Annotated in this window: 48 protein-coding genes (2 of these 48 cut by a window edge); 23 read left to right on the forward strand and 25 right to left on the reverse strand. The window is 43.6% G+C overall.

The features are described from left to right. The 3 genes from IX91_RS25935 to IX91_RS19310 form a co-directional block, all read right to left on the reverse strand. On the reverse strand, nucleotides 1–261 hold the 5' portion of the coding sequence (locus tag IX91_RS25935; protein ID WP_039952886.1) for a hypothetical protein. It extends 105 nt beyond the left edge of the window; the window shows 261 of its 366 coding nt (coding positions 1–261); the start codon lies at nucleotides 259–261; its stop codon lies beyond the left edge, outside the window. A 122-nt stretch (nucleotides 262–383) separates the two neighbouring features. Then, nucleotides 384–767, reverse strand: a complete 384-nt coding sequence (locus tag IX91_RS19305; protein WP_004742694.1) for a cytochrome b562 — start codon at nucleotides 765–767, stop codon at nucleotides 384–386. A gap of 81 nt (nucleotides 768–848) precedes the next feature. Continuing rightward, a complete protein-coding gene (locus IX91_RS19310; RefSeq protein ID WP_004742693.1) occupies nucleotides 849–1,592 on the reverse strand; it encodes a phosphatase in 744 nt (247 codons plus the stop codon). Between the two features lie 169 nt (nucleotides 1,593–1,761). Between IX91_RS19310 and IX91_RS19315 the strand changes: the two genes are divergently transcribed. The 5 genes from IX91_RS19315 (at nucleotide 1,762) to IX91_RS26695 (ending at nucleotide 9,042) form a co-directional block, all read left to right on the forward strand. Next, entirely contained in the window at nucleotides 1,762–4,638 is a 2,877-nt protein-coding gene (locus tag IX91_RS19315) for an HD domain-containing phosphohydrolase (protein ID WP_004742692.1), read from the forward strand. A gap of 364 nt (nucleotides 4,639–5,002) precedes the next feature. Then, a complete protein-coding gene (gene zwf / locus IX91_RS19320) occupies nucleotides 5,003–6,505 on the forward strand; it encodes a glucose-6-phosphate dehydrogenase (protein WP_004742690.1) in 1,503 nt (500 codons plus the stop codon). Then, a complete protein-coding gene (gene pgl, locus IX91_RS19325) occupies nucleotides 6,502–7,218 on the forward strand; it encodes a 6-phosphogluconolactonase (RefSeq protein ID WP_004742689.1) in 717 nt (238 codons plus the stop codon). The genes zwf and pgl overlap by 4 nt, the downstream gene beginning before the upstream one ends. A 35-nt stretch (nucleotides 7,219–7,253) precedes the next feature. Then, nucleotides 7,254–8,702: a decarboxylating NADP(+)-dependent phosphogluconate dehydrogenase gene (gnd, locus tag IX91_RS19330; RefSeq protein WP_004742688.1), complete on the forward strand. Its 1,449-nt coding sequence runs from the start codon at nucleotides 7,254–7,256 to the stop codon at nucleotides 8,700–8,702. A gap of 196 nt (nucleotides 8,703–8,898) precedes the next feature. Continuing rightward, complete coding sequence (locus IX91_RS26695; protein WP_004742687.1) at nucleotides 8,899–9,042, forward strand: hypothetical protein; 144 nt, start codon at nucleotides 8,899–8,901, stop codon at nucleotides 9,040–9,042. A gap of 60 nt (nucleotides 9,043–9,102) precedes the next feature. Here IX91_RS26695 and IX91_RS19335 read toward each other — a convergent pair whose 3' ends face one another. Beyond that, nucleotides 9,103–9,999, reverse strand: a complete 897-nt coding sequence (locus tag IX91_RS19335; protein ID WP_004742686.1) for a LysR family transcriptional regulator — start codon at nucleotides 9,997–9,999, stop codon at nucleotides 9,103–9,105. Between the two features lie 252 nt (nucleotides 10,000–10,251). On the opposite strand from IX91_RS19335, the gene IX91_RS19340 reads away from it, so the two are divergent. Then, nucleotides 10,252–12,384: a TonB-dependent hemoglobin/transferrin/lactoferrin family receptor gene (locus IX91_RS19340; protein ID WP_004742685.1), complete on the forward strand. Its 2,133-nt coding sequence runs from the start codon at nucleotides 10,252–10,254 to the stop codon at nucleotides 12,382–12,384. 447 nt (nucleotides 12,385–12,831) lie between these two features. Here IX91_RS19340 and IX91_RS19345 read toward each other — a convergent pair whose 3' ends face one another. The 4 genes from IX91_RS19345 to IX91_RS19360 form a co-directional block, all read right to left on the reverse strand. Continuing rightward, complete coding sequence (locus tag IX91_RS19345; RefSeq protein ID WP_004742684.1) at nucleotides 12,832–13,083, reverse strand: hypothetical protein; 252 nt, start codon at nucleotides 13,081–13,083, stop codon at nucleotides 12,832–12,834. Next, nucleotides 13,083–14,801 carry an SgrR family transcriptional regulator gene (locus IX91_RS19350; protein ID WP_004742683.1) on the reverse strand — a complete coding sequence of 573 codons (1,719 nt, stop codon included), beginning with the start codon at nucleotides 14,799–14,801 and terminating at the stop codon, nucleotides 13,083–13,085. Before IX91_RS19350 ends, IX91_RS19345 begins: the two co-directional genes overlap by 1 nt. 77 nt (nucleotides 14,802–14,878) lie before the next feature. Further along, complete coding sequence (locus IX91_RS19355; RefSeq protein WP_004742682.1) at nucleotides 14,879–15,112, reverse strand: DUF3389 family protein; 234 nt, start codon at nucleotides 15,110–15,112, stop codon at nucleotides 14,879–14,881. A 2-nt stretch (nucleotides 15,113–15,114) separates the two neighbouring features. After that, entirely contained in the window at nucleotides 15,115–15,561 is a 447-nt protein-coding gene (locus IX91_RS19360) for a hotdog fold thioesterase (protein WP_004742681.1), read from the reverse strand. 104 nt (nucleotides 15,562–15,665) lie between these two features. Here IX91_RS19360 and IX91_RS19365 point away from each other — a divergent pair, with 104 nt between their 5' ends. Beyond that, nucleotides 15,666–16,454: a M48 family metallopeptidase gene (locus IX91_RS19365; protein ID WP_004742680.1), complete on the forward strand. Its 789-nt coding sequence runs from the start codon at nucleotides 15,666–15,668 to the stop codon at nucleotides 16,452–16,454. A gap of 39 nt (nucleotides 16,455–16,493) precedes the next feature. Here the strand turns inward: IX91_RS19365 and IX91_RS19370 are convergent, their stop codons facing one another. After that, on the reverse strand, nucleotides 16,494–17,576 hold the full coding sequence (locus IX91_RS19370; RefSeq protein ID WP_004742679.1) for a site-2 protease family protein: 1,083 nt from the start codon (nucleotides 17,574–17,576) through the stop codon (nucleotides 16,494–16,496). Nucleotides 17,577–17,829: 253 nt separating this feature from the next. On the opposite strand from IX91_RS19370, the gene IX91_RS19375 reads away from it, so the two are divergent. Then, nucleotides 17,830–18,387, forward strand: coding sequence for a PhnA domain-containing protein (locus tag IX91_RS19375; RefSeq protein WP_004742678.1), 558 nt, complete (start codon nucleotides 17,830–17,832; stop codon nucleotides 18,385–18,387). Nucleotides 18,388–18,449: 62 nt separating this feature from the next. On the opposite strand, the gene pulA is transcribed toward IX91_RS19375, so the two are convergent. From pulA to IX91_RS19405, 5 genes are all read right to left on the reverse strand, one after another. Then, on the reverse strand, nucleotides 18,450–24,491 hold the full coding sequence (gene pulA, locus IX91_RS19380) for a pullulanase-type alpha-1,6-glucosidase (RefSeq protein WP_004742677.1): 6,042 nt from the start codon (nucleotides 24,489–24,491) through the stop codon (nucleotides 18,450–18,452). Between the two features lie 324 nt (nucleotides 24,492–24,815). Continuing rightward, nucleotides 24,816–25,514: a DUF1223 domain-containing protein gene (locus tag IX91_RS19385; RefSeq protein WP_004742676.1), complete on the reverse strand. Its 699-nt coding sequence runs from the start codon at nucleotides 25,512–25,514 to the stop codon at nucleotides 24,816–24,818. A gap of 128 nt (nucleotides 25,515–25,642) precedes the next feature. Further along, nucleotides 25,643–25,834, reverse strand: a complete 192-nt coding sequence (locus IX91_RS19390) for a hypothetical protein (RefSeq protein WP_004742675.1) — start codon at nucleotides 25,832–25,834, stop codon at nucleotides 25,643–25,645. A gap of 286 nt (nucleotides 25,835–26,120) precedes the next feature. Next, nucleotides 26,121–27,080 (reverse strand): TerC/Alx family metal homeostasis membrane protein, encoded by a 960-nt coding sequence (locus IX91_RS19395; protein WP_004742674.1) that lies wholly within the window; start codon nucleotides 27,078–27,080, stop codon nucleotides 26,121–26,123. A gap of 498 nt (nucleotides 27,081–27,578) precedes the next feature. Beyond that, the gene (locus tag IX91_RS19405; protein WP_004742672.1) at nucleotides 27,579–29,330 is read right to left on the reverse strand and encodes a bifunctional metallophosphatase/5'-nucleotidase; all 1,752 of its coding nucleotides are present in this window, start codon (nucleotides 29,328–29,330) and stop codon (nucleotides 27,579–27,581) included. A 231-nt stretch (nucleotides 29,331–29,561) separates the two neighbouring features. Between IX91_RS19405 and IX91_RS19410 the strand changes: the two genes are divergently transcribed. Continuing rightward, nucleotides 29,562–31,193: an ATP-dependent endonuclease gene (locus IX91_RS19410; RefSeq protein ID WP_004742671.1), complete on the forward strand. Its 1,632-nt coding sequence runs from the start codon at nucleotides 29,562–29,564 to the stop codon at nucleotides 31,191–31,193. Between the two features lie 111 nt (nucleotides 31,194–31,304). Here the strand turns inward: IX91_RS19410 and IX91_RS19415 are convergent, their stop codons facing one another. Beyond that, nucleotides 31,305–31,790: a DUF1097 domain-containing protein gene (locus tag IX91_RS19415; RefSeq protein WP_004742670.1), complete on the reverse strand. Its 486-nt coding sequence runs from the start codon at nucleotides 31,788–31,790 to the stop codon at nucleotides 31,305–31,307. Between the two features lie 165 nt (nucleotides 31,791–31,955). Next, nucleotides 31,956–32,861: a LysR substrate-binding domain-containing protein gene (locus tag IX91_RS19420; protein WP_004742669.1), complete on the reverse strand. Its 906-nt coding sequence runs from the start codon at nucleotides 32,859–32,861 to the stop codon at nucleotides 31,956–31,958. Between the two features lie 250 nt (nucleotides 32,862–33,111). On the opposite strand from IX91_RS19420, the gene focA reads away from it, so the two are divergent. After that, nucleotides 33,112–34,560 carry a formate transporter FocA gene (focA, locus tag IX91_RS19425; RefSeq protein ID WP_004748100.1) on the forward strand — a complete coding sequence of 483 codons (1,449 nt, stop codon included), beginning with the start codon at nucleotides 33,112–33,114 and terminating at the stop codon, nucleotides 34,558–34,560. Between the two features lie 119 nt (nucleotides 34,561–34,679). On the opposite strand, the gene IX91_RS19430 is transcribed toward focA, so the two are convergent. From IX91_RS19430 to IX91_RS19440, 3 genes are all read right to left on the reverse strand, one after another. After that, a complete protein-coding gene (locus IX91_RS19430; protein WP_004748099.1) occupies nucleotides 34,680–35,249 on the reverse strand; it encodes a YceI family protein in 570 nt (189 codons plus the stop codon). Further along, nucleotides 35,246–35,785: a cytochrome b gene (locus IX91_RS19435; RefSeq protein ID WP_004748098.1), complete on the reverse strand. Its 540-nt coding sequence runs from the start codon at nucleotides 35,783–35,785 to the stop codon at nucleotides 35,246–35,248. The genes IX91_RS19430 and IX91_RS19435 overlap by 4 nt, the downstream gene beginning before the upstream one ends. Nucleotides 35,786–35,926: 141 nt before the next feature. Then, nucleotides 35,927–36,175: a DUF2164 domain-containing protein gene (locus IX91_RS19440; protein ID WP_038197765.1), complete on the reverse strand. Its 249-nt coding sequence runs from the start codon at nucleotides 36,173–36,175 to the stop codon at nucleotides 35,927–35,929. Between the two features lie 103 nt (nucleotides 36,176–36,278). Here IX91_RS19440 and IX91_RS19445 point away from each other — a divergent pair, with 103 nt between their 5' ends. From IX91_RS19445 to dcuC, 4 genes are all read left to right on the forward strand, one after another. Next, nucleotides 36,279–36,914: a hypothetical protein gene (locus IX91_RS19445; protein ID WP_004748095.1), complete on the forward strand. Its 636-nt coding sequence runs from the start codon at nucleotides 36,279–36,281 to the stop codon at nucleotides 36,912–36,914. 77 nt (nucleotides 36,915–36,991) lie between these two features. Further along, entirely contained in the window at nucleotides 36,992–37,780 is a 789-nt protein-coding gene (locus IX91_RS19450; protein ID WP_004749656.1) for a lipase family protein, read from the forward strand. 284 nt (nucleotides 37,781–38,064) lie between these two features. After that, on the forward strand, nucleotides 38,065–38,910 hold the full coding sequence (locus IX91_RS19455) for an EAL domain-containing protein (RefSeq protein ID WP_004748091.1): 846 nt from the start codon (nucleotides 38,065–38,067) through the stop codon (nucleotides 38,908–38,910). A 255-nt stretch (nucleotides 38,911–39,165) separates the two neighbouring features. Then, nucleotides 39,166–40,533, forward strand: coding sequence for an anaerobic C4-dicarboxylate transporter DcuC (gene dcuC, locus IX91_RS19460; RefSeq protein ID WP_004748089.1), 1,368 nt, complete (start codon nucleotides 39,166–39,168; stop codon nucleotides 40,531–40,533). Nucleotides 40,534–40,597: 64 nt separating this feature from the next. On the opposite strand, the gene IX91_RS19465 is transcribed toward dcuC, so the two are convergent. After that, nucleotides 40,598–41,230 (reverse strand): response regulator, encoded by a 633-nt coding sequence (locus IX91_RS19465; RefSeq protein WP_004748087.1) that lies wholly within the window; start codon nucleotides 41,228–41,230, stop codon nucleotides 40,598–40,600. After that, nucleotides 41,217–42,950 (reverse strand): nitrate/nitrite two-component system sensor histidine kinase NarQ, encoded by a 1,734-nt coding sequence (gene narQ / locus IX91_RS19470; RefSeq protein ID WP_004748086.1) that lies wholly within the window; start codon nucleotides 42,948–42,950, stop codon nucleotides 41,217–41,219. Before narQ ends, IX91_RS19465 begins: the two co-directional genes overlap by 14 nt. A gap of 242 nt (nucleotides 42,951–43,192) precedes the next feature. On the opposite strand from narQ, the gene napF reads away from it, so the two are divergent. The 6 genes from napF to IX91_RS25660 all read left to right on the forward strand — a co-directional run bounded on the left by napF (nucleotide 43,193) and on the right by IX91_RS25660 (nucleotide 47,770). Next, complete coding sequence (gene napF / locus IX91_RS19475; protein WP_004748083.1) at nucleotides 43,193–43,675, forward strand: ferredoxin-type protein NapF; 483 nt, start codon at nucleotides 43,193–43,195, stop codon at nucleotides 43,673–43,675. A 14-nt stretch (nucleotides 43,676–43,689) separates the two neighbouring features. Beyond that, nucleotides 43,690–44,001 carry a chaperone NapD gene (locus tag IX91_RS19480; RefSeq protein WP_004748082.1) on the forward strand — a complete coding sequence of 104 codons (312 nt, stop codon included), beginning with the start codon at nucleotides 43,690–43,692 and terminating at the stop codon, nucleotides 43,999–44,001. Next, nucleotides 43,998–46,487 (forward strand): periplasmic nitrate reductase subunit alpha, encoded by a 2,490-nt coding sequence (gene napA / locus IX91_RS19485; protein WP_004748080.1) that lies wholly within the window; start codon nucleotides 43,998–44,000, stop codon nucleotides 46,485–46,487. The genes IX91_RS19480 and napA overlap by 4 nt, the downstream gene beginning before the upstream one ends. Before the next feature lie 72 nt (nucleotides 46,488–46,559). Continuing rightward, entirely contained in the window at nucleotides 46,560–47,015 is a 456-nt protein-coding gene (locus IX91_RS19490; RefSeq protein WP_004748078.1) for a nitrate reductase cytochrome c-type subunit, read from the forward strand. A gap of 26 nt (nucleotides 47,016–47,041) precedes the next feature. Then, nucleotides 47,042–47,620: a NapC/NirT family cytochrome c gene (locus IX91_RS19495; RefSeq protein WP_004748077.1), complete on the forward strand. Its 579-nt coding sequence runs from the start codon at nucleotides 47,042–47,044 to the stop codon at nucleotides 47,618–47,620. 12 nt (nucleotides 47,621–47,632) lie between these two features. Beyond that, complete coding sequence (locus IX91_RS25660) at nucleotides 47,633–47,770, forward strand: TIGR02808 family protein (RefSeq protein WP_004748074.1); 138 nt, start codon at nucleotides 47,633–47,635, stop codon at nucleotides 47,768–47,770. A 123-nt stretch (nucleotides 47,771–47,893) separates the two neighbouring features. Here the strand turns inward: IX91_RS25660 and galE are convergent, their stop codons facing one another. Beyond that, on the reverse strand, nucleotides 47,894–48,907 hold the full coding sequence (gene galE / locus IX91_RS19500) for a UDP-glucose 4-epimerase GalE (RefSeq protein WP_004748073.1): 1,014 nt from the start codon (nucleotides 48,905–48,907) through the stop codon (nucleotides 47,894–47,896). 50 nt (nucleotides 48,908–48,957) lie between these two features. Then, nucleotides 48,958–50,949: a diguanylate cyclase domain-containing protein gene (locus IX91_RS19505; protein WP_004748072.1), complete on the reverse strand. Its 1,992-nt coding sequence runs from the start codon at nucleotides 50,947–50,949 to the stop codon at nucleotides 48,958–48,960. A 223-nt stretch (nucleotides 50,950–51,172) separates the two neighbouring features. Between IX91_RS19505 and IX91_RS19510 the strand changes: the two genes are divergently transcribed. Genes IX91_RS19510 through IX91_RS19520 form a run of 3 tightly spaced genes read left to right on the forward strand, consistent with a single transcriptional unit; the run spans nucleotide 51,173 to nucleotide 53,561 of the window. Next, complete coding sequence (locus tag IX91_RS19510) at nucleotides 51,173–51,928, forward strand: 5-oxoprolinase subunit PxpA (protein WP_004748070.1); 756 nt, start codon at nucleotides 51,173–51,175, stop codon at nucleotides 51,926–51,928. After that, nucleotides 51,925–52,632 carry a 5-oxoprolinase subunit B family protein gene (locus tag IX91_RS19515; protein ID WP_004748069.1) on the forward strand — a complete coding sequence of 236 codons (708 nt, stop codon included), beginning with the start codon at nucleotides 51,925–51,927 and terminating at the stop codon, nucleotides 52,630–52,632. The genes IX91_RS19510 and IX91_RS19515 overlap by 4 nt, the downstream gene beginning before the upstream one ends. Continuing rightward, on the forward strand, nucleotides 52,629–53,561 hold the full coding sequence (locus tag IX91_RS19520) for a 5-oxoprolinase subunit C family protein (protein ID WP_004748068.1): 933 nt from the start codon (nucleotides 52,629–52,631) through the stop codon (nucleotides 53,559–53,561). The genes IX91_RS19515 and IX91_RS19520 overlap by 4 nt, the downstream gene beginning before the upstream one ends. Nucleotides 53,562–53,581: 20 nt before the next feature. Here the strand turns inward: IX91_RS19520 and IX91_RS19525 are convergent, their stop codons facing one another. After that, the gene (locus tag IX91_RS19525; RefSeq protein WP_004748067.1) at nucleotides 53,582–55,027 is read right to left on the reverse strand and encodes an FAD-dependent oxidoreductase; all 1,446 of its coding nucleotides are present in this window, start codon (nucleotides 55,025–55,027) and stop codon (nucleotides 53,582–53,584) included. Between the two features lie 288 nt (nucleotides 55,028–55,315). After that, a protein-coding gene (locus IX91_RS19530; RefSeq protein ID WP_004748065.1) for an ABC transporter permease crosses the window boundary here: on the reverse strand, nucleotides 55,316–57,671 show its 3' portion. It continues 86 nt past the right edge of the window; the window shows 2,356 of its 2,442 coding nt (coding positions 87–2,442); its start codon lies off the right edge, out of view — the gene reads right to left on this strand; the stop codon is at nucleotides 55,316–55,318.

Raw genomic sequence — 57,671 nt, forward strand, 5'->3', positions numbered from 1 at the left:
TGTTCTTCTAAAGTGAGTGGGTGTTGGAAGTGTATCTTGGTGGAAACTTGAGAAGTGACTAAATGGACAAGGCTTACTGTGCTGAGTTTCAACCTTTCCCTCTTCGACTTGGACTAGCTCAAAGCCATTAATAGTACAAAGTGTCGCCCAAACGCCTGCACTGGCACCATGAGCGTTGATTACAGGCATCAAAGTCACAAGCACCCAACTTAGGGCACTTGCGATTAGCATAGTTCGCTTGAAGCTTGATGTCCGTATCATAGTCACTCTCAATTAATTGAGAGTAAATATATAACCTTTTACTAACAAACTCAGTAAGGCTCGCTAAAAAACCTAACAAAGATCATGGTATTAGCATTGCCCATTCGAAATTTGCTGACTTATTAGCCAAACAGCTTGCTCCAAATACTTGGGTTACGTTTATCGTGGTATTCCACTCGAAGGTCATCGACGGTTTTTAGCTCAGCTTTGGCCGCGTCTAGATCGCCCGAATCGAGTTTCTTCTCAACGGAATCAAGCGCAACGGAAAGCTTGCTAAAGCCCTCGAAATAGATATCAAATTTTTCTGGTGGGTAGTTACCGCGCTTAGACTGCTCGACTAACTCAGAAAGGTTATTAACAGCAGACTTCATATCGCTGACTTCAGTGGCTTCAGCGGCATGTTTAAACTCTACTTTCATCTGCTTCATTGCCGCTTTAAGATCAAAATCGCTGGCAAAAGCTTGTGCTGACATGGCTAGGGCAAAAACTGGGATTAACTTTCTCATTATATTTTTCTTGTGTGTGGGACTAGGAACAGGAAGTGTACTGAATTTAGTCAGCACACTAGAAGCGAATATTGTATCAACTTATAAATGCTGATACTCAGAAATGGTTGAATGACCTCGAAGCGCCAAGAACGCTAAAAATTGCTTTACACTATGCGTAATGACTTGAGAGTTATCCACCCCGACTTTATCTAAAAGATCAGAAACTTTTGAAAGGTTGCCTACGTCCTGGCAAAAGTGAGCGTCACTGCCTGTTGTGAAGTAAACCCCAATCTCTTTACCGAGTTTTGCAATCTCGGCGCAACGTTCAACACTTCCTACGCGACTATTGCCTTTTAAGGTGGTGTTATTAATTTCTATGGCGACGTTATGCTCTTTCGCACACCTCAACACTTGCTCATAATCAAAATCGAAATTTGGATTACCTAGGTGGCCAAGTGCATCTACCTTTCCGCTCTTAATCGTGTTCAGTAGAGCGAGCGTATGGGACTGTTTATCACTTGGTTTGAATACAGGCTCATGAAAGCTAGCTATCACCCAATCGAGGCTTTTATAAGAAGTCGGATGGACATCCACTTCCCCTTCCGTATTAAGAATGTTTGACTCTACGCCTCGGATTACCGCAACACCTTCGATGAACCTTGGTAAAACACGTTGGTTGGAAAAAAACCAATAGTGCGGAGCCCCTGGCATTGATTCGGCATGATCGGTTGTGCAGAACATCTCTAGACCATTTTCTTTCGCCATACGAGCGTTTTCTATCAAAGTGCTGTAGGCGTGACCACTGGCGTATGTGTGGGTATGGGTGTCGATAACGAGGTTCATAGTTCTATATAGATAGTGATAGTTGCCTGTTATGTTATCAGCCAATTTAGCTTCTTGCTTGTAATTCGTGCCCTTGTTTACGTTATTGAATTTAGATGACAGATCTTGAAATTTTGCAGGATTCAGGAATTGTTCGATACTTATTAGGTGTCATGCTTATGGTCGAGCTATGAGAAAACGCCGTTATTCTTTAAGTATTCATATCACTACTCTGTTTCTTGTTCTGACTACATTAGTAGGCTCGGTACTGATTGCTATTAGCTATAAACATGCGCAAGCACTGCTTACTGGCAGTGCAAAAGAACTAAGCCAAGAGAACAGCCGCAAGCTTGAATCCACATTTCAGGTCAAAGCCGGACCGATATTAACCACTCTCGATTTTATGTCGCTGAGCCAAGCCATCGATAGCCACAAATCGCCTGTTAGGCACATTCGGTTTTTAACTTCACTGCAAACCATCTTCCAACGAAATCCGGGCGTCGTAGCACTCTACTATGCTAATGAGTCTGGTGATTTTACTTTGGTTAGAGCATTAAGAACCAATGCCGATCGTGAGAGGTTTGACGCCCCAAACAAAGCGTCACTGATGATTAATACCACACGTGTTTCTGGCTTAAATGAGTTTTACTTTTTAGATGGTGCCTACCGCAGTTTAGGTCACCGTAAAACTAAAGATAATAAGTTCGACCCTAGAGTGAGGCCGTGGTTTATCAACGCTGACAAAGATGGGGTTATCAGGCTAACAGAGCCATATTTTTTTTACTTCCTTAAAACCAATGGCGTGACATTGTCACGTAGATCACCCGACGGTACCAAAGTAGTTGGAGCGGATTTCACCCTTACTTCACTTTCCGACCAGATCAGTCAGATGGGCTACTCTGAAAACACCAAACTTGTCTTGTTTGACAATCAATTTAAGGTATTGGCTCGGCATAATCTGGATGGCGTGACAGAAACGGATGGCGAAATCACTTCAGATGCTTTAAAAGGCACTGTTTTTGAAGGTGTAATTAATCGCAGTTCAAGCCAAATCATTTACGAAACGGTTGAAGCCGACAACAAAAAATGGTCGGTAACATTAACGCCCGTGAACCTTAACAAGCAGACACGTTTGCTACTTGCAGAGGCGACGCCTCAAGACGATCTGCTCGCTACTCTGCTTTCAATGAGGGACAAACAAGTCAGTGTTGCACTTGCCATGCTACTCATGAGCTTTGTTATTGTTTGGCTCGTAGCAAGACGCTTAGCCAATCCGTTACATGCATTAATGCGTCAAACCGATAATATTGCTCGTTTTGATTTCAAGAAGACACGTTACTCGAAGAGCGTAATTAAAGAAGTCGCAAACCTGACTGAATCGATAGAGCTCATGGAGCATACTCTCTATGATCTATTGAGACTATTAAGGGACACAGCGAGCAATACCGACTTTTCAGTTTTGGCAAAAACCATCGCACACCAAAGCTTCTTAGTCACAAGAGCAGAAACGATCGTACTTTATATTAAAGATGAAAAAGAGAGTGGTTATACCGTCGCTGCAAACCACGCCATCATTCCATTCAAAATCGATGTTAACGAGCTCGTTGCGCATACCGCATGGGTCAGTACTGACCTTGCCAAGGGCGAAATAGTCCACTTAAATCGCGAAGACAATGCGCTAGCAAACTATAGAGAATCCCTCTTTAATTCGGATGTTTACCTGTTTCCTTTGCACAACCGTGATAATCAATTAGTCGGAATTTTACTTTTAGGGTATGAACGGACAATCACTCAAGAGCAAGCAGATAAGCATGCCTTCCTAAAAGAGTTGTTGAGTTTTGCTGAAATCGCCAAAGAGAATATCGACCGGATTGAGCAACAAAAAGAGATGCTTAATGCGTTTGTCGAACTGATCGCTTCTGCAATTGATACCAAATCGCCCTACACAGGAAGTCACTGTCAACGCGTTCCTGAGTTAACCAAAATGCTTGTGAAAGCCGCAGTTGATGACGACACTCACTTCCCACTCTTCAGCATGTCAAAAGAACAGTGGGAAGAGCTACATTTGGCTGCGTGGCTGCATGATTGCGGCAAGGTAACCACGCCGGAATACGTTATTGATAAAGCCACCAAATTAGAAACCATCTATGACCGTATTCATGAAGTACGCATGCGGTTTGAGTTGTTGAAATCACAGGCTGAGGTCGAGTATTGGCAAGGCGTAGCCAGTGGTGAAGATAAACAACAGCTTAAGGAAGCTTTAAAACAGAAACAACAACAACTAGATGATGACTTCGCATTCATCGGTGAATGTAATCTTGGCGGTGAATCGATGAGTAAAGAAGCCCTCGCCCGCCTTAACACCATCAGCAAGTATAAATGGACAAGAACTCTGGACGACAAAGTTGGTGTTTCATGGGTAGAAAAAGCGCGATGCGCGTCTACTCAACCTCTTCCTGTAGAAGAGACACTGCTATCGGATAAACAGGTTCATCAGATTCACTGGGATGTTAATGGCAAGCCTCAGGATTTCTGGCAGGAAGAGTTCGCGCTAAAACCTAGTGATTTGAAATACAACCGTGGCGAACTGTACAACTTATCGATCGAGCGCGGTACCTTAAACTCAGAAGAGCGCTTTATTATTAATGATCACATCATTCAAACCATAATGATGCTCAAGCGTTTACCTTACCCTGAACATTTGAAAAACGTGCCAGAAATCGCTGGCGGGCACCATGAACGGGTAGATGGTCGCGGGTATCCTAAGGGGCTATACGAAGAAGAACTTTCTCTACCGGCAAGAGTGATGGCAATAGCCGATGTCTTTGAAGCACTTACTTCTAGCGACAGGCCATATAAAAAGGCTAAAACACTTTCCGAATCCATTGAAATCATGACTGATATGGCGACCAGTGGTCATATTGATCCTAAGCTTTATTTAATTTTCCTAGAGCAATCGATCGACCAAGAGTATGCGCAGCGATTCCTCGATAACTCACAAATAACAGCTATAGATCGCGAGGATCACATGAGGAGAGTAAAAACCTTTATCAAATCGCACTTCTGATCCTACCAGTTACAGCTATATTGGAATGTTAGCTCTAATTTAGATCCATACCGTATAAATTTGCCACATCATTTATTTTCAACAACTTACGTTAACTACTAGTCAATATTTAATCGATTGCCTTCTCAAAGGTTGATGTATGTCAAATAGTCATAGACAATACGCTGCCGTCTGTGAATATCGCCGCGACTTGTTACTAAACCAGTTGCAATTAATAATTCAAATGGCATGAATTTTTGGTTTTGCCTATCAATACAATAGGCACGACCTATTTTATAATTTGAGGTGTCGTTGATACCGTTGGCAAACTTTAGTGCCAACAATTTAGGCACATGCTAACTACCTCGTTTCTAAGGGAAAGATGATGGTAATACCAGAAAACAGCAGCATCGTTATTTTTGGTGCTTCGGGCGACTTAACCTATCGCAAGTTGATCCCTGCTTTATATCACCTTTACTCAAACAAACAGCTACCAAAAAACTTCGCCATTTTAGGTGTAAGCCGAACTGAGTACAGTGATGACTCATACCGAGAAAAGCTAAAGCGTTCACTCCAAGAAATGGAGAAAACAGAACCAGCTACTCTTGATGCTTTTATTAATCATCTGCATTACCAAGCCATCAATACTTCAGATACTGCCGACTACGCTAAGCTATCAACCCGTCTTGACCAGCTATCTGAGCAGTACGGTTTCGAACAACGTAACACCCTATTCTATTTAGCTACACCTCCTAGCCTTTATAGTGTCATCCCGGCAAGCCTTGCCGCTCATGGACTAAACAGCGAAGAAGACGGCTGGAAGCGCCTGATCATTGAAAAGCCATTTGGTTATGATCTCGAATCTGCTCAAAAGTTGGATAAAGAGATCCATGATCACTTCCAAGAACATCAGATTTACCGCATTGACCATTACTTAGGTAAAGAAACGGTACAAAACCTTCTTGTATTCCGCTTCTCTAACGCAATGTTCGAACCTCTTTGGAACCGCAACTTCATTGATTATGTAGAAATCACTGGTGCTGAATTCCTTGGTGTTGAAGAACGTGGTGGATATTACGACGGTTCTGGTGCGGTTCGTGACATGTTCCAAAACCACTTGCTACAAGTGTTAGCAATGGTTGGCATGGAGCCACCTGCACAGATCAATGCTGATTCTATGCGTGATGAAGTCGTTAAAGTCCTTCAGTGTTTGAAACCGCTAGAAGAAGATGATTTACGAAACAACCTTGTGTTGGGGCAATACACAGAATCTGACGTTCGCGGCGAGTTCCTACCAAGTTACCGTGATGAGCCTGGCGTTGCTGAAGACTCTCGTACAGAAACTTATGTCGGCCTTAAGGCGTACATTAACAACTGGCGTTGGAACGGCGTACCATTCTACGTACGCACAGGTAAACGTCTGCCGACTCGCGTAACTGAAGTTGTCATCCACTTTAAGCAAACACCTCACCCAGTATTTGGCCAGAATGCTCCGGAAAACAAACTGATTATCCGCATTCAACCAGATGAAGGGATTCAGATGAGTTTTGGCCTTAAAGAGCCTGGTGCAGGCTTTAATGCTAAAGAAGTGAAAATGAACTTCCACTACGCGTCTCTACAAGAAACGCAAATGCTGACAGCATATGAACGCCTACTTCTTGATGCACTAAATGGCGATGCAACTTTGTTTGCACGTAGCGATGCTGTTGAAGCGTGTTGGAAGTACGTTCAACCGATTCTAGACTTCAAACAAGACCCGCAAGCCCTATTTGGATACGCTTGTGGTACGTGGGGACCAAAAGAGTCTGACGATTTGTTACAACGTGACGATCGTGCATGGCGATTCCCATGTAAAAACCTAACAGATACGGATTACTGCGAACTATGATCAATCACAAGATTTTTCAAACAGCTGACCAAGTTGTAGAAAGCCTAGCTAATGATATGAAAGCGTTCAGTGAGCTTAACCGCCCTGTTCACATTTCACTGTCTGGTGGCAGCACACCAAAGATGCTGTTTAAACTTTTAGCACAAGCACCCTATGCCGAAGGCATTCAGTGGAACAACCTACACTTTTGGTGGGGAGACGAGCGTTGTGTTGCCCCTGATGATGCTGAAAGTAACTACGGTGAAGCTAACGCACTATTGTTCAGCCAAGTTAATCTACCTGCAGAGAACATTCACCGTATTCGTGGTGAAGATGAGCCCAAAGTTGAAGCTGAGCGTTTTGCTGAAGAAATGGCATCTGTAATCCCTGCTGAAAATGGAACGCCAGTATTCGATTGGATACTTCTTGGTGTTGGTGCTGACGGCCACACGGCTTCGCTATTCCCAGGTCAAACAGACTATCAAGATGAGAACTTATCGGTATTAGCTTCTCATCCAGAATCAGGACAAATCCGCGTATCTAAAACCGCTAAGGTATTAGAAGCCGCGAAACGTATCAGCTACCTTGTACTTGGTGCAGGTAAAGTCGATATCGTAAACGAAATTCATACCACTCCAGCGAGTGAGCTGCCGTACCCAGCAGCTAAAATCCAGTCTAAGGCTGGTGAAACGGAATGGTACTTAGATTCAGACGCAGCAGCAAAAATCGCTTAGTGCGAGCGTCCAAATAGGAAAATTGGAGAGAAATAATGAAAGGTGATATCGGTGTAATTGGCCTAGCAGTAATGGGTCAAAACCTTATCCTAAACATGAACGACAACGGCTTCAAAGTTGTTGCTCATAACCGTACTGCTGCGAAAGTAGACGAGTTCCTAGAAGGCCCTGCGAAAGGCACTAACATCGTTGGCGCATACTCTCTAGAAGAGCTAGTTGAGAAGCTAGAAGCGCCACGTAAAGTAATGCTAATGGTACGTGCAGGCGCAGTTGTTGACACATTCATTGACAACCTAATCCCGCTTCTAGACGAAGGTGACATCATCATTGACGGTGGTAACACTAACTACCCTGATACAAACCGCCGTGTAGCACATTGTCGTGAAAAAGGTATTCACTTTATTGGTACTGGTGTATCTGGTGGTGAAGAAGGTGCACGTTTTGGCCCTTCAATCATGCCAGGCGGCGCAGCTGAAGCTTGGGAAGCGGTTAAGCCTATCTTCCAAGGTATCTCTGCAAAAACTGACGCTGGCGAACCTTGTTGTGACTGGGTTGGTAACGACGGTGCTGGTCACTTCGTTAAGATGGTACACAATGGCATCGAATACGGTGACATGCAACTTATCACTGAAGCTTACCAGTTCATGAAAGATGGTCTTGGTATGTCTGCTGACGAAATGCAAGCAGTATTCGCTGATTGGAACAAGACTGAGCTAGACAGCTACCTTGTTGAAATCACTGCAGACATCCTTGGCTACAAAGATGAAGACGGCGAGCCTCTAGTTGAGAAGATCCTAGACACTGCTGGCCAAAAAGGTACCGGTAAATGGACAGGCATCAACGCGCTAGACCTAGGTATTCCACTAACGCTTATCTCTGAGTCTGTATTCTCTCGTTGTCTGTCTGCTCTTAAAGATCAACGTGTTGAAGCTGAATCTCTGTTCGGTAAGACAATCACGCCAGTTGAAGGCGATAAGCAAGAATGGGTTGATGCACTTCGTCAAGCTCTACTAGCTTCTAAGATCATCTCTTACGCTCAAGGCTTCATGCTAATGCGCGAAGCGTCTAACGAAAACGGTTGGGACCTAAACTACGGTAACGTAGCACTAATGTGGCGTGGTGGTTGTATCATCCGCTCTGCGTTCCTAGGCAACATCCGTGATGCGTACGAAGCAAACCCAGACATCGCGTTCCTAGGTTCAGACGAGTACTTCAAAAACATCCTGCAAGGCAGCCTAGCGGCATGGCGTAAAGTAGCGGCGAAATCTTTAGAGTCTGGCATCCCAATGCCATGTACGATTTCTGCGCTATCTTTCCTAGACGGCTACACGACAGCTCGTCTACCAGCTAACCTGCTTCAAGCACAGCGTGACTACTTTGGCGCGCACACGTATGAGCGTACAGATCGTCCTCGTGGTGAGTTCTTCCACACAAACTGGACAGGTACAGGCGGCGATACGGCTTCTACTACCTACGACGTGTAAGAATTAGCTGAAAGGATGAGACTGAGGTTTATTAATACCTGAGTCTACTTCTATAATTAAGCTGTTATGGAGGATGTTAACCAAGTTAACATCCTCTATTTTTTGAAACCTACAACATGGAATCTTCATCAAGCGATGACGATTAGGTGATTTGTCTAACCTGGATGGTTACAACTGTAAAATAGAGGTTCTTTCGATGACTATTAATAAGTACTTTGTTTTTGTTCCACAACAAGAAGAACGTGGGATGAATAAGGAACATAAAGTGGAAAACGAACAGGAAACTCAACGTCAGGCTTTAGTAAAACAAGCACAGCAGCAAGGTGGTGTGCAAGGCTAGGTTTCTAAAATAGAAGGGAGCGATTAGCTCCCTTCTTTACTATTGTACTAAACGCTTGGTTTAAATCTTAGATGTCGCTTTGAAGTGCTTGAGTAGATATTGGATACACCAAGATTTAGCTTCACCAATTTTATTACGTTTCCACGCCAAGATTATCTCGATAGGTTGAGATTCGGTGTCGGTTATCTGCTTCAAGTCACCGCTCGCAATAAGTTGAGTTGCTAACTCTTTTGGCAAGGTGCCGATACCTAAGCCTGTCTTTAGCGCCTCTACTTTTGCTGAAAAGTTGGTCACGGTGAGTCTCGGTTGTCTTTGAGTTATGTTGACACTGATTGCTGGCTGCTCGCGGGCCGTATCCGCTATCGCAATAACGCGATATTTTTCGCGCGCTTTTTCGTCGAATACCCCACTGCGTTTATGTACGTAATGATCCGTCGCTGCTACCCAGATCATTTCCATTTCACCAATGGTTTCAGCTTTGACATCTTGCGGTAGCGTTTCCATTCTTGGACAGACCAATAAATCTGCTCGCCCTGAACTTAACGCTTCCCAGCAGCCTGCGAGTATTTCTTCTTGGAGCTTAATCCTTGTTGAACTGACATTACTTAAGTCATTAACAAGGTTGAAGAAATTAGCAACTGGGATAATACCATCAAAGGCGAGTGTAATATCCAGTTCCCAACCATTAGCCAGTACACTTGCATCATTTACAAGCTTGTCTGTTGCTAGCAGTATGTCCCTTCCTCGTTCAAGAATCAGTTTACCTGCTTCCGTAAAATTAGCTTTGTGCCCAGAGCGATCAAAGATCATGATATCGAGATCTTGTTCGAGCTTCTGAATTTGATAGCTCAGTGAAGACGGTGCCCTATCGAGTTCGTTTGCCGCAGCAGCAAAGCTTCCACGCCGGTCAATCGCATCTAATATATGTAGCGCTTCAAGTGTTATTGGGCTCTGCAATATTATCATCCTTATTAATAATAATTAATAATATAGTGATATTCATCACACTATTAATTGATAAAGTGAACCTTTACAAATGTAAAAAAAATGTTTAAGCACTTGTAATATTTAAATTTTATTCAAGTTTGCATACGGATAGAGCAAAAAAGCCACTAACTTTCGAAATGCAAACAATAGTAATTATCATTTAGATCCAATAGAATGCCGTTCGTTCAAAGAAAACCTATATGGATCAAAGGTAATTATAAAATGTATAAGAAAACTTTCCTGTCAGCTTCAATTGTTTTGGCCCTTGCGTCAACTGCTCATGCCGAAGAATATGCCCTCTTCGACGAAGTTGTTGTTTCAGCGACTCGTACTAACCAACAGCTTGAAGACGTAGCCGCGTCTGTTGCAGTTATTTCTGATGAAGAGATTGAACGTAACTTAACAACGGGAGTTGAGGATCTCTTCAAGTACACCCCAGGAGTAACCGTACAATCAAACTCTCGCCAGGGTATTCAAGGTATTAACATCCGTGGTATGGAGGGCAATCGAGTATTAGTATTAGTCGATGGAGTAGCTCAAACTAACCAGTTTTCTCCAAGTGGAGGCCAAAGCTATAACTTCATAAATTCTTCGCGTGTTGACTTAGACACGGATATGTTGAAATCAGTAGAAGTAGTTAAAGGTTCAGCTTCTTCTCTATACGGCTCTGATGCAATTGGCGGAATCGTGGCGTTTGAGACTAAAGATCCAGAGGACTTTTTAAAAGGTCGAGATACCGGTGGTCACGTCAAGTTTAACTATTCATCTGCTGACAATACTTTCTCGGAGTCCGTAGCTCTAGCAAAGCGTTTTGGTGATCTAGAAGCTTTAGTTGCATACACTCGTCGCGATGGAGAGCAAGTCGATAACTTCGGAAAGCCAGACGAGAAAGATTTTGCAAATAACAATGTGTTAGTTAAGCTTCAATACCAGCTTAATCCAGACCATCGCTTAGAATTTAGCGGTAACTTTTTACACAATAGTGGTGATACTAAGCTAACTAACAGTAGTTATACCAACTACAACGGAGAAGATGTTACCAAACAAACACAAATCGGTATTAAACATATTTGGAATGCTGAGTCACAATTCGCTGATCTTGTAACTTGGCAGTTCGATTGGCTAGATAAGGACGAGAATGGTATAACCAACCGCACATCTAAAGGTGGTAGCCGTTATGTCCCGCCAGCTGGAAATGTGCAAAAGAAAGACTATATCTACTCAGATAAAGGCTATCAATTTGATGCACAGTTCGACAAGGAATTCACTCTAGGCGAATTTGAACACTATTTAGTTTACGGTACTTCGTTCTCAGATAAGGAAATAAAAAACGTAAACAACGAATATAACTCAATCTCTGCTGATAAAGTTATCTACTACATACCGAGTGCTAAAGAGCGTAAGTATGGTTTCTTCTTACAGGATTCGATTAACTACGGAAAGTTTGTCCTAACTCCGGGTGTAAGGTTTGATTCATTTGAAACAGATCCAGGTGACACGACAAACAACCCAAGTGGAAATTCTCCTGAGTCATACGGTAAGTTTTCAGACTCAGCAGTTACAGGTCGTTTGGGTACAACTTATTCCATTAATAATGAGCACAAAGTTTACGCGCAAGTTTCTCAAGGGTTCCGTGCACCAGATTTCCAAGAACTTTATTACTCGTTTGGTAACCCAACTCACGGTTACATCAACATCCCTAATCCGGATTTAAAAGCCGAAGAAAGTGTGTCGTACGAGTTAGGTTGGAGACACAACACAGACTTCTCTAGTACAGAAGTTTCGGTTTTCTACAGCGACTACGATAACTTTATCGACAGCCAAGTTGTTCGCGTAGACGGGCGTGTTGAAGTAAATCAAAGTATTAACGTAGATAAAGCTGAAATTAAAGGTTTCGAGGTAGGTAATACATTCTACTGGGATAACATCCTTCAGCATGAAGGCTTTAGTACCCGACTTGCAGGTGTATACACTGAGGGCAAAGATGGTAAAGGCAAGGCACTGAACAGCGTAAACCCTTGGAATGCGATTGTTGGTTTTAACTATGACGCGCCAAACGAAAAATGGGGCTCATCGTTATCGATCAACTACACCGCAGCTAAAAAGGACAAGGATATTAGTACATCCGGCACTACAACAAGTGGCAAGGCTTTACCTATCGGTAGTGCAACTGTAGTAGACCTTACAGCCTACTATTCTCCAATTAAAGATCTAACACTCAGAGCTGGCTTATTCAACGTAACAGACGAAGAATATTACAACTGGAATGATGTGCGCGGGATTACAAGCGAGGAAGATAAGAGTTTAACTCAACCAGGTCGAAACTGGGCAATTACAGCCAAATACGATTTCTAAAATCACATGTGATATCAAAAGCCAGCTATCAAGCTGGCTTTTCTAGTTAAGTACCTACATAAATTATAACTATCAATAAGTTAAAGGTAATAAAAAAGCCCCTAAACTAGGAGCTTTCTTGAGTATATTCATTAAAAGGTATAGAAAAAATGGTATGAATAGACCGATTATTTAGCTGCTGCCATCTCTTTCTTAACCATTACAGCCGCTGCAACGATGAAAGTGATGATAAGACCTAGCTCCATTACAAACCCCTAAAGTAAAGTTGGAAAAACCGAAAAGAAACTGCGGCTATTCTAACACCATTAAAAAACAATGATACCCCTTAACGAGATTTTTACGTTTTATATCGATTGAGATCAAATATTGCGTCGTGATGTCTATTTTCTACAATCTTACTAATCAATTAGTTTATAAAATGGTTTAGAGAATTGTTCTAATGCGAAGCTATTTCATAGTAACTTTGCCACCGATTATTTTGTAAGCAGGAGTGCCTCTAATCAAAGTCTCTCGGGCAAACTCGCCCCCACATTGAGGGCAAATACAGGGCTGTTCTGTGTAATCAAAAACAATTCTTTCCTTAAAACATTTCACAAGAGACCCTTTGCCCCCTTTTCGGTACTTAAATAACTGGGTTTTACATTTTGCGCAGTAAATCTCGACCGTTTTAGACGGTTGTTTCTTATTAGGTTTCGCCACTACCCTTCCTCTTGATGCGAGTTTGTTGCCTCAGCCATTTCAGGTTTGACCCAAACTTTGCTGAAATCAAACCATCCAAGCGCATTACATTTCGCATTTTGTAGCGAACCACAATGATCTTTACTCACTCCTAACCAACAGTGAAACATGGGAATGAGTTGCATCTTTTCTACTAGAGACTTTCCAAGCTCTTGTGCAGGGAAACTAGCATTTTGTGTTGCTTGCCACTCTTGTACGACTTTAGTCCAATGTTCAAAATCCTCTTCGCGGCTAAGTGCCTCAATATCGCTATTATTGAGTAGCCACCCTGCTAGTGAATCATCCCTGTTTGTGGTGATTCCCATCGGTTTAACCCAGATGTCTACTTCTGAAGTATCTTCAACGGTTAAGTCATAGTTAATAAAGTTAACGCTCAATCCATCCTCTTTAAGCAAGCCTTCAATACATTTGACCAACGTTGGGAACATTGGGTGCTGACCGTGGTAAGCAATAGTGACAGAGCGATAGGAAGGTGGTGACGTATAACCATGCCTTGTATGGTGATACCAACCCGGCTTTAACCCATGCGCAGGAAGTACTCCTAGTTCGACGATTTTCTCTTGAGGTAGATGCTGGAATAAATTTAATGTGCCCAACTTCTGTGTGAAGTAATTCGCCCAATCATTGGCCGCCGCTAGTCCATTTTTTCGGTTGAGTAGTAAATAGGTGCAACCCGGATCGAGGTCTACGCTATCGGCATAGTTGGCCACTTCAGGCTTAAGGGGTTTAGATAAGCTCGGGAAAATCATTGAAGAATGAAGATCATCAATCACCCACACTTCAATTCGATCTAACAAGGGCCTAAAACCAAAGTAACCGTCAAAGGCTTGTAAGACGAGGCGTTTATTGTCGTTTTGAATGACTCGGTAAGGTCCTGTACCAACAGGGAATAGATCATAATCCTCCGCTCTATTCTCTTGCGGCAACGTAATTTTCGCGCAAGATTCAGAAAGCAACAGCGCCAATTGATAATCATCGCGTGAAAGTTTCACATCAACGATTAAGTGACTCGGAGAACTCACGTCTGCGATATGTGAAAACAGCTTCTTCTGTCTAAGTGTCAATAAGTTATCAACGACCGCTTGAGATGTCAGCAAGTCTCCATTGTGAAACCTGACACTCGGACGAATGTAAAAACGCCAATGTCGAGGGGTGAGCATTTCCCATGAATGGGCCAGATCAGGTTGAAGTTGTTCACTGTCATCGATATAAGTTAAACCACTGAAAATCTGCTGAACAATATGAAGTTCAGAGCGTCGAATCGGTAACGTAGGGTTTAACGTAGAAAGTGGTCGGTAATATGGCAGCCTGACAACTTGCTGGCCTTCTTGATGAACAATGCCAAGATAGCTTTCAACCACTTGAGCAAGTTTTGCCGTATCTTGATCTAAAACTTTTAGCGCTTGGCCAATCTTCCCTTCTTCAAGGTATCGGCGCGCTAAGTTTTCGCTGACATCAGCTCGGCTACGTTTAAAAATTAACTGAGATAACTTGCCTCGACCGGGAGCTGGGTGCCATTCCAACCACCCTTCTTCTTCCATTTTGTTCAGGACAATTCGAGCGTTACGACGGGTACAAAACAGTATCTCGGTGATATCTTCAAGCTGGACACCGCAATCTTGTCCCTTGTAATGCTCAAACAAGGTTTCGAACTGAACTCTAAGTCTTGGGCTGCTCATAAAGAGGAAATCTCATTCTAGTTAACCTAGCTCTAAGTTTCCTCATTTAATATTCTCGAATCAAGACAAAAACTCGATTATTGGACTTGGCTGCCGATTTGCTCAGCAATCTGTTGGATTTGTTGTTCATTGTCCAATTTTATCGACCACTTGGTTTCGCTGCCGTTAGCGGCAATAACATTCGCCCCTCTCCCAATCAGAGTGATAGCATCGGTTTGCGCTTGTAGCGTCACCATGTGCACACCAGAAAGCTTTACCACCACTTCGTGGTTAGTCACAATGATTTTTCCGCTTTTAAAAGGAATCATCATCGTTATAGTCCTTTGTCTGACGACGCAGATTTTTTATGTTTAACAGCGATGGTCAATCGACTCGTACACACCAAACGTTCACGCTCATCAGTAATGTTGATTTGCCATACTTGAGTGGATACCCCTAAATGAATGGGCTTAGCTGTACCAATAACGGTGCCGCTTCTCATTGAACGTACATGGTTGGCATTAATGTCGAGGCCCACACAGTAACTTCCTTTTGGAACACAGAAATTAGCCGCAACTGAGCCAAGCGTTTCGGCCAAGACAACAGACGCACCACCGTGCAGCATACCAAGCGGTTGGTGAGTAAACGAACAAACAGGCATAGTGGCCGTTATAAAATCATCACCTACCTCGGTATAAATAATGTTTAGGTGATCTATCAAAGTATTTTCTGACGTCTTATTAAGGGCTTCAAGACTGATCGATTTTTTCCAGATTGTCATTATGCATTCCACTACTGAATGTGATTACCAAGAATTGTACGCTAATGCTATGATGTGTATAGCTAAATAGTAAGTTTAATATTGCGATTGAAACGGAGAATTCAATGCAAACGTGGTTTAAATTCGTCACTCTCACTGCCGCAATGGCAATGACAGCCTGTACTTCTTCCCCGACAGGTCGTAACCAGCTGCTTCTTTTTTCAGATTCAGATATGAGTAGTTTAGGCGCCCAATCGTTCAAGCAAATGAAGAAAGAGCTTAAGGTCAGCTCTGACGCTAAGACAAATGCTTACGTTCAGTGCGTAACAGATTCAATTACTCAACATGTCCCGAAACAACCAGGATTTGATAGCTGGGAAGTCGTCGTGTTTGATAGTGATCAAGTCAATGCGTTCGCGTTACCAGGCGGCAAAATTGGTGTCTATACCGGTTTACTTAAAGTAGCGGTTACTCAGGACCAGTTAGCTACAGTTATAGGGCATGAAATCGCACATGTCCTCGCTGATCACAGCAACGAACGACTGTCTCAATCTCAAATTGCCAATGCCGGACTTCAACTGACCAATATTGCACTCGGATCTTCCGAATACGCACAGTATCAAGGAGCAACCATGGCTGCGCTTGGATTAGGCGTACAATATGGTGTTTTAATGCCCTACGGCAGGACTCAAGAATCGGAAGCGGATGTTGTAGGGTTAGAATTGATGGCGAAGTCTGGCTTTGATCCTAACCAGAGTGTCGACCTATGGAAAAACATGGCTAAGGCATCTGGGGGCGCTCAACCGCCTGAACTGCTCTCAACGCACCCTTCTCACGGAACTCGCATTCAGGATCTCTCCGCTAAGATACAAACGTTGCCAGATAACAAGGTTAAACGTCCGAACTGTATTTAGACATTAAAAGGGAGCAACAATGCTCCCTTTGTCTTTACTTTATGTGCCCAATATAAGCAGCGGTAAGCTTAACAATTGGTCACCAGTTGATGCAAAGAACCAAATAATTCCAATCAATGAAGCAACAAGCCCAATGTACCAAACTGCAGCGACAGCTTGACCGTACCTATCTAGCGGAAGTAAGTGGCTATGATGTCTTCCTCTCCACTCAATCACGATTTCCAGCATGCCCATGATAAGCAGGAAACCAAACAACGTAAGCCCTAGTGAGTAGCTTAACACCACGCCACCAGCCGCCGCTGCGGTACACAAAACTATTCCCGCCACACTGTTCATGGAGAAACTGATACTCTTCAAGACATGCCCACCGTCGAGTGGCAATATCGGTAGTAAGTTGAATAGATTTAGAAATGCATTAAATACCGCTAACCCTGCGAAAAACATCTCGCCAGTGATCAAGTAAGCAATGAGCAAGATGACAGACAGAATTAAGCCAAACATCGGCCCCATGATTGAAATGACGACATCTTGCCAACGGGTATTTATCTTTTCATCGCTCAACGCCAACCCGCCAAGAAACGGCACCAAGTAGATACCTTTTGTCTTCATACCGAAGTACTTCATCGCGCGAACATGGCCATATTCATGAAAGACCAAACACGCAATCAAAGCCAGCGCAAATTGAAAAGAAAACAACCATGAATACGCCGCTAAACTCGCCGACGCGAGCACTACTTTAATCAGCTTTGCACTCTTAAGCGCCTTCATCCCAAGCGATAAAAGACCAATAAGGCTAAACTTTCTTTCTGGCTCCGGCTTAGTAAACGGTGTTTGCTTTTCTATGTCCTTAGTATTGCGGCTTCCTCGCTCAATGACTTGGCTATCGACTGTCGCAACATACTCTAAGACAAATGGTTGCCATATCAGATTAGTTTCTAATTTACATGCCAGCTCTTGCTCACCATTGAGCAAAGTAAACTCATGGTAGGATTTTTCACCACGGTCAGCATTAGCATCAAGCTGAGACACGAGTTGATTGTTCCAAAACAGTTGTTGCCAACCCGCCATAGAGCCTTCGAGTCTAAGTGGTTTACCCAAAAACTCGATTGATAATAATTCCAATGTCTAACCTACTAAATTGATATAACAACGAGTCTGATTATGCCAATCTAGACTAAATAGGTAAAGGAATTGCTATTAATGTGACATTGTCACTATCCATAAGGCGTTGATTGTTCGAATCATGTTGTTCAAATTACTCATGAAAAGTAAGAATTCGTCGATTTATCGATTTGTATTCGGATTACGCTTTATTTTTGACAGATAAAGTGGATAATAGCCGGCGTTATTAACACCTATAAAATGTGAGTCCATTATGTCTTCTGAAGCAACTATGCTAGAACGCTGCCAATCAAAATGTGAATTATGTGCTGCTGATGCACCATTAACGGCATACGCTGTTCCCCCGCACAGCCATGTGACAGTAGATTACGGAATCATGGTTTGTGACAAGTGTCTTGGTGAGATCGAAGAACCAAAAGACATCAACCACTGGCGTTGTCTAAACGACAGCATGTGGAGCCAAGTTCCTGCGGTTCAAGTTACTGCATGGCGTCAGCTAACTCGCTTGAACACAGAAAGCTGGGCACAAGACGCGCTAGACATGATGTACATGGAAGAAGAGCAAATGAACTGGGCAATGACTGGCATGTCTGCAGATGACAAACCATTCGATTGCAACGGCGTTGAACTTAAAAAAGGTGACGACGTAACGGTTATCAAAGACCTACCAGTTAAAGGCACTAACCAAGTCATCAAGCAAGGCACGGTTATCCGCGGCATCAGCATTGGCGACGATCCAAAACTAGTTTCTGGTAAAGCGAACGGCGGCCAATCTATGTACGTTATCGCTGAATACTGCCGTAAGAAGTAATTAGATAAGCTTCGACATAAGAAAGGCGCTCAATTGAGCGCCTTTTTGCTAAGAGTTGATTGTTATTTGAGAAGAAGCAATCGACCAGTCAATGGAGGAACTTCAACAGCTCCATTTACAGACTGAACATTGATAGTTTCACCTGTCATTAGATCGACAAACTCTGTTGCAGATTTAACACGTGATAAATCGACGTTTAGCGTTCGTTGGCTCTCTCCCGTATTCAATACATAGATGATCTGCTGATCGCCATTGACTTTAAGATCCGCGTATAACGTATCGTCTAACCAAAGGTTTCTTCGTTCACCATTGTATAGCGCTGGGTGCTCGCTTCGAACTTTCATTAGTTTAGCAACGTAAGCTTTCAGATCACTCTGCTCTGCATTCAGTGTTGTTGATGTCACACCTTCTACTTTGCCACTTGAGCGAGCAACGTGGTCGTCGCACATGCCCTGCGTAACGCAATCAGAAGTTACTTTCGCTGCAAAGTTTTCAACTTCATCACCAATTTCTTCTCCATAGTAGAAAGTAATTGGGCCTGAGTACGCTGCTAAGAAACTGTATGCTGCTTTATGGCGTGGGAAGTAATTATTCAGCCCACCACGTTGGATCAAATCACCAAAGCGAACCAGATCGTGATTACCAATCATTAAGTTTGGCATTGCATGATAAGGCGCTTTTGTTCTTGAGTTCCAATCCGCGTCGAGTGCACGTGCATTACTCTTAGCACCAGACTCTTCAACAGCAAGCGCCTGAACTAAACCATAACGAAGTGGGAAATTAAACGCTGATGAAAGCCCTGGTTTGGCATCGCTACCATAGACAGTACGAGTAATTTCATCCGCACTGCTCCATGCTTCACCGACCATGTAACCCAAAGTGCCCCATTTCTTACCAGCGATAACATTTTCCATCGATGCTTTTTCAACAGCCGTTCGGATATTGCGCCAGCTATCAAGAGGGACTTGGTAAGCTTGGTCCAGTCTCCAGCCATCAATGCCATACTCTTTAATCCAGTATGTAGCGACTTCAGTGAAGAAGGCTTCACTGTCAGCGTTCGGATAGACAACATATTGGCCCGGATATCCTGATTCTTTTCTCAAACTTGGCACTTTACCGGTCGGTGACGGTTTAGCACCACTAATATGAGTATGACCAAACACACCGTCTAAGAACACATACAGCCCTTTCGCATGAGCGGTATCAATGAGCTCTTTTAGCTTCTCGTTGGTGCCGAATTTAGGGTCTACATTAAAGAAGTCACAGGCAAAGTAGCCCGTCGCATCGAGCTTATCATCACCACCTTGACCGGCACATGAATCAAACACTGGCGTTAACCAAAGCGCATTCATGTTTAGGCTCTTAATATAATCAAGGCTGTTAATGATCCCTTGAAGATCCCCTTTATGATGAGAGTTTCCATAACCTACGCCATAGTCATGATTCGAATCTCCATCAACAAAGGATTCAACCATGACTTGATAAATGCGTAGATCACAGGCCGTGTTGTTATCGCTATAACATCCGTAATCGAGACCAGTATCTTTCACGGTAACAACTAAAGATGACTTATCTTTCGCATTTAGACTAAAGTCATAAACACCTTGGTTAGTGACCGTAACCTTAATGTTTCCATTGCCCGCATCTTCAAGCGTTATAGAGCCATTGGCCACCGAGAATGAACCAAAGCCAAGGTTAAGTGTGCTCCAATCTGACGAAGCAATCTTAAACTCATACACACCAGGCGTTAGATACCCATTAAATGTATAAACACCATCGCCTTTGTACTGCATTTCACTACTCGTGTTCCAACCGTTCATAGAGCCGCGTACATACACCTTGGTCGTCCCATAAGGCGCGACATCAACTGGCTTGTTATCAACAACGAGCCCTTCACCTTGACCTCCGCTCTGAGGCAAGACAAATACAGCTGCGGTCAGTGGAGGAACCGTAAAGTTCTCGTTGGCGAACGTCGCTTGTTTAACGATAGGGTCATCTGAATTTCTCAACGCATCATGTAGGACAAAATCTTTTGCGCCCGTTACTTTGAGGGTTTGCTCAGAAGTATTGGCATTGATTACGACCATTAACGCATCATTGTTGCTATCGAGATCAGCGCCTACAGAAATACCATCGTTAACTGACATAGCAATTAACCCCGGTAAGGCATTGCTTCCGGTATTGTGGAATCGTACGCGATCGACGACCTCTTTTTCAGAAACAAGCTTGAGCAGAGGCGTTGAAGAACGAACTTGCAATAATGCTTTAAACGCACTGTCTGTCCATTCGATATCTTTCGCCGACGCAACGGTATTTGGGTTGCTGATGATAGATTTAATCGCATTCCAGTTAGCTTGGTCTTTGTCTGCTCTTGGTAAGCCGATATTCCAGTTGTTCGTTTGTTTGCTGAAATCAACCTTGTTATACCAATCACCACTGTCGTAACTATCACGCTCCATTGATTTAGAGCGAAGTAGTTCTGAGCCCATATGAAGGAATGGTACGCCTTGACCGAGCATCACCGTCGACAAACCAACAATCTGCATTCGGGCTCGTTGCTCTGCCGTCATATCTGCAGACGCTTTATACTGGTTAAAATCCCACAAGGTCTGGTTGTCATGCTTAGAGACATAGTTGATCGACTCTTGAGGGTCTAAAGTATAGGCTGCGCCTTGACCACCATATTGGTAGTCTTTGCCATATACTACGCTGCCACTATAGGTTTCAAGAGGGTAATTTTGTAGGTTACCTGTCATGCCATAACGGATTAGATCCATTTTCGACTTCAATGCGTCATCAAACCTGTCTCCAGCGTTTGCAAAGCCAGGAGTCTTCAGCAGTGCATCGCCACTATCGAAAGGACCACCTCCGCGTACTCCATCACGAAGCCTATCGTTATAGGTGCCGATTCCTGTGCCCGCCATTGGCCACTGTGTTGCGTTTTCACCACGTTGACCATTTGCCACTTCACCGAAGTTCCAACCTTCACCATAGAACCAAGTGTCTGGGTCAACTTGTTTGGTCTTATCATAAACATGCAGCATGCTCGACTTCATCAAGTGGCCCATTAAATCAAAACGGAAACCATCAATCTTGTAGTCTTGAGCCCACATCATTACGCTATCTGCAACTAGCTTTTCAAACATGCGGTTTTCTGATGCTGTGTTATCACAACATGTCGAATTTTCTACCGCCCCGGTAATCGGGTTTAAACGGTGGTAGTAGCCCGGAACGGTTTTATCGAGCACAGATTTGTCGTAAAGACCGGATGAATACGTATGGTTGTACACCACGTCTTGAACCACGCGGAATCCCATTTCGTGAAGTTTCTTGACCATTTCTCGATATTCACGAATACGGTCTGTGCCGTCTTTTGACACTGCGTAGCTACCTTCCGGCGCACTGTAGTGGAACGGATCGTAGCCCCAGTTGAAACCATCGAGTGGCCTGATGTCAGCAAGAAGCGCTTGTGCCTCACCGGTATTAGGATCGGTCTTTTCTAGAAGGGATAAGATCGTCGAACTATGGCTGGTTCCATCTTCACACAATTTCGCTTTAGGATTAACTGAACATAGTTTACCCACCGTATCATTTAGGTTGACCGTTTTAGATTCCTGTTCCGGAATAGAAGCAAGGTCATAGCTTGGCAACAAATGAATCGTTGTTAAACCAGACTCTTTTAATGACTTGAGTTGCTTGACACTGTCACGCTCATCTTCTAAGAAAGCAGTATACTTACCGTTCCTTTCAGGCGTACCATGCTTGTCACTAACGCTGAAATCACGAATGTGCAATTCATAAATGATGTGGTCTTCTGGATTTTGCAATACCGGAACATCGTGCGAGTCCCAACCGTTTGGTTTAGTTTGCGCAGAATTTAAGTCCACAAGTTGAGAATGTAAGCTATCTGTACTCAGAGAAAGTGAGTAAGGATCGGTACTCATCATCCATTCAACGTGATCCGTTTTCGGGTGATAAGCTTTGACGCGATAACGGTAGAAGATATTTTCTAATGAAGAGCTACCTTGGTAACCCCATACACCTGTGTCTGAGTTTAACGTCATCTTAATCGGTGACGCTTGAACAAGCGCTTTGTCACTATCGTATAGATAAAGCTCCACATCTTGAGCTGTTGGTGCCCAAACCGCAAAGTTAGCCGTATCACCGTCAATCCAACTCCCGAGCTTCGCTTCATCGGCATCATTTGGCCCACTGGTGTATAGCGTATCTATCACTCCAGGGATCTGAATGCGTGTCGCGACCAAAGGTTTGCCTTGCTCATCAAGAGCAACGGCAATTAATTGCTGCTTAAGTAATGCCTTCGCCTCTTCCGAGGTTACAGCCAGATTGAACTGAGCTCGACCTTTAAGGTGTGGGAATTTGGCATTATCAACTACGCCTGCTAGCCCTAGATCGCGTTTAGTAAACATCTCAGGTTTGGTTATATCACCCGTTCCCGTAGAGGTAGACCAAAGCTGGTAACTTTTCGCTTGTGAATGATCAAACCAAGCTAAATTATTAAGATCAAGCCAGTGTGCTGCAGCGCCAGAGAGTTCAACAACCGTTTGTTCGTTCGGAGAATATTTAAGAGTTGAACTACCGTGAGTGGTATAGAGTGTGTTGCCTTTGGTAAATTCAAGTTTAAGATCGTCGCCACCCAATGCCTTATCATTGCCTTTATGCACGATAAAGTTCATACATGTGCCGTGCGCATCTTTAAGGGACACAACAAATTTGGCGCCGAACTCAGGGTCAATTTCCTTCCAAGCAAGCGGGTTAGCCCAATCGACACCATTCAACGCATCATCACTCACTGCATCACAGCTTCCATTGTTCCAAAGGTGCAGTCCCCAATCGGCGTAATTGCCGTCTTCGCGCTTGTAATAGATAACCGCGTCTTGATACGTTGGGGCGGGTTCTGTAGACGTATTATCAGGGCTCTTAGGGTTAGGGTCGATGGAGTCAGGTATCCCGTCTCCATCATCATCACTTGATGCAAAGTCTCCTAGACCATCGCCGTTAGTATCCTTGCTTTCGAGTCTATCCTTTGGAAATGCATCACTGTTATTAGGCGCACCATCACCATCAATATCTGTGTCTTCTGAATCTGCAATCCCATCTCCATCATAATCACTTGGCTTACTTTCTGCTGAGTAGGGATTGCTTCCCAGACGTTCTTCGTCAACATTGCTCCAACCATCGCCATCGATGTCAGGGTCTAGACTGTCTGGGATTTTGTCTCCATCAATATCGGCAGGTTGACTAGTAGCACTGTAAGGATCGGTGCCTAATTCACGCTCCACTTGGTCTGAGAATCCATCATTATCATCGTCTGTATCACGATGGTCACCAACTCCATCATTGTCACTATCAACGGACTCTTGAATATCGTGAGGGAAAACATCTACGCTGTCTGCAACACCATCGCCATCTGAGTCCAAAGTAACGATTGGACTACCGCCATTCAGTGCCAGTGTTATGCCTTCTAGTGTTCGGTTACCGCGTTTCTTTTCTTCACCTAAGGCCTTTGTACCCTGCTCTATTGTGTCTAAAAGTGGCTCTAAAGTTTGCTCTTCAATAGAGTCAGGTAAGATTTGACTTAGGGCTTTCGCACTTCTTGCTACAAGCGCATTGCCATTTTCAATGTAATCGGAATCTAGATCGAGATGAGGCTGCTTTAACTGACGACGGAGTTTTTTCAGTGCTCGCTTTTCACTTTTTCCATCCATCATTTGTAGCGACACATAAGTCGACAGTGGCGTAATGTAACTGTACTCGGCTGGAGCGAGCATGACATACTCGCGTGCTGCTGTTACGCCGGGAATATCGCTATCAATCGACTCCCCACGTTTTACTTTGGCAATCAGGTGCGCATTTCTATCACGTTTGGAGAGCCCACTGATATCAAGTATCGCATAGCCTTTCTCGTCTGTAATAGATGAGGGCTCATCGCCATCTTGCTCGTAGTTTCCATTTACGTCTAGCCAGACTTCGGCTTTTTCAATGTAACCATCCATCACTTGCACTTCTAGCTGATCATTACAGCCAGCTAGTAGCCCAAGCGATGCCATGGCGATGCTGAGTTTGGTTGGTTTAATGTTCATTTGTATATCCATTTTAAATTCACGTTCTAAGGTCAAACTTGTTGAAATAAAGTCACAAAACCTCAGGTTTACGTTATATTTGGATATCAAAATCTCACCTCATCCTATAAAACCTCTCTCATAGGCGTAGACAAAAAGGAGTAGAACTGTTTTTGGATTGAATCTCACATAGCTAAGGCTGAATTCGATCGGAACATTACACTCATGTGGCACATAGAGTGAGGAAAGTGGCACTTTGTAGCAGTAGATGGCCGATTATCTGTAGGATTACAACAATGTGCCTCAAATATGAGAATTATGATCTAGTACGAGTTCTAGAAGAGGTTATTCGATCTTTCCAGCAACTGTCTGAATTCGATTGAAACTTCCAACTGGAGTGATCCACGCAGCAACGGCATCTATATCGCTCAAGTTCCCTTCATAAGTAAAAGTCCAATGACCTTCTGAAGAGCGAGCTTGTGATCGGCTTACTGCGATGAAATCATGCTCTAGAGTCCTTCCTCTGTTTTCACCTGCTCGAATCTGCGTCGTTTGATTGTTTGAAAGAAAGATGATCGTTGCATCCAATGTCGAGTCATCATCGTATTTCAGTTGGAAAGCATTATCCTTTCTTACTAAGGTCAAGCGTTTTGCCGCAGTTTGCTCGTTTTCAGGCAGCTTCCTGTTTACCCAATTGAAAAAGCCTCGCCACTCTTTACCGTCGACGACAAAACCGGGAGTGTAAACACTTCCCACTACATCATAAGCGTTATACAGGCGTTGTAATTGGGAGAACTCTGGCTTAGCAAACTTATCTTTCCATCCGAGATAATCCCAATAATCTACGTGATAAACCACAGGGATAAACTCGTCCCACAAGCCACTATTATTTTCAAATTTAGAGATGTATTTGTCTGCTGGTGGGCAGCTAGAACACCCCTCTGAGGTAAACAGTTCTACTACCTGAGCTGGCTGTCCTTCGTTAACCCAGATTTGGCCCGCGGATACGGTAGATACAACGGAGAGAGCGATCAAAGCGGTCATCATCAAATCCTTTCTGTAATACTTTTACTTATCTGAAGAGATTGACCGCCTGATGTTCGATTTAATTTCCTGAAAGCAAAAAAAACGCTAGCGTTCTGCTAGCGTTTTAGTGAAATCTGAAATCGAAATTAACGATAAAGACCAATATCTTTCTGCATATGACCCGATAGGTCACTCGCATAGTGAGAGCGAGGTTCACTGTTATCAGTGAAAAGAATATCTAATAGGTGTGCAATCAATCCTTTGAAAGAAACCGCGTAGGTTTTTTTATCCATAGAGATAGGAGCTTCGATGTTACCGATTTGCATTGCTTGTGCCATGATTGCCTCTCTATAAACTGTGTAATTCGTTTTGATGCGGCAATATTAAGCAATAATTTACTGCTCAAAAAATGACTATTTTTATATTTTCGGATTAGTTTTACTTATAAAACAAACCATTAACAACGCGCCTTGCCCATTATGCAAATCAAGTGAATAGTATTTCATTAAAACCCGTCAGATCTGAATTATTATTTTCTGAACAATAAAAAAGCCGCCCTCAGATCACAAATATTTTACAACATATTTGGTTTTAGTGGCGGCTAGTCAGTTTTAAATTATTAGTTTATTTATCAACAACTACATTAGTTTTCATTGACTCATTTCTCTGCTTAATAACAGATGCGATAACCGCAATTGTCATCGTCGTTAGCAGAACCAATAAAGAGACGACCGTCGGGATTTCCCACTCTGAACCAACAAGCATCATCTTGATGCCGATGAAAACCATGATGAAAGACAGAGCCGGTTTAAGATAGATAAACTTATCCATCATACCTTGTAAAACGAAGTACAAAGAGCGTAAGCCAAGTAATGCAAATACGTTAGCTGCTAGCACTAAGAACGGTTCTCTTGTTACCGCAAATATCGCTGGAATTGAATCAAGCGCAAACATGACATCCATAAACGCAATAACCGCAATCACAATGAACATTGGAGTCGCAATACGCTTACCCTGCTCTACGATTGTCATCGCGTTGCCTTTATAGCTTTCACTTACCGGAATAAATCGGCGTATAATTCGCTCAGGTAGTGGGTTGATTTCTTCATCCCCTTTATCTCTCGCAAGCTGGATACCTGTCCAGATGAGGAATAACGCAAACACATATAGTACCCAGTGGTACTGAGCAAGCAGTTGAGCCCCCACAGCAATCATTATCGCACGTAAGATCAGCGCACCTATCACACCCCATAGTAGAGCGCGTGGGCGTAAGTGTTCAGGAACTGCATACTGATGGAAAATAATCGCGAACACGAACAGGTTATCGACACTCAACGACTTTTCTAACAAATAGCCAGTGATAAATGAAACGGTCGCTTTCTCAGCCGTGTACTCACTACCTGGTGCATAGAAATCCCAGAATAAGTAGATGGTAGCTGCAAACAAAAACGCTAAAGCGAACCAAAATACGCTCCAAACCGCTGCTTTCTTGATCGTGATTTGTCCACCGCGCGTTTGCCATATATCAAGCGCAACAAGGGCTAGTGTCAGTATGCCGAAGCTAAAGTAAGTAATTGGGGTCATAAATCCTCCAGAGGCGGAGGGATCGGATGTATATTGAAGTGTGACGATCCCTACCGCAAACAAACACTCTACCCCAATGTTTTTAAACACTGGTGTAGCATTTGATTACGTTGGTCTCGTCGAAATACTGCCTGATAGTGATTATCAGCAATACTTATACTTACCGGATAGAACTGCGTCTAACGAGATGACGATAAGTAAACCAGAGGCGACTACTCCCCAAACAAGGCGAATACTATTCCTAAATTGAGCGTGAGTCCATATTAAAAATCAAAAAGGAGCAAATTATTTGCTCCTTTTCCACTGCGTTCCTGCGGTGATATTTGTGACGGTAACATTGGCTTATATGGCCTTATACTCCACCGACAGGAATAAAGTAGACCAGTGCAGACCAAACGCCAACCCAGCTAACGACGACGGCAACATCTATCCAATCTTTACTCCACATAATACCCTCCTTTGAGTACTATTTATTCGTAGCACGAACCCATGGAGTATTTAGCAACCTTTATGCCATCGTTGGATAATCACGTCACTCACGTCACGGTTTAATACTTCGGGTTGATCTGTGAGTAAGTTGATAAAGCAATCAGCCATAGAATGCGTCGTGACTACACCTTCGTCTTCCATATTGCTGATAGCTTCATAGCCTTCTTTGCCCTTCATGGTATAAGCGGACGATGTTCCCATATAGAGACGCTCGCACTCTATTTTTTGCCATTCTCCAGCTTCGCTTTTCAGCTCAAGATGAGTGATTCGCTGGCCTTTTGGCTTTGAAGGTTGATATTCAAAGCGCAGATTATGGGTATAAGGGTAAGAGCCGTCTCCTGTCCCTTCTATACCATTATTGAGCGCATTATCTAATGCGCCTTCGAGGATAAGCGGCAAGTATTGACCTTTAATCGTGTACACACCGATAGGAACGGCAAAAGGCAGCAACTTACCGGCAACATCCGCTACAGAGATATTGCCAGGGTTAATTGAATTTCTTACACCGCCCGCATTATGAATCGCAAAATCAACGCTAAACCCGCATTGTTTCATCGCGTAGGTAAAGGACTCAGCGACAAGCGGCGCAAGCTCACTAGCACCTTGTTCATCAGGCACGCGGACATGACGCAGTTTTCTATCGGCGCTAGCGATAATCTTGCGCTGTAACTCGCGAACTTGCGTGGTGTATTTGTCGTTGAGAATATTTTGAACAGAAATGTCTTTTTTACACACAACCACATTTGGGTGGTTATCAATAAAGCTTCTCGCGGCGTGGTAAGGCACTTCGTTATGCGTTTCGTTCATGCTTGCATCGATGAACAATCTGCGCCCGAGCAATAACTCATTTTGCCCTTTGAAAGAAACTAAAGCCCCTTGTGTATCAAACTCTAAGTCACAATGGCCAATTGACAGCGCGTGGAACCCTGCTTGAACAACATGAGTTTGGTTCACTTTAATTCCGTACTCATCTTCCTTAGCAAGGCCTAGCTGGCTAAAGTTACCCTGTAACCTATGACTGTGCCCACCGACAATAACACTGATTCCATCAACGTGTTTTGGCAGTTCCAAGTCCGCTTCGTAGCCCATATGACTGAGCAAAATGATTTTGTTAATCCCTGCTTTATGGATCTGTTCTACTGTGTTCTTGGCGGTTTCAATCGAATTAATAAAAGGCGTGTCCCAATCTGGGTTTGAGATATCCGCCATCTTATCTAAAGCTAACGAAAATATAGCAACGCTGTCGTCACCTATTTGCTTCTCTATCCAATTGGCTGATTTGTTTTGTCCATCGAAGCTTACGATGGTCGGGTTATCTGATAGTCGACACGTTTTTTCAAGCAGTTCATTACTCAGATCCCAGTTGCCCGCAAGCAATGGAAAATTGATTTGCTTGGCAAATTGCGCGACGGGTTCATTACCCATATCTAACTCATGATTTCCGAGAGCCATGGCATCTATTTGCAGCTCATTGAGCATAGTGGCGTTGGCTTCCCCTTTAAACAGGGAGAAATAGAGGGTGCCTTGGAAACAATCACCGGCATGTAAAAAAAGGAACTCTGAGCATCTTTCTTGCGCCTCACTACGCAGCTGGTTAGCACGTGTCTTTATACGAGCAAAGCCACCAGCACTGACAAAAGGCGAAAGCACTTGACCGTCGACATCAATGGTTAGTTGCAATGAAGTGGGTTCGAAATAGGAATGGGTGTCGTTTATGTGAGCTAATCTTAATTTAGTTGTTTTATTGTTTTTATCTGTCATATCTTCTCTCTCTTTTCACATTATCCTACCGCATTCCATATGACAGAATCATTATATTTCACACTCATTTTAAATACGGCGTTCTATATACATTGTTTTCTGAGAGGTTTGTCATTATTGATTAAGAGTTAATCACAAACGAAATTATGCTTTGGATTGTGACCTAAACGTCTGCTGACACACAAGTTTTCGATTATGCTTAATTTAACTACAGCGTAATGGAGCCACTCTATGAAGCTAGAGCGAATAGAAATATCTGGTTTTCGCGGCATAAAACGTCTTTCTATTGCATTTGATGAATTAACCACGCTTATCGGTGAGAACACCTGGGGTAAATCGTCGTTATTAGACGCATTATCTGTTGCCCTTCCCCCTGAAGGTATTCCTTACAGCTTCGAGTTAACTGATTTTCATGTTGATTACTCGATCGCCCACCCGCAAAGTCAACACCTACAAATCGTGCTTAGTCTCGTCTCGACAGATAAGAACGAAATCAATTCTGGTCGATATCGGAAGATAAAACCAATATGGGTACAAGATCCGCAAGGGACAAACCGAATCATCTATCGTCTAAGCGCCTCTAGAGATCAATATGATATCAAAACTAACTACACCTTCCTCGATTTAGATGGTAACCCGATCCCTCTTCACCATTCTGAGAAGCTTGCGCAAGAGTTAATGACACTGCACCCAGTAATTAGACTACGTGATTCAAGACGATTCGAGCGCCCCATCGCTGATGCCAAAGACGTTAATGCACGTGTAGAGAAGCGAATTGATAATACCTGTCGCCGATTAATGGCGATCCCCGGCCATGTAAACAAAGGTGAGATGCGCAGTAGCCTCAATTCAATGAACGCCTTGGTTGAGCACTATTTCTCGTTTAAATCCAATTCACGCAAGAACCTACGAAAGCAAAGAGACGGTATTTTCTTTAATGCTTCACCTGGCTCAAAGAGTATTTCTCAAGTTGTCGAAGAAACCAAAGACAAGCAGACACGCTTACTGTTTATGGGCTTACTAAACGCGTATCTGCAAGCCAAAGGGCCAACCACATTAAGGCGTTGTGCCCGACCTCTATTGATCATTGAAGATCCTGAAGGTCGACTCCACCCGACCCATTTAGCACGTGCATGGGGTTTATTGCAGCTGCTACCTATGCAGAAGATACTCACAACAAATAGTGGCGAATTGCTTGGCCAAGTGCCACTTGCCAGTATTCGCCGCCTTGTTCGCCTATCTGACCGAACAATCACCAAGTACATTCCCGACCAAGGTCTTGGTAAAGACGAGTTAAGACGCATAGGCTTTCATATTCGATTCCATCGTTCTGGTGCGCTATTTGCCCGCTGTTGGTTGCTGGTTGAGGGCGAAACGGAAGTCTGGTTGTTTAATGAGTTGGCAAATCAATGTGGTTACAACCTTGCTGCTGAGGGCGTACAAATCATTGAATTTGCCCAATCGGGTTTAAAGTCTCTTATCAAAGTCGCAAAGGCTTTTGGTATTGATTGGCACGTGGTAACCGATGGAGACGCGGCGGGTAAGAAATATGCCGCAGCGGTGAAGGCACAGCTAGACAACGATCAACAGAGGCACCGACTCACTGAATTGCCCGATCGAGATATCGAACACTACTTATATAACAATGGATTTGAACCATTTTTTAAAAACATGGTGCGTATTCCATTAGACCACCCAATCCCCGCCAAAAAAGTCGTGACTAGAGTGCTTAAGAAGTTCGCTAAACCAGACCTTGCTCTAGCGATTGTCTCGTACTGTGAGAATCAAGGTGTTGAAGGAATACCACTCTTACTTCGTTGGACGTTAAAACGTGTCGTAACGATGGCTAACGGTAACACATAAAAAAGCGGCATCTATACAATAGATGCCGCGTATCAAAAATGCTACTGATACAAATCAATCGGGGGTAATCCTAGACAACTTCGGTAATGTCGCTAGGATGAGCATCAAAGGCTAAGAGCGCGTCTGTAAACGTCCATTAGCCTGAGATTGAGTCGACTTTTGATGAACCCACATCCCACTCGCTTTCATTAGGTAACCAAAAATACCGCCTAAAATCAGCGAAGGAATAACGAGCTTCCAATTACCATCTGCTGCGAAAGTCGCACATGAACCAATGAAAGTGCCCGGAATGTAACCTAACCAAGATTGCTTAGCTTGCACGCACATAAAGAACGCTACAACGGCTGTAATGACATAGCCAAGGATCTCAAGCGAGGCAAATTGCGAAGCATGAATAATCACCATCGCCCAAAATACACCACTCATATTCGTTATCAAACTTACTGATAGCCCTTTTAGACCATCATTTGGTGAAGCAAAATAGCTGGTACAGCCTAAGAAACCCGCCCAAGATAGCAGCCCTAAGGAGATAGCGACCCATCCCCATAGTCCAGATAAGATACCGGTAGTCAGTGAAATTGCGACAAGAGTGCTCATTACGCCTCGCTCAGTGTGTGGTTTCACACATCAAAAGTACAAGTGCGCATAATAGGTAAAATACCGCCCCACAAGTAATACTTTGATCACATTATCAAAGTAACAACCAGTCAATAGATCATAGTTATTGTGATGCAATCGATATTTCAACAGTTTTAGTAAATACTAGAGGACTGATGGTTTCCCTTTCATCATTCGTGCCCCCTCTCTCTTAATACATTCTACTAGAGGGTTTTCGACCATATCAGCTCGCCATACAAATGAAAGCGTTCGTTCCATCGTAAGCTCAGGAACATTAAGAGCCACTAACTGACCACTTTCGATAGAGCGTTCAACATCAAGATACGGTAAACAAGTAAGATACTGGCCATTTTCGACCATACTACGCAAGACAGGAACGTGTTCATATTCACGCCAAACATCTAAGTCTTCAATAAGGTGGTGAATGGAACTATCAAATATCATTCTTGTGCCACTACCATGCTCTCTTAAGACCCAACGTGCTTGTTCAAGCTGCGCAAGGCTTACGGTTTCGTGGCGTGCAAATGGGTGATGGGCAGCGGCAACTACCGTCAAATGATCTCGACACCATACCTCTTGGTTCAATCGATTGTCGTCACAGCGACCTTCGATGATCCCAATATCATATTTATAGTCAAGTACACCCTGTAAAACGCTGTCAGTACTTTTCACTTTGAGTGAAATACGCATCTCTGGAAATGAGTTATCAATAATACTGATAAGGTCTGGTACTAAGTGTTCCGCTGGGGTCTGGCTTGCGCCTAGCTTTAAATGCCCACTTAATAAGTGTTGCTCATAAAACCCCATTTCGATTTGCTGAGCGTCCTGGAGCAAGCGTTTTGCTTTTGGCCGTAACCACATTCCCCAATGCGTTAGCGCCATTTGCTTACCTTGCCTTTCAAACAACGGTCGGCCAAGCATCTTTTCAAGTTGAGCGAGCGACATACTGGTCGCCGATTGCGTTAACGCAAGCTTATCGGCAGCCATACTTACACTTCCCGTATCAGCAACAGCATCAAAAACTGCGAGCTGTTTTAATGAATATCGCATAGCGCTCCTATCCTTGTATCCTTTATTGAGTTGTTCTCTGTAACACTCTGATCTCTCGCAAATTGTACTTCCCAATAAGCAAGTCGTTTCATTTTACCTATCAAAATTTCCTTATCAATATTTTTGATGTGGTTTTTAAAAATTATCAATTTTACCTGTAGTAGTCAGTTTCCTATTCTGATTTGGCAGCGAACATGACGTCGCTGAATTTGTAAGGAGGTTTATATGAAATTTGCATTTGGGAGTGGGTATGGCGTCAGCACAAACGAATAATCAATACTTTTCGCCCATCGAGATGATGGCTGAAGCTGAAAAATTTGCTCTCAGTAAAGCAAAGAAAAGCAGCGGAATGACGTTAAGTCTTGCCATTATGGCAGGCGCATTCATCGGTCTCGCGTTTTTGTTCTACATTACGGTCACAACGGGTAGTGCCGAAGCTGGATGGGGATTAAGTCGCTTAGCGGGCGGGCTCGCTTTTAGCATGGGACTTATTCTTATTGTGATTTGCGGTGGGGAGCTGTTTACCAGTTCCGTCCTATCAAGCATTTCATGGGCGAACAAGCAAATTAGCTTTAGCAAGATGCTTTCTATTTGGGGCAAAGTTTACCTTGGTAACTTTATTGGAGCCATGTTGCTACTCGTTATCGTTTCTGCTGCTGGCCTGTATCAAATGGATCACGGTCAGTGGGGTCTCAATGCTTTAAACATCGCGCAGCATAAATTGCATCACACGCCTGTTCAGGCTTTTGCTCTGGGCGTTCTGTGTAACTTACTTGTTTGTTTGGCTATTTGGCTCACTTTCAGCAGTGCCAATGCGATGACAAAAGCTGCGATGACCATCATGCCAGTTGCCATGTTTGTTTCTAGTGGTTTTGAACACTGCGTCGCAAACATGTTTATGGTGCCACTAGGTATCGTTATTCAGAACTTCGCACCTGAAAGTTTCTGGCAGCAAATCGGAGTCACATCCACTCAATATGCTGACCTCAACATTCAACAATTTGTCTTCGCCAACCTTATTCCTGTCACGTTGGGAAACATCGTCGGCGGCTCTGTACTCGTCGGATTAGCTAACTGGGGAATCTATCGTCGCCCACAGTTAAAAGCGGCAAATGTACACGCAATCACTACAACAACTCAGATTAATTCGGCTAAGGAAATCACTATGAACAGCAACATTACTGCATCAGCAATCATGAACCAGCAACCTCTAGTACTACGTGCAGAAATGCCAACGTCAGTGGCGATCGATACTCTACTAGACAACCATCAAGTCAGTGCACCGGTTTGTGACGTTGAAGGCCGATTAGTTGGGTTCTTCTCAGCTCATGACGTCATGGTTGATCTTTGGTGCCAAGATTACATTCCAGCTCAAGAGCAGAAAGTGGTCGACATTATGTCACGAGACGTTGTTGCTATCGATGCTAATGACAAGTTGGTCGACATTGCTGAGTTCTTATGCATTGATAAAGAACAGCTTTACCCAACGACTAGTATGGGGATTGCCACTCAGTTCACAACACTTTCGTTAGAAGAGCGTGCAAAAGCAATGAAGGTAAGTAAACCGCATGTGTTGCCAGTGTTGGATAACGGCGCATTAGTTGGTGTGATTTCACGTGAACATGTATTAGGTGCTCTTCGCCCTATCTATGGTGAGCGCGTGAGTGTCGTAGAACAGCGCGAACTTGAATCAGCATAAAGATAAAACTTAGCAACGATCAACGATACGGCTAGAATTTTGGTTAGGAAATAAGTCGCTTGACCAAAAAAGCCCCCAACGTAAGTTGGGGGCTATTTTGTCGTTAAGCAGTAAATGGATTACTTCTTGATACCTTCTACGTGTAGTTCCATATCAACGTAGCTTGATGCACCCATCACTGGGATATTGAAGTCTGCAAGTTCTAGGCGAGTTGAGCCTAAGAAGCCAGCACGTTCACCACCCCAAGGGTCTTGACCTGCACCGATGAAGGTCGCATCAATAGTAATTGGTTTAGTTACACCGTGTAGGTTTAGGTCGCCATTAACTTCAAGCTTACCATTGCCTTTGTCGACAACACTTGTACTAGTGAATGTCGCAGTAGAGTATTTCGACGCATCAATAAAATCTGAGCTACGAATGTGCTTATCACGCTCTGCATGGTTTGAATCTAGACTTGTCGTATCTACATTCACTGTCACTTTTGATGCAGCAACGTTAGCTGGGTCGTAAGAAAATTCGCCATCAAATGTGTTAAAACGACCTTGAATAAAGCTGTAGCCTAGGTGACTAACTTTAAAGTTAACCGAAGCATGAGCACCTTTTGTATCGATCATGTAATCCGCCGCGCTTGCACCAAATGGTAATGCCATTACCATTGCTAATCCGGTAGCAAATAACGTTTTTTTCATTTTGAAGCTCCTATCATTTTGCGTAGCGTGTTGTCTTTATTAATAAAGTGGTGTTTCAAAGCCGCAATAGCATGCACTGCAGCAATAATAATGAGTGCCCAAGCGGCGTAGAAGTGAACTTGCCCAGCAATGTCAGCTTGGTTTTCAAACAAGGCACCTAAGCCTGGCACTGTAAACCAAGTGAATACATCGATGCCTCGTCCATCTTCAGTAGAGATTAAATACCCTGAGGCAAAGAGTGCCAAAAGTATCGCGTACATTCCTAAGTGAGCAAGTTTAGCACCGATGACCTCATAGGCTGCCCCTTCAACTTTAGGTGACGCCGTCACTATTTTCCAAAAGAGTCTAAATAGGGTCAATCCCGCCAATAACAAACCAATGGATTTATGCCAATGAGGTGCTGTGCGGTACCATTCACTGTAGTAAGACAAATCAACCATCCATAGACCTACAGCAAACAAACCTATAATCACTAATGCAGAGATCCAATGAACCCCTCTCGCGACCAAGTTGTAGTTTTTTACTTCCGATTTCATCTGACAGTCCTAAAAGTTAATGACTCTTGTTTTAATTCAGAGTACATATCTCATCTTTCTTGCAACAGATTATTTACCATTCTTTACATAAGCGAAATGTCTTTAGCTTGATTAAGTCGTTCGAAATTTTTGAAGGAACTTTTAAAACTCACTTTCTTGTTCTATTTCATAGATTTCATCTGCGATATCAATAATTTTCCTTTCAATAATAGACTGCGCATCGGAAAGGCCTTTATTGTAAAAAGCAGCACCAAACTTGCTAACAATAAAATCAAAAAGAAAGTCAGCATCAAACTGACCTATTTCTATATCGAGCTCCTCTTCTATATAGCTTTGAAGTTCTCTCGACATCGCCTGCTTTTGTTGTGATGTAAATTCAATCTTAGACATAAACCCTTCAAGTCCCATATGATTTTGCCGATTAAGTGTAACGAAAGTTATCTAGCGCGTGTTAGGCTAGTGTCGCATATTGCTCATTATGGAGAGATGGATCTTGTTATTGGATGTGCTGGTTCAAAGTGTTAATGAATTTCAGGCCGACTGTATGGCGTTGTGTGAAAAGCACTATCCGACCATTCATAATAAGGGGATGAGTGAACATCACTTGGGGTTAGCTTTTGCTCGACGATTATCCCGCACCCTCACAGAGTTTGGGCATGATTACGAATATAAGCCTTTAGACAGTAATCCAAGTGCCGATTTCCCACACCACTATCGTGTTAGCTCTGAAATTGGAACGGTATGGGTACTCACCTCTCACCTGGTCAGTGCCGGACCATCATGTAGAAAAAAACTGTTTAGAACGATAGCTCAGTGGCAAGAAGAATACGGATATGCTGTTCAGCCTAACGATCTTTTGCTTCTTTTGACCGACCATTGGATTACCCGCAATAAGCAAAGCCGTGAGTTACTCCATTGGTGGACCGGGCAACTACCCGATGAAATTGATGAGTATCGCATTCAGGGCATTACGCTTTATAAAAGCGAATCACTACTCGCCCAGTCTCTGGAGCAACATTTCAACATCAGCCCCTACTTTGTGAAATTTACTCACCCGTTAAAAAGAGCGACCGATAAACAGCTTGTTAGAAAGTACATTCAGCTATATTCGGTTATCCAATTGAGTTAATTCAATCGCAATGTCACAACAGGTTCACGGTTTTCTATCATACTAGTAAAGGTATAGTCTCGACCAAAGAGAGTCGCGTGAAGGCATTAAAGCGTTATCAATATGAAAGGTATGCCGTCCTATGCAACCTTGCTTACCAACCAGTTCTTCGTCAAACCCAGTATGGTTTTTCAGCTAAGGGACAACGCGTAATCTATAATCGCTTTGGTCAACCTATGATTCGCGTACTCTGGCATAAGGATAAAGAAGAGGCAATTGTCGTCATAAAAGGCTCTCATAATCCTTATGATTGGCTGCTAAACCTCGCATTATGGCAACGCCCCTGTAATCAGTTTGACCTTCCATATTCCATCCATGCGGGATATCACTTTTTACTTCGCCAAGAGAGCCAAGCTAACCGAAATGATGAATCATTGGGGGCAAGCGTAATCGATAAGCTGTTTACGACGCTTGATGAATTGATTTCAGACGGTAAGCGAATCACTTTCACAGGTCATTCTTCCGGTGGTGCTTTAGGCTGTGTGCTTGCCGATAAGCTTGAAAGGCAAAACCCTAAAAGCGTTAAACGGGTCGTTACCTTTGGCCAACCCGCAATTGGCGGCTCTCAATTTGGGTGCCACTACCTCCTTTGTCACAAGACATACCGTATATGCTGCGACTTAGATATCGTCACTTTCTTACCTCCCATACCTGTCATCTATTCTCACGTTGGTAAAATGTTGTGGTTGTACAATGGCAAAATACACGAGAATACACCGACATGGCGAAGGCTATCACTATCAATAGTATCCTGGATCATGCGCCCCTTCTCGTACCACTTAATGTCTAAATATATTCGCAACAAAGATTTCTTTGATGAACGTTGATGAGAGCTTCGCCCAAAAATCGAACTGGACAATGAAAGCGATGTTTTTTTACGCCTCAAAATAATATAACTTGGATCGGTAGTATTTGACGTTATTGATATTACACCTATTAAAACTTGCTGGTAGTTAACAGTGTATAGTTCGATTTTGAGCCTAGTTCAAAACTTTAGCCATCTAGAAGTAAACAACCATTGACAGCAATGTGCCTATGTCAATATTATGTCAAAACTTTGCACTATCCCATGCGGAATAATTTGTTTACACACTAGAGGTCGGTAGTACGTATGATTCTCTCCACTAAGCAACAGTTTGTGGATTGCCTTTCGATAAATGAGGACTCTCAATACCTTGGTACTTATAAGAGCCTAACGCTTAACAGTGTTTACCAGCCTATTTTCGATGCCGACGATAACATTATCGGAGTTGAAGCCTTAGTCCGTATTGAAGACTCCGTTAAAGGCACTATCAGACCCGATCAGTTTTTTCATAACCAGCAAATCGATTTTGATGACAAGATTAATGTTGAGCGCCTGAGTAGAGTGATACACATCCGAAACTTTGCACGCTCACAGTATCGACACCTCAACTTGTTCCTAAACGTTTTACCGTCTGCAGGTGAGTATTTCGCCTTAGAAAATATCGATTCAAGTTTACTTTCTCAACGGTTAAAAGCCTTAAATCTCGAGAACTCACAACTAATTATGGAAGTCGTTGAGCTTGATGCTTCAAACGAAGATAACCTAAAGTTGGCAATGAAAAAGTTATCCGAGTGTGATTTCAATATTGCCGTCGATGACTTTGGCGTTAATGCGTCAAACCGCCAGCGTGTCGAGCGGTTAAAACCAGACATCGTAAAGCTCGATCGTTCTCTGCTTATTTCGTACATGACAGGCGATCAATTCCCGTTATTGTCTGCTGTTAAGCTTGCCAAGAATCTTGGCGCGAAAGTCGTCGTTGAAGGCATTGAGACTCAACAGCATCTTGATGCTATGCGAAGTCTAGACATCGATCTATATCAAGGATATTTTCTCGCTCTTCCAGAGCCACTACCCGCTGTATATGACGATGAGACTAACAATTTTAGTTCACTTGGTGACCCAAGTGTCGTCTACCGCCAACCTTATCGATAAACCACCCACGAAAGCATTCACCTTACCTATATAAGATCTAGTTAATAGTTCTAAACCTTCACCTACCATAGATATTTACATCTTAAAAACGAATTAACTACACGATCTTGTACGACTATTAATACTATTATTGATTTTTTGTTCTAGATCATCAGATGCTTAACTATCGCTCGTGCCACAGCATAGAATTCTGTACATTCCTTTACATAGTTTGAAACAGTTTGTTTATATTTTTAATATCTTAAGGAGATTTCTATGCTGGAGCTCTTAATTGGCTTAGTCGTCACTGTTGCAGTGGGCTATTTCATCGTTAAAGGATACAAACCCGCTGGCGTACTTTTGACCGCAGGTGTGTTACTACTCATCCTTACTGGCTTAATCGGACACACAGTGCTTCCTGCTAAGGTCGCATCAACAGGAAACATGTTCACTGATGCGCTTGAGTACGTTAAATACATGCTTCAGTACCGCGGTGGCGGCCTAGGTATGCAAATCATGCTACTTTGTGGCTTTGCTTCTTACATGACGCATATTGGCGCTAACAATGTTGTAGTAAAACAGTTTTCTAAGCCACTATCCTTCATCAAATCCCCTTACGTCTTGCTCGTTGCTGCCTACATCGTAGCTTGCTTGATGTCTCTTGCAGTAAGTTCAGCAACAGGTCTGGGCGTTCTTTTGATGGCAACGCTATTCCCTATGATGACGGCAATGGGTATTTCGCGCCCTGCTGCTGTTGCCGTCTGTGCTTCACCAGCTGCCATTATCCTTTCACCTACATCTGGTGACGTAGTTATCGCCGCTGAGAAGTCAGGCCTAGCGCTAGACGTATTCGCTGTTCAAACCGTACTTCCCGTATCGATCTGCGCGATTATTGTTATGTCTGCAGCTGCTTTCTTTTGGAACAAATATCTTGATAAGAAAGACAACTCTCCGATGGAACGCGTAGACGTTTCAGAGATTGAAGTGAATGCGCCAGCGTTTTACGCAGTACTGCCGTTTCTACCAATCATCGGTGTTTTCTTGTTTAACGGTCGCACCATCCCTGGTCTGTCTTTAGACATCTACACGATCGTTGTTCTTTCAATCTTTATTGGCGCCTTGGTTAACTTTGTAGTTAAGCGTTTTGATGGTCAAAAAACACTCGAAGATCTTGAATCTTGCTACCAAGGTATGGCAGATGCTTTCAAAGGCGTTGTGATGTTATTGGTTGCGGCAGGCGTATTTGCACAGGGCTTGATGTCTATTGGTGCTATCGATAACCTACTTCACCTTGCTGAGACAGCAGGCGCAGGCGGTATTGCACTAATGCTTATCCTTACAGGCTTAACTGTTGCAGCAGCTATCGCAACAGGTTCAGGTAATGCACCTTTCTATGCATTCGTTGAGCTAGCGCCTTCTCTGGCAGCGAAAATGGGGCTAAATCCAGCGTTCTTGATTATCCCAATGCTACAGGCGTCTAACTTGGGTCGTACTATTTCCCCTGTATCAGGTGTTATTGTTGCGACGTCTGGTATGGCGAAAATCAGCCCATTTGAAGTAGTAAAACGTACCTCTGTTCCAGTGCTTTGCGGTTTAGCAACCGTTATCATTGGCACGCTAGTACTAGTACCAATGTCAGCATAAATTCCGAAATCTATATACAACAAGGGCGCTCATCTGAGCGCCCTTTTTTGTAATGAGTATCATGCTATTTAATTTCACCATATCGCTCAAGATAGAGCACGGTTGCCGCTGTACGAGAAGGAACCTGTAGCTTTTTGAGTAGACTCTTCATATGTACCTTAACGGTAGATTCAGAGATAAACAGAGTATCGGCGATTTGCTTGTTTCTAAGCCCTTTCGCGACTTCTTTGAGGATCTGCATCTCACGGTCAGTGAGTTCGTCAAACACGGTTGTACTGTTTTCTCGGTCTGCTAAGTATTTGGCCACTTCTTTGCTGTAAGATTTGTTACCTTGTAACGAATATTTTAATAACTCAATTAGCTCATCCGGCTCAGTATCTTTCAATAAATAACCGTCTGCACCCGCCTGAACAATCGCTTCGATATCCGCTGGGCTATCTGAGACGGTCAAAATAACAATCGTCGCATCACAGTCATCGGCACGCAGTGCGTTTAAAGTATCTAAACCTGACATCCCTTTCATGTTTAAATCGAGTAAGATCAAGTCTGGCTTGTGCTCATGATTTTGAGCCACTGCCTCGGCCCCATTACTGGCTTCAGCGACTACGTTAAATTCATCCTCAAAACTCAATAATTGGTTGATACCGCGGCGCATCAATGGATGGTCGTCTACCAATAAAACTCTAAACTCTGTCAATGTTTGAATCCTTTATCTTTGGATACTCTAAATATACTTCACACCCTTGTTGAGGGTTAGTGGAGATACTCAACTCACCATTTAGCCGAGAGGCGCGTTCTTGCATGATGCTTAAGCCGTAATGATTGGCTTTTTCCGTGGTTGAGTCAAAGCCTACGCCGTCATCACGAACCGCGACTTTGATATGGGTATCACTTTCGTTGCACTCTATTGTTATTGTCTTGGCATTCGCATGCTTGATCGCATTGGTTGTAGCCTCACGAATCAATTGCAGCAAATGCACTTGCTGATTAGTATCGAGCTCGATTGAAGAGAGCTCATTGGTTAATCTAATTTCAGCGTCTGTTTGATCAGATAGCTGTTCTGTCATTGTATGTAGCGCCGAACCAAAACTGCCTTCTTTAATTGACAATCTAAATGTCGTCAGTAGCTCTCTTAGCTGTGTGTATGCAGCAGACAAACCTGTATCAAGCTCGGCAAGAACAGGTGTCGTTTTGGCTAGCTCTGGCGTTTCAGGAAGCTTTTTCATACCTCGTTTTAAGATAGAAACTTGTATTTTCAAATAAGAAAGAGCCTGAGCGAGAGAATCATGCAGCTCACGAGCGATTGTGGCACGCTCTTCCATCACCAATAATTGCTCAGCTTGCCTTTGCGCCTGATTGTAATATACCGCACGGGATAATATCTGTACAAAGTTGTCGATCAATGCTTGATCTGGGCACGGTAATGAGACTTTCCAATATAAAGTACCGAGCTCTATGCCATCCAAAGAAAGAGTCTGACTCTGACATTGCTTGGTGCATTTCTTACATCCATTACCTTCAGTCAATAAGATCGGCCTTTCTCCGGGCTCATTGATTTCCAAGCGTACTGATGTGATCCCTTCTAGGCTAACAATATGCTTTAAAATTGCTGAGAAATTATCTTGTGTGATTCGTGAAACCGTTAGTTCTTGGGAAGATTGATAAAGAACGCGCAACGAATCATTAGCGTGTTGTAGCTTTTGGGTTTTCTCGTTAACGGCCTGCTCTAGGCCTCGATAAAGACTTCCGAGATCTCTTGCCATTTTGTTGAAGGCTTTGGACAAGATACCCATTTCATTTTCACTGTCGATATTGAGTTCGATGTTGAAGGAGCGCGATTGAATTTGCTCGCTCGCAATAACCAGCGAGTTTAGCGGCTTAACGATATGCTTACGCGTGTAGTGGACAATGAAGATACTGATCAAGAGCACTCCGCCCAGTCCTAAACCGCCGACCCAAGCTAAGGAAATAAGTTTCTTCTCGGAATAGTCTTGGAGCTTAAAAACAAAGGAATCGATCTGATTTACAAAGCCAGCTACTAGGACCAAGTATCGGTCTCTTTCATTGCCTTTCAGTACATGCTTTAGCTCGTGCCAACGTACGATCAACCGATAATAGTCGTGGGTAATGTCTTCGGGTACCGCCCAGTTTTGCAGAGCTTTCATCGAATCGGAGTAAATCGAGCGTTCAAACTGAATAATATGCGTCGAATAGTCGACCGATTCCGACTGGATATCATGCGCAAGTCGGTAACTTTGCATCCGCATTGAACCCGCTACGTTCACTGCTTCCGCATCGTTCAAACTTGAAGCTAGAGTAAAAATTGCGAACCCAGTCGTAGTTACAGACAAAAGCAAAATTAGCACCATTGCTTTAGCAACCGTGGTGGTTACAGAGTTTTTCACATTTTTTAACACTCGAACATTCAAACCTTAAATAGAAAACCTGCGATTAAATACTAAGCTTATTAGTAATTGTCGCGACAATATGTGATCACTTACGCGTAAGTTTGTTGATCTAAAACAATTTTAGTCGGCATTACCCCCAAGGGGGTATTTATACAAATATGTCAAAACCTACAATTCATGTAAGGATAAATTACAACTTATGAACAGTTATTTAGCCATAAAAACAACATCTAACAAACTTGGGTAAGAGAGTGGTAGACCTTACTAAAAGACGGCTATTTTCAAAACGTCTCGTTGACGATAACACTATTCGTCTACCTTGGCTTGTGAACAGTGCCGAATTTACTGACTTGTGCACACGTTGTGGTAAGTGCAGTGAAGTCTGTGAAACGAACATCATTATTAAAGGTGACGGTGGTTATCCTCAAATCGATTTTTCTCGTGGCGAGTGCACATTTTGTTATCAGTGCGCGGATGTATGCCCAGAACCATTATTTGCTGATGAACAATCTTTACCTTGGAATGCTAAAGCCTTAATCAATGAGGCATGTTTAGCGAAGCAAAATGTCGAATGCCGAAGCTGTGGCGATATGTGTGACACCATGGCAATTAAGTTCAGATTAGAAATAGGCAAAGTCGCACAACCCAATTTAGAACTTGATGAATGTACAGGATGTGGTGCTTGCGTAGCAGTTTGCCCTACTTCATCCATCAATGTGAGCAATTTAGTTTAATACGGAAGAAGTTTATGTCACTGAACGAAGTGCATATTTCGAGCTTAGTCGTGCATTGTTCGCCAGAACATCTCGGTGAAGTGAAATCTCAAATTGAGCAGTATGACAATGCTGAGATCTACGGAGACAGCCCTGAGGGCAAAATCGTAGTGGTATTGGAAACTGAGAACCAAGGTTTTATCACCGACACGATAGAAACCATTAATAATCTCCCAAATGTGTTGAGTACGGCTTTGGTTTATCACCAAATCGAAACCGGTCTCGACGACGAATCACAAAATAACAACACTGGAACTCAATATTCCCAAACCGAGGGTGAAGTATGAAGATGACAAGACGAGCGTTTGTTAAGGCAAACGCAGCAGCATCAGCGGCAGCAGTTGCGGGCATCACCTTGCCAGCATCTGCTACGAATCTGATCGCTAGCTCAGACCAAACTAAAATCACATGGGACAAAGCACCTTGTCGTTTCTGTGGTACTGGCTGTTCAGTTCTTGTAGGTACGCAGAACGGCAAAGTTGTTGCGACACAAGGTGACCCTGAAGCACCTGTAAACAAAGGACTAAACTGTATCAAGGGCTACTTCCTGTCTAAAATCATGTACGGTCAAGACCGCTTGACTCAGCCGTTACTTCGTATGAAAGATGGCAAGTACGATAAAGACGGTGACTTCACTCCAGTTTCTTGGGATGTTGCTTTTGACACTATGGCAGATAAGTGGAAAGAAGCACTTAAGAAGCAAGGTCCTTCTGGTGTTGGTATGTTTGGTTCAGGCCAATGGACGGTAATGGAAGGTTATGCTGCTGCTAAAATGATGAAAGCGGGCTTCCGTTCAAACAATATCGACCCTAACGCACGTCACTGTATGGCATCTGCGGTAGGTGCTTTCATGCGTACGTTTGGTATCGATGAGCCAATGGGTTGTTATGATGACTTCGAAAATGCGGATTCTTTCGTACTTTGGGGTTCTAACATGGCAGAAATGCACCCTGTACTTTGGACTCGTATTACTGACCGCCGTTTGAGCCACCCTCACGTTAAGGTAAACGTACTTTCTACGTACTACCACCGCTCTTTTGAATTGGCAGACGAAGGCTACATCTTTGAACCACAAACTGACCTTGTGATTGCTAACTATATTGCAAATTACATTATCGAAAATGATGCGGTTAACTGGGACTTCGTTAACAAGCACACCAACTTCAAACAAACGGCAACCGACATCGGTTATGGTCTACGTGACGATGACCCACTTCAAAAAGCGGCGGCGAACCCGAACTCAGGTAAGATGTCTTCTATCTCGTTTGAGGAGTACAAGAAGTCAGTTGCTCCTTACACACTAGAGAAGTCTGCAGAGATGTCTGGTGTTTCTCAAGAAAAGCTACTAAGTCTTGCGAAGCAGTACGCTGATCCAGATACCAAAGTAATGTCTCTTTGGACTATGGGTACTAACCAACACACCCGCGGAGTTTGGGTTAACAGCTTAATCTACAACCTGCACCTACTAACAGGTAAGATTTCAACTCCAGGTAACAGCCCATTCTCGTTAACTGGTCAGCCTTCGGCTTGTGGTACTGCTCGTGAAGTAGGTACGTTTGCACACCGCCTTCCTGCTGATATGGTGGTGGCTAACCCTAAACACCGTAAAGTAGCAGAGAAGATTTGGAACATCCCTGATGGTGTTATTCCACCTAAACCTGGCTACCACGCAGTTCTGCAAGACCGTATGTTAAAAGACGGCAAGCTTAATGCTTACTGGGTAATGTGTAACAACAACATGCAAGCGGGTCCAAACATCAATGGTGAACGTTTGCCGGGTTACCGTAATCCAGAAAACTTTATCGTTTGTTCTGACCCATACCCAACAGCTACAGCACAAGCTGCTGACTTAGTCCTTCCAACCGCAATGTGGATTGAAAAAGAAGGTGCTTATGGTAACGCTGAGCGTCGTACTCAAGCTTGGTATCAACAAGTAGGTACTGTGGGCGAGGCGAAGTCAGACTTATGGCAGGTAATGGAGTTCTCTAAACGCTTCAAGATGGAAGAAGTTTGGACTGAAGAACAACTTGCAAACGCGCCTCAGTACCGCGGTAAAACCATGTACGATATGCTGTTCGCGAATGGTGTTATCAATAAGTACCCAGTAGAAGAAGCTCGTGAACTCAACGATGACGCTCACCACTTCGGTTATTACGTACAGAAAGGCCTATTCGAAGAGTACGCAACCTTCGGTCGCGGTAAAGCGCACGACCTAGCACCATATGATGTTTACCACCAAGTACGCGGTCTACGTTGGCCTGTAGTCGATGGAAAAGAAACTCTATGGCGCTACAAAGAAGGTTCAGATCCGTATGCAAAAGCCGGGTCTGGTTGGGACTTCTACGGCAAGCCAGATGGCAAAGCGTGGATCATTTCAGCACCGTATGAAGCGCCACCTGAGGTTCCAGATTCTGAATATGATATGTGGCTATGTACTGGCCGTGTACTTGAACACTGGCACACAGGTACAATGACTCGCCGCGTACCAGAGCTATACAAAGCGGTGCCAGATGCAGTGGTTTACATGCACCCTGCTGATGCAAAAGCTCGCGGCGTTCGTCGTGGAGAAGAAGTTCTCATAGAAAACAAACGTGGTGAAGTTCGTGTCCGCGTAGAAACTCGCGGCCGTAACCGTCCACCTGAAGGCTTGGTATTCGTACCATTCTTTGACGCACGTATTCTGATTAACAAGCTGATTCTTGATGCAACTGATCCTCTGTCTAAGCAGACAGACTTTAAGAAGTGTCCAGTTAAGATCACTAAGATCGCTTAATTATGAATGCTCTGGCTGCCCTATTTAGGGCGGTCAGAATCAAGAATTTAGCCATTAGGCGGAGAATGAATAATGAAGAAATTTCTAATTGCACTGTTATCGGTAGGTGCTCTAGTAAGTGGCGCTGCAGTAGCTGAACTCGAAAACCCAGGTGGTATTGGCGGTCTAGAATCACTACGTGGAGCAAGTGAACTTGAAGCAACACGCTCAGCTGATGACTTTAAAAAGTACCCACGTGAGCAGGTTTTAGAGAGTAGTTTTGTTTATCAACCACCTCTAATTCCACATAACATTCGTAGCTATGAAGTATCGTTGAATGCGAACAAATGTCTATCGTGCCACAGTTGGAAAAATGCGAAAGAGATGGGCGCAACTAAGATCAGTGTAACCCACTATGTTAACCGTGAAGACGCGGTTCTTGCAGATATGTCTCCTCGTCGTTACTTCTGTCTGCAGTGTCACGTTCCTCAAGCAAACGCGAAACCTTTAATCGAGAACGATTTCAAGAGTGTAGACGCGCTTAAGTAATCACGTGAGTAAATAAGAGGTTATCTATGAAATTATTGAAAGCGTTTTGGAAGCGGTTAGCAAGCCCGAGTAAAGCAGCAGTAGGTGTGGTTTTATTCATGGGTTTCGCTGGCGGACTTCTATTCTGGGGCGCGTTTAACACCGGTATGGAAGCGACCAACTCTGAAGAGTTTTGTTCAGGTTGTCACGCACCTATCGTTGCGGAAATTCAAGAAACGGTGCACTACTCTAATCGTTCTGGCGTACGAGCTATTTGTTCAGACTGTCACGTACCGCATGAATGGACAGATAAAATCGTTCGTAAAGTACAAGCATCTAAAGAGCTGTTTGCACACTTTGTGACTAAGACGATTGATACGCCAGAGAAATTCCAAGAGCGCCGTGCTCACCTTGCTGAACGCGAGTGGGCGCGCTTGAAGAAAAATGACTCTCTAGAATGTCGAAACTGTCACCAGTTTGAATACATGGACTTCTCCGAGCAAGGCTCTAGAAGTGCTAAGCAGCACTCTACTGCGTTGGCTTCTGGTGAGAAAACCTGTGTTGACTGTCACAAAGGTATCGCCCATAAACTTCCTGATATGCATGGCATTGAAGGCTGGCAATAGGAGCACTGAATAATGAGTACTTTAGAATCTGTTATTTGGCATGTTCTTGGCTATAGCGCTATGCCTGTCATCATCTTGTCTGGCTTTGCCGTCGTTGCAGGCGTTTCGGTGTGGTTACTGTCGCTAGGAAAAGATAAAGAGGCTGAGTAGCCCAGACAAATTTAGGGGGAATAACCTCCCCCATAATATTCGGTTCAATTTTTGCCTATTTTGTATCGAACATAAAAAAGCCACCTTAGTTTCGCTAAGGTGGCTTTCTTCTTTTAGTTGAGATTACTCTGGGTAACCATTCGGGTTATTTGATTGCCAGCGCCAAGTATCTTCTGTCATTTGCTCTAAACTGCGTACTGCTTGCCAGTTTAGGTCTTGTTTGGCTTTTGCAGGATCTGCCCAACATTCCGCAATATCGCCCGGTCTGCGTTCAACCACTTTATAAGCAACGGTTTTGCCTGAAGCTTTTTCAAATGCTTTAACCATATCTAAAACACTAGAGCCGTTGCCTGTTCCGAGGTTATAGATGTGCAGACCTGACTTAGGCCCTACTTTGTTTAACGCGGCAATATGCCCATCTGATAGATCCATAACATGGATGTAATCGCGTACACCCGTACCGTCAGGTGTCGGATAGTCATCCCCAAATACTGATAAACACTCTCTACGTCCTACCGCTACTTGAGAAACAAATGGCATTAAGTTGTTTGGAATACCTTGAGGATCTTCACCTAACTCACCAGATGGGTGCGAACCAACAGGATTAAAGTAGCGCAACAAGGTGACGCTCCAATCTGGATTAGCCTTTTGGAAATCAGTCAAGCACTCTTCTACCATAAGCTTACTGCGACCATAAGGATTGGTTGCGCTTGTCGGGAAGTCTTCACGAATAGGGACTGAAGCAGGGTCGCCGTATACCGTTGCAGAAGATGAAAAGACCAATGTTTTGACATTCGCTTCACGCATCGCGCTGACAAGCACTAAGGTTCCGTTGACATTGCTGTCGTAATACTCCAGAGGCAACTCTACGGATTCACCAACCGCTTTTAAACCGGCAAAATGAATGACGGCAACTATGTCATGGTTTTGCAAGACATTGACAAGAGGTTGCTTGTTGCGAATATCGCCTTTGATAAACTCAGGTCTAATTCCCGTGACTTTCTCTACTCGGTCTAATACCGATTGCTTACTGTTGTAGAGATTGTCGAAAATGACAGGAGTCATTCCCGCTGCAATCATCTGAATGCATGTGTGGCTACCTATGTAACCCATCCCACCAGTAACTAAAACTTTCATTTATTAACCCTCTAAAAGTGCCAATTTCCTTTGAAAGTAACTTAAAAGGTTTAATTGACTAGCGATTCATCGCTCTCAAGATGTATTACACAGCACCCTTTTCCACTCGATTTCGCATGATACATAGCGGTGTCTGCGGCTTTCAATAATTTATCGGTATCGACATCTTGGCGCTCGGTATATTGAACGCCGACGCTGGCGCCTACGTTTAATACTTCGCCTTTGTAGTCAATCGGCTTCTCTAAGCACTCAATGATCATATATGCTAACGAGTCTACGGATTTTATATTGATGCAATTTGTTACTACAACGAACTCATCACCAGAAAGTCGAGCCACAACATCATTATCATCAGTCATTGAAACAAGCCGTTTGGCAACCTGCTTTAACACTTCGTCACCAGCATCGTGGCCGTAAGTGTCATTTACCGATTTAAATCCATCGAGATCAATATAGAACAGCGCCAATCCACAACAGCTTCGTCGCTCAGATCTAAGCATGGCTTCAAGCACTCGGTAGAGCTCCGTTCTATTCGCCAAGCCTGTGAGTGAGTCATGATGAGCCAGATAATCGAGCCTTTCCATTTCTTTATCGCTTGAAAGATCACTTAGTAGATAAACGAAATCATACTCATCTTGATTTTCACTGCTCGCAATACGCGATACTTTAACAAATAGGGGGACTTTTTTATGCCCTAGCTTATGACTCTCCCAAACTTCACCTTGCCATTGACCATGTTCATTGACCGATTGCTTAATCGTAGGCATCAGAGATTTAAACTGTTGCCAATCGAATATCTCATCCGGGCGTTTTCCTAATAGAGCCTGTTGAGAGTGACCAAGAAGTCTCGATACCGCAGGGTTTACCATAGTAATCGTATCGCATGGATTAGTGACGATAAGTCCGTCCTGGCTGTTCTCAAATACGCCCGCAGCGAGTCTCTGCCTCCGCTGTGCGGCTTCCACCTCCGTCACATCTTGAATGGCGAACAGCACCTGACCTTCTTTGCTCAGTCGAGTGGCCGTAATACTTAACAGTTGGTGGTTACCAAACACATCTTTGACCCACAGCTGCCTGTCAATTATCTCAGCACCCTTGGTCATCGCTTCCGCTATGATGAACTGACTACTGCCCCCGAGTACCTCAACAAGCAATGTGCCTTTCAAATACCCTGGCGTACGACGAAAGATAGCGCAGGTTGCCGCATTAAAATGGACCATCTCCCCGTTGGAATTCAGCACTACTAACGCGTGCTTAACGGTCTCTACCACTTCATTGGCGAATGCCTTTTCTTGTTCTAGTTTCGTCAGTGTATTGGTGACTTGTTTATCTCGCTCTTTCAGCCTTTCTAGCATAGTGTTGAACGCTTGTATCAACCCGCCTATCTCGTCATCTGCCGCATGTTCAATGTTAAGTGTTTCGCGCTTATTCTCTATGTATGACCATATTCCAGAGCTCAGCCGATAAACAGGTTTGATAATGTACATCTCTACCATCAGGTAAAGTACAAGTGCTGACACAGCGAGTAGCAATAGATAATTGATACTATTGGACATTGCATCCACATAAATAGCGTTAAGTGATTGTTTAGAGAGCGTAATACGCAAATGAGCAATCACATCTGAATCATTTTTAATGGGAACCAATAAAAAGATGTGCTCGTCACTTATGGCATAGCGATTGTGGCGGATCTCCTCACGCTGTTTTTCTGTTGGAACAGGTGCAATTGCGCCCTGCTTTTCATACATTGCGAACAGTTGTCCATTGGTCATGTAGAGCTTTACACGGACGACATCTTCATCGGCTGAAAATGCAACCAGTATTCTTTCTGCCGTCTTTTTATCACCGGCAAGAATGACAGTCTGAAGGCTGTGGGCGACACCCGTTGCTAAGACATCAGCTCGATTTAGCAGGTTGTCTTTTTGAGTGAGATAAGACTGAAGCAAGGAGTAACCTTGAGAAAAGACAAAAACAATCCCAGTAAAAACAACTATTGGTACAAATAGCTTACTCTTTAGAGATAAATGACTAAATGGTATCAATCTCACTCCTAGACTACTGACGTTTAGAAAATGTGCTCAGTTACATTGTTATAGCTATCTTGTAGCGGATACTCCCTACAAACGATAGACACTTAGTTCAGGGATAGCGCAGCGATTTGAACTGTTTTTATTAATTATTCACCAAATAATGAGTTTGATCACTGTTTAGCTAAAGTAATTGAAACATCTTAGTAAATGATTTAATTAAGGAAATTTTTCGTCAATGGAAAAACGTTCGATCTGTCTTAATTGTGATATGGGTGAAAGCTTCGGTGCATGGAAAATGGGCAACGATGAGTCTGTGATGCCTCATATCCACATGGCGAATATCGCTTGCGGGTTTCACGCTTCCGATCCGCAAGTAATGAATGAGACGATAAAACTAGCGATCAAACACGATGTTCAAATTGGCGCGCATCCTAGCTACCCTGATCTACAAGGCTTTGGTCGGCGCAGTATGGTTATGTCTCCTGATGAAATCACCAACATGTTGATTTATCAGATCGGCGCCATCAAAGGGCTCGCGGATAGCCACAACAAAGACCTTAGCTATGTGAAACCTCATGGCGCTCTCTACAATGATATGCTGAAAGACCTTTCTATTTTTGAATCAGTGATAGACGCTGTTTCAAGCTTTGGTTTACCACTAATGACACTGGCCGTTGCTGATACCCAACCCTACCTTTATATCGCCGATCGCTACGACGTCCCCCTGCTTTTTGAAGCGTTTGCGGACCGCAGCTATCTCGCCAATGGATTCTTAGCTCCGCGTGGACAAGACAAAGCGGTATTAACCAACCACGAAGACATTTTGAATCAGGTATTACAAATATCACGTTATGGCAAAGTCCGAACTATTGATGGATTTTCAATTGCGCTTGAGGCCGATACCATATGCGTTCACGGTGATAATCAAGAAGGCGTCGCCATGATCAAACAGATTCGTTCGCTGCTTGATAAGGAGAGTCAAAGTACATGATTATAGATACCTCTATCGACCCTGTTGCCGAGTGCTCGATTTTGATTCGCTTTCACAGCGCCCCCAATGATCACCTTTCTTGGGTGATTGGCGAGATTAGTCATTATCTCTCCAATCAGCTCGGAGCATGGGTAATGAATGTTACCCCTTCGTTTGATTCGATACTTGTTGATTACCTTCCACACCGTATATCTATTTTCGAGTTTGTCCCCTACTTAGAAAAATTAGTTACCCAAGCCCTACTTAACATGCCAGAAGCGCACGTTGCTGAAGTCATTGAATTACCGGTTTATTACGATCTTTCCGTCGGCCCTGACCTAAAATATTACGTAGAATTAGGTCAATCCGTAGAGTCTGTCATCACAACGCACTCACAAACCGAATACACCGTTGGCGCAATTGGATTTACTGCGGGATTTGCCTTTCTTTCTGAAGTTGATGAAGCGATAAGGCGACCAAGAAAGCCAACGCCAAGGGTAAAAGTCCCTAAAGGCAGCGTTGCCATCGCCAACAATCAAACTGCAGTGTATCCAAGTGAAACTCCGGGCGGGTGGAACATTATAGGCAATTGCCCTATTGAGCTTTATCACCCAACAAGCTCAAAAATTCTTCCCTTCACTATTGGCACCAAAATTAAGTTCACATCGATAAGTAAGATAGAGTTTTTAGCGCTTGGCGGTCAAATCAATGAGGGTTGGCAATGACAATTGAAAACTACATAGAAGTCGTGAAACCTGGCCAGCAAACTCTTATTCAAGATTTTGGCCGCTTTGGTTTAGCCCATTTTGGTATTGCGCAAGGCGGACCAGTTGATGATTACGCCTATAGCTGGGCAAACCATCTTTTGGGTAATACCATTAACATGCCCACGCTTGAGATCACCTTGGGCCAAGCTGAGTTTTTGATACACCACTCTTGCGAACTAGCTATCGCCGGTGGTGACTTGAATGCCAAGTTAGATGGCTTAAATGTTGATAATTGGTCGACATTTCGTGCTTTAAAAGGACAAACTTTAACCTTCGCTCTTCCTCGTAACGGATTGCGTGCCTACCTAGCAATTAAAGGCGGATTTAGTATCCCAACACAGTTAGGCAGTGCCTCGACCGTAGAACGAGACCAATTAGGCGGCTTAACACATGGGACGCCGTTACAAAGTGGCGACGTTTTACCGTTCGACCAACATGCCATATCATCTAGCAGTGTACAGATGACATTCAGATACAAGCCTGACTATAACTTGCCATTAGAGCTACGCGTTATTGAGGGCTACCAAGTCAATGACTTCTCGCGTGACGCCGTCAATTCGCTCTATACACAAGAATTTGAAGTGAGCCAGCTCGTCAATCGAATGGGATATCGACTGTCTGGTTCAAAGGTAAAAGCTCCCAACAAGGAGTATTTGAGTGAAGGGATTGCACTTGGCTCAATACAAGTAACACCAAGTGGTGAGCCGATCGTGTTGTTAAATGACAGGCAAACCATAGGTGGCTATCCGAAAATAGGCTGTGTTGCTCGAATAGATTTGCCCAGGCTAGCACAGGCGAAACCAGGACAAAAAGTGAGATTCGTTCGTGGGGATTTGTTGGGTTTACAAGACGTCTGGGGTCAATGGGCTCGATTTTTTGGCTATTAGGGCGACAAAGTCGCCCATCTTTAACTTAAACAACCATAGTATTTGGCTAGTTGCTCAGGGTAAGCTCTCTCTATTGCGAGTTGTCGTGCTTTTGCTTCTATATTCTCTGCCGATAGGCTCATCATCACCGGATGAAGCGATTCAATATTTTTATCTTGGTAATCGTGTAATCTCCACTCCTTCACCAGTTTAATTGCCGCTTCATAGGCAGACGATCCTTTTACCACTTCAACCCTAGCATAATGCTCACCTTCAAACGTAACATCAGCAGCTCGTAGCGTATCGTCTCTACCCGGTATCTGCTGCGCGCCAAACAGTGGTGTACCGTACTCGTTGGCTTGCTGGTAATCGGGAATATAGCGAGCCATATGATCAATCGCTTTTCGACTTCTTTCCACAATCACATCTTCATCCCAGCCTTTTTGTATTTTACGCTTCAATCGCAAAGGCAAATGTGGCTGTGATGTCGATTGATTAGACGCCACCAACCCATCATCGAATAAAGTGATATCTTTAGTCATGCCATGTAACTGAAACACCCCATCAGGATAAGGTGTTAGCTGCGCCATTCCATTTGGTGTTCCCCTCGGTCCGTGAAATATGACTTCAGGCCAAAGCTCATTGCATTCATTCCACTTAGTTACATAGGCCGCTTTAAACTCTACTAGCCTTTCACGCGGTTTATTTGCTAAGTCGTCGATTGAACCAGTCTCATAGCCGCAGGCATTGACAAGAAAATCGAATTCTAAAATCTGCGCTTCATTGTCCTGACTGACACATTCAATCATCCAGCTATCGGCACGTTCTTCTACCCCAATGACCTGCGTATTGGCCATTAAGGTGCAGTTAGGAATCGCTTCTAATGCCAACGTCGCAGATGCAGCAATACGGAACACACTCCACCCATGCTCCTCAACTGCAACAACTGGGAACTTAAGTGCGTCTAAATCAGTATGCTTGGCGAAAGGAATCATCCACTCATCGATAGTTTTTGGTTGAGTTGGCTGTTGCTGCTCTTTCAACTCATCTAAATCTTCTCGACTGTAGAATTTGTAATAGTCACAAGGCTCACCCAACACTTTGTTCGCTGGGTCTTCTGCGACTAGCTCAGCATAGCAAGATTGAATTGTAATCAGCCTTTCATACAACTCTTCAGGACTACCACCATCAGAATACGGCACCGCAATGACAGTTGGTCGACGATTGATTGTCTGTGGATAAAGGCGTGCGGTATCTATAGATTGCTTAAGTAACTCTATACACTGCTCAGCAGAGATCTCTCTGTACAAATTTCCACCAGCATGAAGATGGCATATTGGCGGTCCACTGATGAGCCCATTACCTTTTTCTATAAGGTGGACATCTAAACCTAATTCGGCCATGTGAACTGCAGCCGTAGCTCCAGCGATACCACCGCCAATAATTGCGATTTTTGGTGAACTCTTCGTTTGGGTTTTAGATAGCATTTATATGGCTAATTCATTCATTCTCAGTGCATTTTACTGGTAATACTAAATGAATAAAATCACAAATTTTTCATGGAGAAATTATGACGTTTTTTCGAAAAAAAAATGAAAAAAACTGCTTGACTCAAAAATGCAGAAGGAACAAATAATCACTTTTGTGAATAACAAATCTTTGCCGAGCTACGCATACTCGGGGCTGCGAGAAATCTGAAGTTATCTACAGGCCAAGTTATCCCAAACTTTATCCACTGTTTTTGTGGATAACTGAATAACTTGACCTGTGTATTATCAGCTAAACGCTTTATTGATAGGGGTTAAGAGGCGTTTAATCAAACTGTTCACAACTAGACCAAGTGTGAAAAAAGTACCAATAGGTAGCAGTATCCATAGCATCCAATGCATCTGTGGTTGCAGTTCAAACCCAAATATCATAATCGCGCCTACAACGATTTCTGAACCAATAATCGCTATTACGCCTGCGACAAGTGCCATTAATCCATATTCAGCCCAGATGGTTTGTTCAACCCTCTTTTTACTTGCCCCCAGTGTACGGTAGAGTTGAATCTCTTCTTGGCGTTGACCTAAACTCAATCGAAGCAAAGTAAATATAAGTAGAAGACCAGATAGAACGCCTATCCCTGCTAGCAGAGTAATTGACCAGACGATCTGGCCTAACAGTTCTTGAATCTTCGCTCCCATCACTCTTATATCCATCAGGCTCACGGTTGGGTGTTGGCGAGATAATTGATTTAAAAGCGCGTCATGCTCGTCTTCAACCTTAAAGCTCACCAAATAAGTCGCTGGAATATTCTCTAGAACATCAGGTGTAAAGATGAAATAAAAGTTTGGCTTCATATCGCGCCACTCTACGTGCCTGATAGAGTTAACTTTTGCCTTAATTTGAATACTATTGATAACAAATTCGAGTTCATCACCAATCTTTAAGCCTAAATCGTTAGCTACATCGGCTTCCACCGAGACACCATTGGTTGGCGTCCATTCTCCTGACAATACTTCATTGTGCTTTGGAGTACCCGTTGCAAACGTAAAGTTAATTTCACGTCTTAACGCATCGCTGCCCTCTTCTCCCTTGGCTTTGCTTTTCGCATCGACCCCGTTGATGTTCACAACACGACCGCGAATAATTGGATAATCTTCTGAGCGTAATATACCCGCATCATCGAGAACTTTTAGATAGGCATCTTTCTCATAAGGGGCAATATTCAAAGCAAAGGCATTGGGAGCATCTTTAGGTAACGTACGCTGCCAATCTGTCAGCAAGTCTGTTCTAACAAGCCACATAGTAGACAGCAACATTAAAGAGAGCGCTAATGCACCAAATTGAATGCCTGTCGCCATTGTTGAGCGGTTGATCCTACTCAACGCCAGTTTGAGCGCAGCGCTAAGCGGAACTTTCCCTAGAGCGCGAGTTGCCAACACACTCACAAATGCCAGTATTGCGAACAACGCAACAATACCGCCTAGCACGATCCATACGAGTAGGTTGTCATAATAGGCTAACAGCATCGGAAAAATGGGTACCAAAACCAACCAGTATCTGATCTTTGAGCCATTAATTTCGGCTTGTGGCTGCATTACATTTACAGCACTCACATTAGTTAGCCCTACCAGAGGAATTCCAAGAGCTGGAATGGCGATAAGAATGCTGGTCATGACAGAAATTACGATGGGTTTTAAGCCATAGCTAGGTAACGGATTGGGCAATAATTCAACCAGTGGGATGCGTAATAGGTATTCAAGTACTACACCCAACGACACACCAAGTACAACTGCGGCAACAAGTAGAATTGACACTTGAGTCAGCAACCAACGCACAATCCATTTTTTACTCGCGCCCAAGCTTTTGAGCATAGCTATCGTTTTGCGTCGGGTCGTGACATAGTGCTGACAGGTTAACACTAAGGTTGTCGCCGCCATGATGACCACAATGGCTACCGTCAGTGAGAGATATTGCTCGGTACGTTGAAAAACCTCGTTAGTCCGACTTGCGCTATTTTGATCTCGCCAGCGATCACTTGGCGTTAACTCGATGTTTGACTTTAAGCGTTCAATATTCGTTTCATCACCATTAATAAACTTACTGTAACGAACTCGACTGCCTAACTGCACTGCTCCAGTTCGCTCAATATCGTCACTGTGAATAAATGCGGAAGGCATTTGTTGAAACGGATTGAAACTCAGTCCTGGCTCTTCGACTATACGTCCGGTTACAATGAAATCAGCATCGCCTAGCGTGACCGCGTCACCTACCGAGACATTGAGCTGCGAGAATAGACGTTCATCAAGCCAAAGTTCGCCTTGCTTAACGTGACTGTAGTTTTGCTTGTCATCGGACAGTACCATCTCACCTTGCAGCGGATAAAGACTATCGACCGCTTTAACCGTAATGAGTTTCATGCCGTTATCACTAAACGCCATCGTTCCAAATCGGGTTTGAGACGATGTCGTCAGCTCGTTTTCCGCAGCTAGCGTCTCAAATGATTCACTAATGGGGTTCGATGATATCAACACCGTATCTGCGGTTAACGCCTGTTTCCCTTGCTTAACAACCACCTGCTCCATACGCTCTGCAAGGGCTGTCAAAGCAAAAATACAGGCAATGATCAGGATTAAAGCGATAGTG

Origin of the sequence: Vibrio tubiashii ATCC 19109 (assembly GCF_000772105.1) — a bacterium.
In the GTDB taxonomy this organism is placed as follows: Bacteria; Pseudomonadota; Gammaproteobacteria; order Enterobacterales; family Vibrionaceae; genus Vibrio; species Vibrio tubiashii.

Coding starts and splice junctions, on each gene's coding strand:
- IX91_RS19305 (WP_004742694.1), bottom strand. CDS start 767: ATGAGAAAGTTAATCCCAGTTTTTGCCCTAGCCATGTCAGCACAAGCT.
- IX91_RS19310 (WP_004742693.1), bottom strand. CDS start 1,592: ATGAACCTCGTTATCGACACCCATACCCACACATACGCCAGTGGTCAC.
- IX91_RS19315 (WP_004742692.1), top strand. CDS start 1,762: ATGAGAAAACGCCGTTATTCTTTAAGTATTCATATCACTACTCTGTTT.
- zwf (WP_004742690.1), top strand. CDS start 5,003: ATGGTAATACCAGAAAACAGCAGCATCGTTATTTTTGGTGCTTCGGGC.
- pgl (WP_004742689.1), top strand. CDS start 6,502: ATGATCAATCACAAGATTTTTCAAACAGCTGACCAAGTTGTAGAAAGC.
- gnd (WP_004742688.1), top strand. CDS start 7,254: ATGAAAGGTGATATCGGTGTAATTGGCCTAGCAGTAATGGGTCAAAAC.
- IX91_RS26695 (WP_004742687.1), top strand. CDS start 8,899: ATGACTATTAATAAGTACTTTGTTTTTGTTCCACAACAAGAAGAACGT.
- IX91_RS19340 (WP_004742685.1), top strand. CDS start 10,252: ATGTATAAGAAAACTTTCCTGTCAGCTTCAATTGTTTTGGCCCTTGCG.
- IX91_RS19350 (WP_004742683.1), bottom strand. CDS start 14,801: ATGAGCAGCCCAAGACTTAGAGTTCAGTTCGAAACCTTGTTTGAGCAT.
- IX91_RS19355 (WP_004742682.1), bottom strand. CDS start 15,112: ATGATGATTCCTTTTAAAAGCGGAAAAATCATTGTGACTAACCACGAA.
- IX91_RS19360 (WP_004742681.1), bottom strand. CDS start 15,561: ATGACAATCTGGAAAAAATCGATCAGTCTTGAAGCCCTTAATAAGACG.
- IX91_RS19365 (WP_004742680.1), top strand. CDS start 15,666: ATGCAAACGTGGTTTAAATTCGTCACTCTCACTGCCGCAATGGCAATG.
- IX91_RS19375 (WP_004742678.1), top strand. CDS start 17,830: ATGTCTTCTGAAGCAACTATGCTAGAACGCTGCCAATCAAAATGTGAA.
- pulA (WP_004742677.1), bottom strand. CDS start 24,491: ATGAACATTAAACCAACCAAACTCAGCATCGCCATGGCATCGCTTGGG.
- IX91_RS19385 (WP_004742676.1), bottom strand. CDS start 25,514: ATGACCGCTTTGATCGCTCTCTCCGTTGTATCTACCGTATCCGCGGGC.
- IX91_RS19390 (WP_004742675.1), bottom strand. CDS start 25,834: ATGGCACAAGCAATGCAAATCGGTAACATCGAAGCTCCTATCTCTATG.
- IX91_RS19395 (WP_004742674.1), bottom strand. CDS start 27,080: ATGACCCCAATTACTTACTTTAGCTTCGGCATACTGACACTAGCCCTT.
- IX91_RS19405 (WP_004742672.1), bottom strand. CDS start 29,330: ATGACAGATAAAAACAATAAAACAACTAAATTAAGATTAGCTCACATA.
- IX91_RS19410 (WP_004742671.1), top strand. CDS start 29,562: ATGAAGCTAGAGCGAATAGAAATATCTGGTTTTCGCGGCATAAAACGT.
- IX91_RS19415 (WP_004742670.1), bottom strand. CDS start 31,790: ATGAGCACTCTTGTCGCAATTTCACTGACTACCGGTATCTTATCTGGA.
- IX91_RS19420 (WP_004742669.1), bottom strand. CDS start 32,861: ATGCGATATTCATTAAAACAGCTCGCAGTTTTTGATGCTGTTGCTGAT.
- focA (WP_004748100.1), top strand. CDS start 33,112: ATGGCGTCAGCACAAACGAATAATCAATACTTTTCGCCCATCGAGATG.
- IX91_RS19430 (WP_004748099.1), bottom strand. CDS start 35,249: ATGAAAAAAACGTTATTTGCTACCGGATTAGCAATGGTAATGGCATTA.
- IX91_RS19435 (WP_004748098.1), bottom strand. CDS start 35,785: ATGAAATCGGAAGTAAAAAACTACAACTTGGTCGCGAGAGGGGTTCAT.
- IX91_RS19440 (WP_038197765.1), bottom strand. CDS start 36,175: ATGTCTAAGATTGAATTTACATCACAACAAAAGCAGGCGATGTCGAGA.
- IX91_RS19455 (WP_004748091.1), top strand. CDS start 38,065: ATGATTCTCTCCACTAAGCAACAGTTTGTGGATTGCCTTTCGATAAAT.
- dcuC (WP_004748089.1), top strand. CDS start 39,166: ATGCTGGAGCTCTTAATTGGCTTAGTCGTCACTGTTGCAGTGGGCTAT.
- IX91_RS19480 (WP_004748082.1), top strand. CDS start 43,690: ATGTCACTGAACGAAGTGCATATTTCGAGCTTAGTCGTGCATTGTTCG.
- napA (WP_004748080.1), top strand. CDS start 43,998: ATGAAGATGACAAGACGAGCGTTTGTTAAGGCAAACGCAGCAGCATCA.
- IX91_RS19490 (WP_004748078.1), top strand. CDS start 46,560: ATGAAGAAATTTCTAATTGCACTGTTATCGGTAGGTGCTCTAGTAAGT.
- IX91_RS19495 (WP_004748077.1), top strand. CDS start 47,042: ATGAAATTATTGAAAGCGTTTTGGAAGCGGTTAGCAAGCCCGAGTAAA.
- IX91_RS25660 (WP_004748074.1), top strand. CDS start 47,633: ATGAGTACTTTAGAATCTGTTATTTGGCATGTTCTTGGCTATAGCGCT.
- galE (WP_004748073.1), bottom strand. CDS start 48,907: ATGAAAGTTTTAGTTACTGGTGGGATGGGTTACATAGGTAGCCACACA.
- IX91_RS19510 (WP_004748070.1), top strand. CDS start 51,173: ATGGAAAAACGTTCGATCTGTCTTAATTGTGATATGGGTGAAAGCTTC.
- IX91_RS19515 (WP_004748069.1), top strand. CDS start 51,925: ATGATTATAGATACCTCTATCGACCCTGTTGCCGAGTGCTCGATTTTG.
- IX91_RS19520 (WP_004748068.1), top strand. CDS start 52,629: ATGACAATTGAAAACTACATAGAAGTCGTGAAACCTGGCCAGCAAACT.
- IX91_RS19525 (WP_004748067.1), bottom strand. CDS start 55,027: ATGCTATCTAAAACCCAAACGAAGAGTTCACCAAAAATCGCAATTATT.